Here is a 57671-nt window from a genome sequence, read left to right on the forward strand (position 1 = left end):
CCTCATTTAAGAGCTTATCCCTATATTCGCGCGGCGATACGCCCAAATAACGTTTCACATATTTCCCGAAAAACGACAAACTGGGGAAATCAAGTTCGTTGGCTATTTCCTTTATGCTTTTCCGCGTACGCTTCAACTGGTATTCCACATCTTTCATTACGTAACGGTTTATCCAATCCGAAGCTGTTTTTCCACTAACGTCTTTACATACAGCCGAAAGGTATTTAGCTGTTACGTGCAGGCGGTCGGCATAATAAGCCACCGAACGTTTCTTGGGGTAAGAGGAAGATAGTTGGTCGAGGAACGAACGGAACAGATTGTCGCCCGATGTATAAGAAAGATTAGCCGGTTCGACGAAACGTTCCAATGCGCTTCCGAAATCATACATAAACGCCTGCAACAAAGCCTCCATCAATTCTTTATGGTATTTGCATGGCGTACCCGTAAGCCGCGAACGCAACAACTCAAAATACTGCAAGAATGTTTTGACCTCTTCTTCATTCAACGAAAATACCGGATATTTTTCAAGAAACATTTTCATATTCCAGTTATGCCCGATAAGCATTCCGATATGAGTCATATACTCCGGCGACAGAATAAATCCGCAGCAATCGAAATCCACACTCATCATACCGTGTTCAAGGATTACGTTAGGCAAGCAAATCAATATATCGTTTGCATGGATCGTATACTCCCTGTCGTCTATGTAGAGCGCGCCTCTCCCTTTCAAGCAAAGCGTTACGGCAAATACCTCTACCTTAGCCACCGTGTTTTCCCCGATATTATGTACATTGTCAATAATGGCAAAACGATTATCGTAAAAAGTTGCCACTTTTTCCAACAATTCTGTATTCTCAAGATCTCCAACAATTATACCTTTTTCTTCCATAACCTATATTACATTGCATTGAGACAGCATTTCATCCGCAAAATAACGGAATATCCTTAAATTAGCAATCATACATATTTCGTTGCAACTATCCCATATTTCCTAATTACTCATAAAGTAAAGAAATACAGAACATTTTATTCTTAAAAAGAAGCTGATATTTCCAGAAATCTTAGTTTCTTTGCATTCGGAAAATCATATAGACATACATCAATGAATATCACGTTAGAAATCGGTTTACTCGTAGGTTCGTTTCTTATTTTTTGCAGCATTCTTATCAGTAAAACAGGATACCGGTTCGGTATTCCTACCTTGTTGATGTTCCTCTTGGCGGGAATGCTGTTCGGAAGCGACGGTTTAGGCATCCAGTTCCATAACATTTCCGAGGCGCAAAACATCGGAACGATAGCTTTATGTATCATCTTGTTCAGCGGAGGTATGGAAACCAAATGGAAAGACATCCGCCCCATCTTGATGCCGGGAGTCATGCTGTCTACCGTAGGGGTGTTGCTTACCACGCTTATTACGGGGATATTTATCTATTGGATATCGGGATGGCAACACACCGAAATCGGGTTTAGCCTGTTAGGTTCGCTGCTGCTTGCCGCCACCATGTCGTCTACCGACTCGGCTTCGGTGTTTAACACCCTGCGTACGCAGCGCATTAATTTGAAAAACAACCTTCGCCCCATGCTGGAACTGGAAAGCGGAAGTAACGACCCGATGGCATACATGCTCACCATCATCTTAATCCAGTGTATCCAAACCGGACATTTGTCGGGCATGGAGATAGCCGGCTCACTGTTGCTCCAGTTTGCCGTAGGAGGCATCGGAGGGTATTTCTTCGGCAAGCTGACGGTGTGGGTGGTAAACCGCATCAATCTTAAAAACGGCGAGTTATACTCCATTCTGGTTTTAAGTTTCATATTCATTATTTACTGTATTGCGTATTTGCTGAAAGGGAACGGATATTTAGCGGTTTACATTGCCGGAATGGTAATAGGGAACAGTAATTTATTCAAGAAAAAAGAAATCGGCACCTTCTTAAACGGCATGACGTGGCTGCTTCAGGTCATCATGTTCCTTATTTTAGGATTGCTGGTTAATCCGCACGAAATGTTGGGCGTAACCATAACAGCCATACTCGTAAGCCTGTTCATGAATCTGATAGCACGCCCGGTCAGTGTGTGGCTCAGCCTGCTGCCGTTCGGCAATAAAATCAGCCATAAGTCGAAGGCTTTCATCTCATGGGTCGGATTGCGTGGCGCCGCCCCGATTATCTTTGCCACTTACCCGGCGGTGGAGCAGGTAAACGGTGCCGACCAGATATTCAACATCGTATTCTTCGTTACGCTGCTTTCACTGCTTGTTCAGGGCATGTCGCTTTCATGGGTTGCCAAGAAATTAGGCTTGTCGACGCCCGTACCCGATACGGAGGAAAACTTTGGCATCGAAATCCCTGAAACGGTGGGCAGCCAGCTTCACGAGGTGTACTGCACGCATCAGCTTCTGTCGCACGGAAAGCATATTCGCGACATCCCTTTTCCGAAAGGAGTATTGGTAATGATGATAAAACGTGGAGAAGATTACATCGTTCCGAACGGTAATGTTGAACTGAAAGAGGGCGACATCCTGTTGCTGATTGCAGAGAATGCGGTGGAGACTCCTGCTCCTCCTCCTGCCAACCCGCAGGCGTAAACCGACAAAGAAAGCCGATACAGGTACGGATTACAATAGTTTTTCGTACCTTTGCAACCGCTTACTGCTCAAAAAACTAAAAAGACTTAAAACTTAAAAATCTAAAGACATGTTTGAAAAAGGAAACAGAGCTAACACCTTACATGGCATTCTTTTGATTGCCTTATTTTCATTCGCGGCTTTCTATATCGCCGAGATTCCGTTTGTAAAAAGCCTCTCTTTCAGTCCGCTGATTGTGGGTATCATCTTAGGAATGCTATATGCCAACAGCTTGCGCAACAAGCTGCCCGAAACGTGGGTTCCGGGCATCAAGTTCTGTACCAAACAGATTCTGCGCACGGGTATCGTGCTTTATGGTTTCCGCCTTACGCTGACGCAGGTGGCGGCGGTAGGGCTTCCGGCAGTGGTTATCGACACCATCATTGTGGCAGGTACGATTTTCCTCGGTGTATGGCTGGGCAAGCTGTTGAAAATGGATAAGGATACTTCGCTGATGACGGCAACGGGAAGTTCCATTTGTGGCGCAGCCGCCGTATTAGGAGCCGAGCCGGTGGTAAAATGTGAAGGACATAAAACCGCCATTGCCGTATCTACGGTGGTTATCTTCGGTACGATTTCGATGTTTCTTTACCCGATACTTTACCGCGCCGGACTGCTTGACGCACTTGGCAATACGGGAGTTGCCATCTATACGGGCAGTACGCTTCACGAAGTGGCTCACGTTGCGGGTGCGGGTAATGCGATGGACCCTACCGACTCTTTGGGCATAGCCGGAACTGCCACCATCACAAAGATGATTCGCGTAATGATGCTTGCCCCGGTACTGGTGATTATGAGTTTTGCTCTTGCAGGACGAAAGACCAAGAATGCCGAAGGGAAAACGGAAAAAAGCAAAATCACCATTCCGTGGTTTGCCTTCGGATTTATCGGCATCATTTGCCTCAACTCGCTCTTACAGTATCTGTTAGGAGTAGAGAGTGTTAAGGATATTCCGCTGAACGGGGCTATCGAATACATCGACACATTCATGCTGACGATGGCAATGACAGCGTTGGGAACGGATACGAGCATCGAGAAATTCAAGCAGGCAGGTGCAAAACCGTTTGTGTTGGCATTCTTGCTTTACGTCTGGTTGGTAGTAGGAGGTTACTTGCTTACCAAATATCTTGTACCGGCTTTAGTATAACCGGAAAACATCGGTTTGAACATAAAAGAACATGCCCATGGATTTGCAAATTCACGAGCATGTTCTTTTTATATATCCCAATGGGATGGGGTGATTTACGCTATGGGAAGCGTTATCCTGCGCTATGGGATGCGTTGACTTACGCTATGGGAAGCGTTACCCTGCGCTATGGAATGCGTCTACCCCAGCTCTTCGGAACGGATTCCCAGTGCTTGAAGTATGCCGAATCCTAATAGTTCAAAGCCATAATCGTGCTCATAATCCGGTGGATTCATGCCAAACCTTGTGATGCTTTCTTTTCCCTTTATCTCACTGATGACTTCTTCTAACGCCGGAGCGTAATCTTCTTCATCGGGCACGAAGATGATGCGCTTTACTTCTTTCGACTCGCCTGCCAACTGAAGTGATTCGCTGAACAAATCTTCGCGTTTTGCCATGCCCGACGGCTGGAATGCGTAGAGCGAAAACTCTCCCACCGCACTTTTAAAGCCCACGTTATGAAGTTCTGTCTCTAAACCGGACGGCTTACAAAACTCCATTTTCGTTTTTCCGGCTTGATATATAAAGATGACTTGTATCTCCGATTCGCCCGGCTGTACACCGGCGTCCAGCGCCAGACATTCTAACAACACCGCTAAATCGGCTTTCGGCAACTCTCGGTTGACTATCGGTGCGAAATGCGCCACCATGTCGCGCCCCACCCGGTCAAGGTAAACGGCATCGACCAGCAACACCGTGGGAGCAAATTTGATTTTCTGTTCCATTCGTCCTTATTTTATTTGAGGGATAAAGGTACAGCTTTTCCCCGAAATACACAAATGCTGACATTTTGTTAGGAAATGCGACAATATTTCAGTTTAAGAACATGATTATCTGACATTTATACAGATTCAGAACGTTTTTTGGAGGTTGGCAAAGATTTTGGGGTTTAGTTGGCGTTCCGATTAACCCGGATAGGGAAAAAGGAACAGAAATAACCCTGATAAAAATAGAAAGGAGAACATTATATGAACTTTAACAACTTTACAATCAAATCGCAAGAAGCGGTGCAACAGGCTGTCAACTTGGTACAGACCAACGGACAGCAGGCCATCGAACCGGAACACTTGCTGGCAGGCGTGCTGAAAGTAGGAGAAAACGTTACAAATTTCCTCTTCCAGAAACTGGGCATGAACGGTCAGCAAATCGCTACGGTACTTGACAGGCAAATCGCTTCGCTGCCGAAGGTATCGGGAGGAGAACCTTACCTGAGCCGCGACACCAACGAGGTATTGCAGAAAGCTGTGGAATACTCAAAGGAACTGGGCGACGAATATGTTTCGCTGGAGGCTATCATCCTCGCTTTGCTGAACGTGAAAAGTACCGTGTCTACCATGTTGAAGGATGCGGGCATGACAGATAAGGAACTGCGTGCTGCCATCTCGGAACTGAGACAGGGACAGAAAGTAACGTCGCAGTCGAGCGAAGACACTTACCAGTCGCTGAACAAGTATGCCGTCAACCTCATCGAAGCGGCGCGTAACGGAAAGCTCGACCCGGTTATCGGACGTGACGAGGAAATCCGCCGGGTACTGCAAATCTTGAGCCGCCGAACCAAGAACAACCCGATTCTGATAGGTGAACCGGGTACGGGTAAAACGGCTATCGTAGAGGGGCTTGCGCAACGTATCCTGCGTGGCGACGTGCCTGAAAACCTGAAGAACAAGCAGCTCTACTCACTGGATATGGGTGCGCTTGTTGCGGGTGCAAAATACAAAGGTGAGTTTGAGGAACGACTGAAATCGGTTATCAACGAGGTAACGAAATCGGAAGGAAACATCATCTTGTTCATCGATGAGATTCATACGCTGGTGGGTGCCGGAAAGGGTGAAGGCGCAATGGATGCGGCAAACATCCTGAAACCGGCGTTGGCACGTGGCGAACTGAGAAGCATCGGTGCGACAACCCTCGATGAGTATCAGAAGTATTTTGAAAAAGATAAGGCGCTGGAGCGTCGTTTCCAGACCGTAATGGTAGACGAACCGGATACGGCAAGTTCTATTTCCATCCTGCGTGGACTGAAGGAGCGTTACGAGAACCACCATCAGGTACGTATCAAAGATGAGGCGATTATCGCTGCGGTAGAGTTGAGTAACCGTTACATTACCGACCGTTTCTTGCCGGACAAGGCAATCGACCTGATGGATGAAGCGGCTGCTAAACTGAGAATGGAACGCGACTCGCTTCCGGAGGAACTTGACGAAATAGAGCGTCGGTTAAAACAGCTCGAAATAGAACGCGAAGCTATCAAGCGCGAGAAAGACGAAGCGAAATTGGCTCAGCTGAACAAAGAAATAGCCGAGCTGAAAGAGCAGGAAACGTCGTACAAGGCTAAATGGCAGAGCGAAAAGGAACTGGTGAACAAAATTCAGCAGAACAAGCAACAGATAGAACAACTGAAGTTTGAAGCGGAACGTGCCGAACGGGAAGGCGACTACGGAAAAGTGGCAGAGATCCGGTACGGTAAGTTGCAAGCCTTAGAGAATGAGATAAAAAGCATCCAAGAGGACTTGAAACGCAAGCAGGGCGACAACGCCATGATTAAAGAGGAAGTTACCGCCGAAGACATTGCCGACGTGGTATCACGCTGGACGGGAATACCGGTAAGCAAGATGATGCAGAGTGAACGCGACAAGTTGCTTCACTTGGAGGACGAACTGCATAAGCGTGTAGTGGGTCAGGACGAGGCTATTCAGGCAGTGGCAGACGCCGTCCGCCGCAGCCGTGCCGGACTGCAAGACCCGAAGCGTCCGATTGGTTCGTTTATCTTCCTCGGTACCACGGGTGTCGGTAAAACAGAGTTGGCGAAAGCATTGGCAGAATACCTGTTCGATGACGAGTCGCTGATGACACGTATCGACATGAGCGAGTATCAGGAAAAGCATTCAGTGTCTCGATTGATTGGTGCGCCTCCGGGATATGTAGGTTACGATGAAGGCGGTCAGCTTACCGAGGCAGTGCGCCGCAAACCGTATTCGGTAGTGTTGTTCGATGAAATCGAGAAGGCTCACCCCGACGTGTTCAACATCTTGCTGCAAGTGTTGGACGACGGACGTCTGACGGATAACAAGGGACGGACGGTGAACTTTAAGAATACCATCATCATCATGACTTCGAATCTCGGCAGTGCGTACATCCAGAGTCAGTTTGAGAAGATAACGGATGCTAACCACGACCAGATAGTAGAGGAAACGAAGACGGAAGTGCTGAACATGCTGAAGAAAACCATACGCCCGGAGTTCTTGAACCGTATCGATGAAATCATCATGTTCCAACCGTTGAACAAGCCTCAGATAGAACAAATCGTGCGCTTGCAGATAAATGGCATCCGGAAGATGTTGGAGGAAAACGGCGTAACGTTGCAACTGAGCGACCAAGCCATCAACTTCATCGCTACCGCCGGTTACGACCCCGAATTTGGTGCGCGTCCGGTAAAACGTGCCATCCAGCGTTACCTGCTGAACGACTTGTCGAAGAAACTGCTTTCACAGGAAGTAGACCGCACGAAACCGATTATCGTGGAGCGGAGCAGCGATGGACTGATGTTCCGCAACTGATAAATCCCAAATACTTAACCACAACGGGGATTGGCTCTTTCAGAGGGTCAATCCCCTCTTTTTTTGTCCCGCATCCGGTATCTTTTATCCGAATTTAAGGAACTCAGCCTGCGGGTAGCTACAAGATATCCAAGAGAATATGTTATTTTTGCGGATAGAACGATTTTAAAATCTCATTCGTATGAAAAATAATTATTTGAAGAAAGGTGCAGGGCTGCTACTTGCATCGGCCTTTCTGCTATCGGCTTGTGGCGGAAATGCACAAAAGAAACAAGAGAATGAAACTCAGCCTGCCCCGGTTACTGCTGCTGCATCGGGCGTACAAACCTTACAAGCCGGCAATGTAACAATAACATGGATACAAGACAACGCAGAAGACAAACTCATGCCTCGCAGCTTGTTCTCTGATGCTCCCGACAGCATCGTCAACCAACTTTCATTGCAAGCGGGCATTCCCTCCAGCGTAAGTACGTTCGTTATTAAGACGGACAGCCTGCGTATTTTATTCGATACCGGACTGGGAGCACCAGACAGCAGGCTTGCCGAAGGACTGGAATCAATAGGTATGACTCCCAATGATATTGACTGCCTATACCTCACCCATTTACACGGAGACCATATCGGCGGAATGCTGAAAGGCGACAGCATTGTGTTTCCCAACGCCGAGGTTTATGTTTCAAAAACGGAATATGATGCGTGGATGAACATGCCCGGACAACAGAAAGCACAAGCGATGCAGACGATGGAGAAGTATAAAAACCACCTTCACTTATTCGAGTTCGGAGATACCCTGCCCGGAAACGTAATCGCCATTGATGCAACCGGACACACACCCGGACATACGGCTTTTCAGGTGGGCAAGGTGCTTGTGGCGGGCGACTTAATGCACGGGGCGGCATTACAGAAGCCTCATCCCGAATACTGTGCCAACTATGATATGGATAAGAAAAAAGCCGCAGAAACGCGCGTACGCATCTTAAACTACGTACAGGAAAACAAGCTGGTTATGGCGGGAATGCACCTGCCCGCACCGGCTTTCTTACAACCCGAATAACTAACCTTCCGGACGTTATTCCTCTTATATAGGGATACTACATAGCAAGCTGTAATTCGGGTTATTATTTCGGTAATTTATCTACATGGATATAAGTTTTTCGGCTGTAATTTTGCATCATGAAAATATTGTAATAACACATCAAAATAACATTGCGTATGAAACTGATTAACTGTATGCGTATGGCGGTATGTTCACTGGCGATGCTGGTCGGAACAAGTTGCCTTCAGGCTAAAGACTCCGGAAAAGAAGAGGCTGACAAGGTAGCCAACCTTCCGAAAGTATATATGTATAAAGAGATTTCGGCAGACAATCTGGTGAAAATCTATAAGGCATTGGGCCGCGAGGCGAAAGGCAACGTAGCCGTAAAGCTGTCGACGGGTGAACCGGGCGGACACAATTTCCTTCAGCCCGAACTGATAAAGAATCTGGTACAGGAGGTGAACGGAACCATCGTGGAATGTAACACGGCGTATGCCGGCAAGCGTTCGAGTACGGAAGACCATCTGAAGGCTGCCGAAGACCACGGGTTTACCAAGATAGCCAAAGTAGTAATCATGGATGCCGAAGGAGAAGCATCGCTTCCGGTAACAGGAGGCAAGCACCTGAAGGAAGACTTTGTTGGGAAAGACTATTTGAATTATGATTTTACCATCATCCTGTCGCACTTCAAGGGGCACGCGATGGGTGGTTTCGGAGGAGCCATCAAAAACATGTCTATCGGTATTGCCTCATCCCACGGGAAAGCATGGATTCACTCGGCGGGGAAAACCAAGAATCCGGACGAAATGTGGGGCAACTTGCCGGAACAGGATGATTTCCTCGAATCGATGGCTGAGGCTGCGAAAGCGGTGGCAGACCATTGCGGCAACAATATTTTATATATAAGTGTGGCAAATAATCTGTCGGTCGACTGCGACTGTGATTCTTCGCCCGAAGATCCGAAGATGGGTGACATAGGTATTCTTGCTTCGCTCGACCCCGTTGCGCTCGACAGGGCTTGCACTGATTTGGTCCGCTCATCGAAAGACCACGGGAAAATCCACCTCATCGAACGCATCGACTCGCGCCACGGGATGCACACGCTCGACCATGCCGAGGCGTTGGGAATGGGCAGCCAAAAATATGAACTTATAACACTGGATTAAGACGAAAACCTATCCGATTCAATAACTTAACGTCAGCTTAATGGCGGATGATGTAGAGATTACATTATCCGCCATGTGATTTATAAAAAGGTTAAAAGGATGGGAAGGTTAGAATTTATAGCCCACGCCTATGCGGAACAGCAAGCGGCGGGGTTCTCTGTATTCTTGATTACGGCGAAGGAAGGAATACTTCACGTCTAATCCGTAGAACCAATGCTTATGGTTCAGCGTAACGCCAAGCTGAACACCCCCGTTGAAGCGGTCGCGTCCGCCGATGGAATAAGAATCGCGTTTGCCTTCGGTTACTTTCGATGTACCGGATGTCAGGTCAGACTCCACGTTTACATCTTTCATCACGCCAAACAGCTTGTAGTTGGCAAATACACCTCCCGACACGCGCAAATCGAACGGACAGAGGGGAATATTATAACCTACCTGCAAAGGAAGCTCCAAACTGTAAACGTCGTTAAAGCCTTTCACATCGCTTATGCTGATGCGGTGGCTTGTCCGTGTAAACAACAGTTGAGGCTGGAAATACCACTGTTCGCTCAATTTCACATCATACAGTCCGCCGAGGTAAAATCCGGGTCGTGCCCCGTCAAAGTCCGCCTTATCCGTACAACTGAAAGACCAACCCAATCCTCCTGTCACTCCCCAACGGTTTTGTGCCGCAACAGGAAAAACTGACAATACTGTCAAAACAAGAATCAATACTTTTTTCTTCATAACTACATTATTTTATTTTTAGGAATCTGTTTAAGTTTTCCGGTCTTATTAAAGTCGTAAAAATTCTATTCGAAAGACAGGCCTGTCCTATGGGTAGAACCGACCAACGCATCCGCAAGAAACAGGTTACGCTAACGGTTGCGTTTTCGGGTGCTTCCGAAGGTAAATTTTGCCTGCCATTGGTAAAAGTTTACGGGGACAAAAGTAGGACATTCGCAAGAGAACATAAAAAAAACGCTATAACATCATAAAGACGTATAGCGTTGATTATTAAGGAATAAGAGTTTACAACTATAACGAATAAGAGTTTTTATTGTTTCATCTTCTCTTTCAGACGATATTTCCGTTGGTTTATAGGTTGCGTATTAGAAAATCCCAAACACAAAGCAATAGAGAGAGAGTCAAGGTTAGTATGCGAAAGGCAAAGATAAAGTAAATCTTCATCTGTCAGCCGGGGATATTTCTCTTTCATGGAGCATATATAATCATCATATATTCTCCAAATAACATCGTACAAATGCGAACGTTCCGTCATTGTGAGGACTTTTCGCTCTTTCTCTTTACATTTCTGAGTTGACAATTTCTGTATTTTCGCATAAATGCTACTTTGCTCAAACAGCCAACTGCGCAAATTCAACTGCTCTTTTTCTAACTGACGAATCTTTTCTTCACGACTACCAACCTCTAAGTCTTTATCTCTTATCTGCATTTCCAACAAGGAAATAACAGATTGGTGTTCTTTTATTGCCTTTTGCAGAATACTTAACTTGAAAATTGCTGTTGGCATACCATCCCCCCAGTGAATTATACAGTAACAACCGGCAACGTGTCTCCTGCGGATAATCTTCCAAAACATCCAGTGCTTTCAATGCATTGGCTATGGCTTCCTGACGTTCACCCATTTCGCCTTGCAAACGGCTTTTATAGAGCAAGGCGAATGCCTTTTCAAGGTCGCTGTCGTCGTAATAGCCGATGGCAACGTTCAGCAACGAATCGCAGGGTAGTAAGGATTGTTCGCTTTTGTCGGTGGCTTTAGCCAACAAAATGGCATAGTAAGCGCAATGGGATTCCGGCATTTCGGATAAGTCCATGCGGCGCAATACGGTCAGTGCGCTGTCGGGACGGGTATCGACATAATCGGATACCTGACGGAGCATGAGCGGCAAAGGCTCGCTGTTCCGGCAAGAAAAGAGGGTGCTTACCAGCGTAAGCCACAGGGTGAAAACGGGTAACAAGGATTTCATATATACACAGGTTATCGAGAGTGAACGAAACACAGATTATGCGGAAACCGATTCGGCTCGCCGCATAATCCGTGTATCAATACAGTGAAACGAACAAGCGGAGGTTAATCTTCCATCAGCTTGCGGTAACGTACGCGCTTAGGCTCTACGTTGCCCATACGTTTCAGCTTGTTTGCTTCGTATTCGGTGTACGAACCCTCGAAGTAGAACACTTGGCTGTCTCCCTCGAAAGCAAGGATGTGGGTACAGATACGGTCGAGGAACCAACGGTCGTGACTGATTACCACGGCGCATCCGGCAAAGTCTTCCAAACCTTCTTCCAGTGCGCGCAGCGTGTTGACGTCGATGTCGTTGGTCGGCTCGTCGAGCAGCAATACGTTGCCTTCTTCCTTCAGTGCCATAGCCAAGTGGAGGCGGTTACGCTCACCGCCCGAAAGCATTCCGCACAGCTTTTCTTGGTCGGAACCGGAGAAGTTGAAGCGGCTAAGGTATGCGCGGGCATTCACATCGCGGTTTCCCATGCGCAGGATGTCGTTTCCGCCACTGATTACCTGATATACCGTTTTGTTCGGGTCTATGTCCTTATGTTGCTGGTCTACGTATGCCACCTTCACCGTCTCGCCTACTTCAAACTCGCCCTTGTCGGGAGTTTCGAGTCCCATAATCAGACGGAACAAGGTTGTTTTTCCTGCGCCGTTCGGACCTATCACACCCACAATGCCGTTGGGCGGAAGCATAAAGTTGAGGTCATCGAACAGCAGCTTGTCACCATACGCCTTCGCCACATGTTTCGCCTCGATAACCTTGTTACCCAAGCGCGGTCCGTTCGGAATAAAGATTTCAAGTTTTTCTTCTTTTTCCTTCACATCCTCGTTCAGCAACTTGTCGTAAGAGTTCAAACGTGCCTTACCTTTCGCCTGACGAGCCTTCGGAGCCATGCGTACCCACTCCAACTCGCGTTCCAGCGTTTTGCGTCGTTTGCTTGCCACTTTCTCTTCCATCTCCATGCGTTTGGTCTTCTGCTCCAGCCAGCTTGAGTAATTTCCTTTCCACGGAATACCTTCGCCGCGGTCAAGTTCCAGAATCCAGCCAGCCACATGGTCGAGGAAATAGCGGTCGTGAGTAACAGCGATTACCGTTCCTTCGTACTGCTGCAAGTGCTGCTCCAGCCAGTCGATGCTTTCGGCATCCAAATGGTTGGTCGGCTCATCGAGCAGCAACACGTCAGGCTTCTGAAGCAGCAAGCGGCACAAAGCCACACGGCGGCGTTCTCCACCCGACAGGTGTTTCACCAACTGGTCTTCGGGCGGACAGCGCAAAGCATCCATCGCACGCTCCAACTTGCTGTCGAGGTTCCACGCATCGGTAGCGTCGATAATGTCTTGCAGTTCGGCTTGGCGGGCAAAGAGCGCATCCATCTTCTCCGGGTCTTCATAATACTCCGGAAGTCCGAATTTGTTATTGATTTCCTCGTACTCGGCAAGCGTGTCCACTACTTGCTGTACGCCCTCCATCACAACTTCTTTTACCGTTTTCGTATCGTCAAGCTGCGGTTCCTGTGCCAGATAACCAACCGAATATCCCGGTGAGAATACCACCTCGCCCTGATAGCTGGTGTCTAACCCTGCAATAATTTTCATCAAGGTAGACTTACCCGAACCGTTCAGACCGATGATACCGATTTTCGCACCATAGAAGAAAGAAAGGTAGATGTCTTTCAATACTTGCTTGTTGTTCTGGAATGATTTGCTCACTCCAACCATTGAAAAGATAATTTTTTTGTCGTCTGCCATATTCTTATAATCATTTTTGAGGTTTCTATTCAGGTGACAAGGCGAGCCGGAAATTAATATTGTTCCGCCTCGTTCGGGAAGTCGCACGACTTGACATCTGCCACGTATTGTCCGATGGCATCGGTCATTACCGTGTGCAGGTCGGCATAACGGCGCAGGAATTTAGGACTGAAACCTTTCGTCATTCCCAGCATGTCGGCCACTACCAGCACTTGTCCGTCTACCGCTCCCCCGGCTCCGATACCGATTACCGGAATACTCAGTTCGCTTGTTACACGTTCCGCCAGTTTTGCGGGAATCTTTTCAAGTACCAGACCGAAACATCCTGCCTCTTCCAGCAAGTGAGCATCACGAATCAGCTTCTCCGCCTCGGCATCCTCTTTGGCACGCACGGTATAAGTTCCGTATTTATTGATAGACTGAGGCATCAGTCCCAAATGTCCCATTACCGGAATGCCCGCACCGATGATGCGACGGATGGCATCGATTACTTCTTCGCCCCCTTCCAGCTTGAGCGCATCGGCATGGGTTTCTTTCATCATGCGGATGGCGTTGCTTACCCCCTCATAGGGGTCTGCCTGATACGAACCGAAAGGCATGTCAATCACCACCAGCGCACGTTTGACACCGCGCATAACCGACTTGCCGTGATAAATCATCTGGTCTACCGTAATAGGAAGCGTAGTTACGTTTCCCGCCATTACGTTAGAAGCTGAGTCGCCTACCAGAATCACGTCCACTCCTGCCCCGTCTACTATCTGAGCCGTGGTATAGTCGTAAGAAGTAAGCATCGAAATCTTTTCTCCCCGCTGCTTCATCTCAAACAGACGGTGAGTTGTTACTTTACGGGTATCACCCGACAAATATCCTGCCATATCTTTGTTATTTATAGGTTAAAATACTGATTTATAGAATATAATCTTGTAAAACGATAATCATTAAAAGTGAGCCGATTTTACGCTAAAAACACATGCGGAAGAACGGACCATCCCATGCGGTAGCGTTAAGGAAAACAAGCCCAAGAACCTGATAGTTCATCCCGAAAGGTTTTTCAGCCTAAAAAAGTCCGGTTATCCGAGCAGCGCCATCATGTCGGCATACGTAAATGAAGTGAAATCGGGGATAACCAGCTGGCACTTGTCTTGGATGGCAGACTTCGGATTCGTGGTACTCAGTCCTACCACCGCCATGCCAGCCGCGTTTCCAGCCTCAAGCCCGTGAAAAGAATCCTCGAAAACCACACAGTTTCCGGGCACAGACCCAAACACCTCCGCCCCCAGCAAGAAGCAGTCGGGGGCAGGTTTCGAGCGGGTAAACATTTCTGCCGTCAGAATACGGTCTACCAACTCCTTCAGCTCCGGATGCTTGGCATACACATTCGCCATTTTCTTTTCATTCGAACTGGTAACAATCGCTATCTTTACCCCGTTAGCCCGCAGCTGGCGCATAAAGTCGACCACCCCCGGAACGTACTCATAGTTCATTTCGCTCTCATAGCGGTTCAAGTCCTCGGTAATCCGGGCTTGCTCTGTTTCCATTCCCTGAAAATATTTTCCGTAAATCTGAGCAAGTGTCTGCCCCTTTATCATTGCTCCGAAAGTTTTACATTCCGGATGGAATTTCTTTCCTACCTCATTCCAAAAAACCGTATACTGTGATTCAGTATCCATCACCACCCCGTCGAAATCGAAGAGGGCAACTATACATTTCGTGATGTCCATTCTTAAAATTTATTTTTAGTTTGATTTAACGGCACAAAGTTCCGAAATATCGCTGTATCTTCCTAACTTTGCACCTCAAAATTAATGAAAACTAATTTTATGAAAGAAAACAATCCCCATATTTTGGGCGAAGCCCCTATCGGCAAGCTACTGTTACAATATTCTATTCCCGCCATTATCGGCATGACACTGACCTCGCTTTATAACATTATCGACAGTATTTTTATCGGACACGGCGTAGGCGCACTCGCCATTTCAGGATTGGCCATCACCTTTCCGCTGATGAACCTGCTGATTGCTTTCTGTACGCTTGTGGGCGTAGGGGGAGCTACACTTTCGTCTATCCGTTTAGGACAGAAAGACACGCAGGGAGCAGAACATATTTTGGGGAATGTAACCATTCTCTGCATCATAAACGCGGTGTTTTATGGCGGAATAGCGTTTATTTTCTTGGATGACATTCTTTACTTTTTCGGCGCAAGCGATGCCACGCTGCCCTACGCACGCGACTTCATGCAGGTTATTTTGCTCGGAAGCCCTATTTCGTACGTGATGATCGGGCTGAACAACATCATGCGTGCTACCGGATATCCGAAAAAAGCGATGCTGTCTTCGATGCTTACCGTAGGGTGTAACATCATTCTTGCTCCGCTTTTCATCTTTGTTTTTGAATGGGGAATCCGGGGAGCTGCCCTCGCCACCATCGTATCGCAGTTTGTTGGCATGATATGGGTGCTTCATCATTTTTACAGTCCGCAAAGCTACATCCGCTTCAAACGTGCCAAAATGCGACTGAGAAAAACCATCATACTCAATATCTTCAGCATCGGGATGTCGCCTTTCGTAATGAATGTGTGTGCCTGCTGCATCGTTATCTTTATCAATAACCGCCTGTTAAACTATGGCGGCGACCTCGCTATCGGGGCTTTCGGTATCTTGAACCGTATCCAGATGCTATTCGTAATGATTGTAATGGGTATTACGATGGGTATGCAGCCCATTACAGGATACAACTACGGTGCACGCCATTATGACCGCGTACGCCACACACTGAAATTAGGCATTACCGCCGGAACGATTATCACCACCGCCGGATTTCTGGCAGGCGAACTGGTTCCGGGCGTATTCGTAGGCATGTTTACCGACAATCATGAACTGACCGACCAAGCCACGCTTGCGCTGCGCATCGGTGTTGCTGTCTTTCCCGTTATCGGTGCGCAAATCGTTATCACGCAGTTCTTCCAGTCTATCGGCAAGGCGGTAATATCCATTTTCCTGTCACTTTCGCGCCAGCTTTTATATCTGCTGCCGGGACTGGCTTTCCTGCCTTCGGTTTATGGCGTGAAAGGTGTGTGGCTCAGTATGCCGATATCCGACGCACTGGCGTTTATTACTGCCGTACTGATGCTGATTTATCACTTCAAGAAAATCCAAAAACAACCGTCCGTCAGCTGAACAGCAACATGATGTTCAGCACGGATACAATGGTAGCAATGGCGTAAAGTACGAATGAACTCCAGCGCGAGTTGGCGTATTGTCCCATCACGCGGCGCGAGGAAGTAAGCCCCACTTGCAGAAACACAGTAAACGGAAGCTGGATGCTTAACATCATCTGCGAGATAATCAGGCCCTGAAAGGGGTTTTCGATGAAAAGGATAAGCACCAGCGCCACACCCAATGACAGCAAGACACCTACCCGTGAGTGGATATCTTTGATGTGGTATGACTCGCTGAACATGCCGGCAAAGATGGAGCCTGCCGCCATGCCACTGGTTACGGTGGACGATATACCTGCCATCAGCAATGCCAGTGCGAAGATAACTCCCGCCTGACTGCCCAACAAGGGGTCGAGCAATGACTTTGCCTGCTGAAGTTCTTCTACCGGAGTGCGGTGAACGAAGAACGTGGCAGCAGCGAGCAATATCATCGCACTGTTGATTGCCCACCCTACTCCCATAGAAAACAACGTATCGTAAAACTCATACCTGAGCAGTTTCCGGATAGAAGCATCGTCTTGTTTGTTATATTCGCGGCTCTGTACCACTTCGGAATGAAGGAACAGATTATGGGGCATTACCACAGCTCCCAGTACGCTCATAATAATCAGCATACTGCCTTGTGGTATATCGGGCACTACCCATGAGCGTGCCGCCAATGACCAATCAATATCCACCAAGAAAAGTTCGTAGAGAAAAGACAGCCCGATAACCGAAACGAAGGCGATGATTCCACGCTCGATGCGCTTATAAGAGTTGGTAAAAAGCATGATTACTACCAGTATGGTGGTAAGTACGGCACCCCACGCAATCGGTATGTCAAGCAGCATCTCTAAGGCTATTGCCCCGCCCAATATCTCTGCCAACGAGGTAGAGATGGAGGCAAGTACCGCACTGCCCAATATAGGACGCGACACCCATCGGGGTGCATACCGGGTAGCGGCTTCGCTCAAACAGAGTCCGGTTACAATGCCCAAATGAGCCACGTTATGCTGTAATACGATAAGCATGACGGTAGATAGCGTTACCACCCACAGCAGGGTATAACCAAATTCCGAACCGGCTGCGAAGTTCGATGCCCAGTTTCCGGGATCGATGAACCCTACCGTAACCAACAATCCGGGACCTATGTATTTAAAAAAATCAAGACCACCCAAATAACGCTGGTGGTCTTTCCTTTTCAGTTCTTTAATGAAATTCCACATAACTACTGTTTTTTGTTTTTATACATAACATCATACGTCCACGCAAGGTTTACCCACAAAAATAAAAAAGCAGTTATATGATAAAGAAGTCTTCAAGCAAATTAATTCAGCAGCCCGTCCCAACCCACTGCCTGATACCACGATATGGAAGTGCGGTAATAATCTTCCCAACTACTTCTAACTCCGGTATATTCGGGGAAGAACATGCCTATGCCGCAGAAACGGTCGGCATCCACTTCGGGTAAATAGCTATACTTACCCGGAATGCAACTCTTCGCTATAACGGCTTGGTCTAATGCGGTTTGGATGGAAGCGGGAATCGTTCCGCCATTCAACTGTCTGAAGAAATCGCCTATATCGAAAGAGAAATATCGGTAGTCAGTTCTATCATTTACTCTTCCACCATATTGTTGTATGTTCTGATAATCAAGCGTAGAAATATCTGCGGCATGATTCTGAAGTTCGCCTGCCACAGCATCCGCCAAGTTATCCAAACGGCTGCAATCGATTGCCGTACATGTTCCCCAACCGTCTTGTTTATAAACACTTTGAAAATATTCTTTACAGTAGTCGGTAAACGCCGTACAAATACGCTGGTAATCCACGTCTGTATCCGACAAGTAATGGAACATCCGTTGGTAAGGGAATCCCCATGCAGGAGTTTCCATAACCGAAGCAATGCAATAGTCTACCACGTTACGCAGCTCGTAGGCGACTTCTACCGAACCCATCATACAGGCATCCAGCAAAATAAAGTCAAGGTTTCCTGAAGCGAAAGAATTGGTCAAGACGTCGCGCAGTTCGGGAATGTTGATGGAATATCCGTCATCATCGCCAAATGCACGTGACACGGTAGCAGATGCGGGCATCCATCCCGAAGCATGGGAACCGAATATCAAACCGTAGCTCTGGCTCGGAGCCGCCGTCTGCATATCCCTGAACACTTGCATCATCACTTCGGGGTCGGTAGCGTTATATCCCTCTGTTTCTATGTAGGTTTTCAGTACCGTAGCTTCGCCGAACACATCGCTGAACTCCTCCGTACTCAATGCCGTACGTCCGTTGATATGCCCTTTCCCGTCTGATATAAATTCCAAGATAGAAGGTTCGGTAAGCAACCCATCGTTTTGATTGGGACGATAATATACCAGCAACTTGCATGAATCAGAGTCTATCGCCATATTCTGATACATCCACAGAATATTTGTTTTCAAGTATCTGTCCAAATTGGTAGCCGAATTGTTCGCCACCAAGTAAGCCAGAATCGTACGCCCGCTGAAAGTAGCTTCCTCCTGTTCGGGGATTTCATTCGAACAAGAAGCAAGCATGGCTATCGCTACACATAAATATAACAACCGTTTCATAGGATATTAATATTCCGGTTTTTCAAAATGAAAGGCAGAATCCACATCACGGATAACCAACGTTCCGCCTTTCTGATATTTTTCTTTCAACTTCTTCATCTCTTTCTCTAACTTCGCTTTCTTGCGGTTGAAGAACATAAAGCAGGTACGGTTTTGCTCGCCTTGCTTTTGCTCTAAATAATCTTTCAACTGGTAGCTGTAAGAGGCGCGGCCTACCAGCATGTCTTTCTCATCGACCGCAGCGCTGTCGACAAACTGGATGTCGGTAAAAAACACCAGCGAATCGGCAAACGAAGCTGATACGCCCGCAAGGTAAACACCGTATTTATTTTTATCTTTCGGCTGTTTGCTGAACGCAGACACGGCAAAAGCCGCAGCAAACAAAAAACAAATAATCTTAGTATATCGCATAACTTTCAAATTTATAGGCTACAAAGATACGAACTTACGGATAAAAATCAAATTTGAGGCGGCTATTTTACTCTATTTTAATAAGAAACCAAAGGAGTTAGAAGGACTGAAAAACGCTACCCGAAGCGTAAGCAAGTTCTATGGGTAGAACCGGTCAACGCTACCGCATAAGATGAGTAACGCTACCCGAAGCGTTTTCGAGGTGTTTGCCACACCTCTTTTTCTCTTCATTTTCCGCGAAACAAAACAGCCTCAACTACCTGTCATACAGGCTGTCGGAGCCGGAACGTTCACTTTTTATATCTTCACTGCTTGCACAATCAAGATTTTCTTGATAACTTGCGTTTATTTTGAACGAACCCTCACAAAAACATAGTTTAGAAGCATGTCTGAAAGTAATTACATCTCGATTAAAGGAGCAAGGGTCAATAACCTGAAAAATATAAATGTAGATATTCCGCGAAACAAGTTGGTGGTTATCACCGGACTGTCCGGTTCGGGAAAATCATCGCTGGCGTTTGATACGCTTTACGCCGAAGGGCAACGCCGCTACGTGGAGAGCCTTTCGTCGTACGCACGCCAGTTCCTCGGACGAATGAGCAAGCCTGAATGTGATTTCATAAAAGGGATTCCGCCTGCCATCGCCATCGAACAAAAGGTTATCAGCCGGAACCCGCGCTCTACCGTGGGTACTTCGACGGAGATTTACGAGTATTTAAGATTACTTTTTGCCCGCGTAGGCAAGACGTTTTCGCCCATCAGCGGACAGTTGGTAAAGAAAGACAGCCCGGAGGACATCGTAAACTGTATGCTTTCGTACCCGAAGGGAACGCGATATACCGTACTGACGCCCATCGTTCCACGCGACGGACGCACGCCTGCCGAACAGATAGAAATGGACTTGAAGCAGGGATTTACCCGGCTGGAAGTAGACGGCGAGATAGTACGCATTGAAGATTATACGTATGACGAAGCGGACAAGGTGTATCTGCTGATTGACCGCATGAGCTGTGACGACAGCAAGGATGCGTTGAGCCGACTGACGGACTCTGCCGAGACTGCCATGTTCGAGGGCGACGGCATGTGTCTGCTGCGCTTCTACCAACCCGACGGCGAAAGCAGGCTACACGCCTTCAGCACGAAGTTTGAGGCAGACGGCATCAAGTTTGAAGAACCTACCGACCAGATGTTTTCTTTTAACTCGCCCGTAGGCGCCTGCCCCACGTGTGAGGGGTTCGGCAAGATTATCGGCATCGACGAGCATTTGGTTATCCCTAATCGCGCACTGAGCGTGTACGATGGGGCGGTACTCTGCTGGCGGGGTGAGAAAATGAGCGAATGGCTGAACGAGTTTCTGCGCGAGGCTCCGGCGCACGACTTCCCTATCTTTGCCCCTTACTATGAACTGACGCAGGCGCAGAAAGATTACCTGTGGCACGGACCGCGCGATAAAGTCTGCATCGACTCTTTCTTTAAGATGCTGGAAGAAAATCAGTATAAAATCCAATACCGTGTCATGCTGGCACGGTATCGGGGAAAAACTGTCTGCCCCGAATGTCACGGAAGTCGGTTGAAAAAAGAAGCGAACTACGTAAAAGTGGGTGGAAAAAACATTTCCGACTTGGTGGAAATGCCCGTTTATCAGCTGAAAGAGTTTTTCCGCACATTGAAATTAGACGCGCACGATACCGCCATCGCCCAACGCCTGCTGAACGAAATCAACAACCGTCTGGCGTTTTTGTCGGATGTGGGTTTGGGGTATCTTACACTGAACCGGCTGAGCAACACGCTTTCGGGCGGTGAAAGCCAGCGTATCAACCTCGCCACATCGTTGGGGAGCAGCCTCGTAGGTTCGCTTTACATCTTGGATGAACCCAGCATCGGACTACACAGCCGAGACACCGACCGACTTATAAAGGTATTACGCCAGTTGCAGCAGTTGGGAAATACGGTGGTGGTAGTGGAACACGACGAGGAGATTATCCGTGCGGCAGACTACATCATCGACATCGGACCGAAAGCCGGCAGGTTAGGAGGCGAAATCGTTTATCAAGGCGACATGAAAGACCTGAAGAAAGGCAGCAACAGTTATACGGTGAAATACCTGCTGGGAGAGGAAACCATCGACTGTCCGCCCAACCATCGTTCGTGGAACAATTACATCGAAATAAAAGGTGCAAGAGAAAATAACCTGAAAGGCATCGACGTGCGTTTCCCACTCAACGTCATGACCGTGGTAACGGGAGTGAGCGGTTCGGGAAAAAGTACGCTGGTGCGCGACATCTTCTATAAAGCCCTGAAACGCGAGTACAGCGAAGCAAGCGAACGTCCCGGAGAGTTTATTTCACTCGAAGGAGACATAAAGCAGGTGAGCGACATCGAGTTTGTAGACCAGAACCCGATCGGAAAATCGTCGCGAAGCAACCCCGTGACTTATGTCAAGGCATACGACGAAATACGCAAACTGTTTGCCGAACAGCCGCTTGCGAAACAGATGGGTTACTCTGCCGGCTACTTTTCGTTCAACACCGAAGGCGGACGCTGTGAGGAGTGTAAAGGCGAAGGAACGGTAACGGTAGAGATGCAGTTTATGGCAGACTTGGTATTGGAGTGTGAATCGTGTCACGGAAAACGCTTCAAGAGCGACACGCTTGAAATAAAGTTCGAAGGGAAAAGCATTTACGATATTCTGGAAATGACAGTCAACCAAGCCATCGAGTTTTTCACCGAACATAACCAGAGAAAGATAGTAAAAAAACTGCTCCCCTTGCAAAGCGTGGGATTAGGCTACATCAAGTTAGGGCAATCATCGTCTACACTTTCGGGCGGCGAAAACCAGCGTGTGAAATTGGCTTACTTCCTCAGCATAGAAAAAGCACAGCCCACCATCTTTGTTTTCGACGAGCCGACTACCGGACTTCACTTTCACGACATCAAGAAACTGTTGGAAGTATTCGACTCGCTGATAACCCGCGGACATACGATTATCATCATTGAGCATAACATGGACGTAATCAAATGTGCCGACTACGTTATTGACCTCGGTCCGGAAGGAGGAGACAAGGGTGGAAACTTGGTAGTTGCCGGAACACCGGAAGAAGTAGCACAGTGTGCCGCTTCTTATACCGGGCAATATCTGGCAGAAAAGCTCCATACACAGTCTCAAAACGCATAAACGGCATAAAAATAAATTCATGGACAAATCTTTAATAAAGACAAGTCCATGAATTTATCAAGAACCTGTTCCCGCCGAAACATACGGATGAAATCGTTTATCAGATGATTCCACGCTTCAATTCATCTGCCACTACCGCCATCATCCCTTCTACCTGACCTAACGCCAACATACGCCCGTGGAAGGAATAGCCGGCATTATAACCTTTGGTCTCATCGCCCAGCATCATCCTGCCGTGGTCTACACGCATTGGCAATCCCGGATTCTCTTTCTCGAAGATACGAATCAAATCTATCAGATGACCGCGCCCGCCGAGGTGGGTACTTTCAATAAAGTTGCCACCGGGCATGGCCTCTGTGCTGCGCAAATGAACGAAATGGGTACGTTTGGCAAATTTCCGTGCCAGCTCGCGCGTGTCGTTATGCTCGCCTGCACTCAGCGAACCTGCACAGAAGGTTAACCCGTTATGCGGATTATCTACCGCATTCAAGAACCATGCTATATCTTCTTCATCGGTTACTATGCGCGGCAATCCGAGTATCTGGAAAGGCGGATCGTCGGGATGGACGCATACATTTACCCCGTATTCTTCGCAAACCGGCATGATGGCAGCAAGGAAATAGCGCATGTTCTCGCGCAAGGTATCGCGGTCGATACCCTCATACAGTGCCAGCAACCGTTTAAAAATTGCCACCGGATTCTTATCTCCTTCCCGAATATTTCCGTTGACGAAGCCTTGCGTCTTTACGATTATCGAATCAATAAGTTCATCCTTTTCGGCTTCGGTAATCACTTTATCGAGTTCTGCCACTTTGCGGAGTTCTTCATCGGTATAGTCCTGTTCGGCATTCTTACGCTCCAGAATCTTCACATCGAAGTAAGCAAAGCGCACACGGTCGTAATACAACGAACTGGTTCCGTCTGCCCACGGATGTTGCAAATCGGTACGTACCCAGTCGATTACGGGCATAAAGTTATAACAGATCGTTTTTACCCCACACTTACCTAAGTTAGCCAAACTGATTTTATAGTTTTCTATCAACTGCTCCCGCTCTGCTCCGGCGTATTTGATTGCCTCACATACCGGAAGACTCTCTACCACTGACCAACGCAGACCGTATGACTCGATGTAGGTTTTCAGGTCGTTAATGGCTTCTTCTGTCCAGATATCCCCGTTAGGCACTTCGTGAAGAGCCGTTACAATACCCTCCACTCCGATCTGGCGCAGCATGGAAAGCGTTATTTTATCTTTCTTTCCAAACCATCTCCATGTTTTTTCCATCATTGCTGTTTCCTCCTTACATTATCTTCTTTTCATCATACCCCGCTGAATGCACTGAATCCACCGTCGATAGGCAACATCGCACCCGTTACAAAGCTGGCGGCATCGCTGCATAAGAACTGTACCGCGCCATTTAATTCGTTAATGTCTCCGAAACGCCCGAACGGTGTTTTTGCCAATACTTTCTTGCTGCGCTCAGTCAACGTTCCGTCGGGATTAATCAGCACACGACGGTTCTGGTCGCCAATAAAAAAGCCCGGCGCAATGGCATTAACCCGAACACCGTCGCCATATTTCAATGCCATTTCCGTAGCCAGCCACTTGGTAAAGTTTGCCACAGCAGTTTTAGCAGCCGAATATCCCGGCACACGGGTCAAGGCACTGTAAGCAGCCATTGATGAAACATTGACGATACAACCGCTTTTCTGCTGTGCCATAACCTTACCGAATACCATCGACGGATAAACCGTACCGTTCATATTCAGATTTGTTACTTTTTCCCAGCAAGCTATGTCCATATCGTAGAAATTTTGGTCGGGGTCGAGTGTAGCTCCCGGCATGTTTCCGCCCGCAATGTTCAGTAATATGTCGATTTTCCCCCATTTGGCAACCACTTCATCCGCCACCTTCTGAAGACTCGCAATGTCCAATACGTTTCCTACAATACCGATCACCTCATCGCCATATTGTTTCAACTCCGTCACACGCTTATCCAACTGCTCCTGACGGATATCGAGAGCAACTATTTTCGCTCCTTGCTGTATAAAGTGCTGGGCAATATTGCCCCCTAACACACCACCGGCTCCCGTAATTACGGCTACCTTACCGGCAATACTAAATAATTCATTCATAAGTTTTATCTTTAAACTATCATATTCTCTTTTCAGACAAAAATACACGTATTTTACAAACGGTAGTACGCTGATTTTTGCAAAAGATTTGCGTATTTTTGCAACATGAAGAAAATATTAAACGAACAAATAGCCGTCACCGATGCCAACCCGATACGCGCCCGCTTCTATTGCTACCCGCGTTTCACTTATCCGTGGCACTTCCACAGCGAATATGAACTGATGTATGTGGAATGCGGACACGGACAATGCTTGGTGGGAGACAACATCATTGACTTTCAAGAAGGCGACGTTATCTTGTTCGGTTCGGAACTCCCCCACTGTATGCAGAGCGCTCCGGAATATGGCACGGATGAACAACTCTACGTGAAAGGCGTAAACATCCAGTTCGAAAAAGACTTCATGCAATACTCTTTTTCCCACTACATCCAATTCACTTCCATACGCAACCTGCTGGAAGACGCTCATCGGGGAATCTCTTTTTCGTTACGCCAAGCCCCTCACACGGTAGAAATGCTCAACCTAATACCTCAGACACAGGGCGTAGACCAGATTGTTTTAATTCTGTCTCTCTTACAGGCATTGGCTTCATTTCCACAGAAACAATATGCAGCTTCACCTAATTATCTGCTCACGCCTTCTTTGTTTTCAAATAAAAAGATGGAGCGTGTCATTTCGTACCTCAACAAGCGGTACACACAGCCTGTCAGTTTAAACGAGATAGCCTCGTTCACTGCCATGAATCCGGCTGCTTTCTGTCGCTATTTCAAGGAACATACAGGGAAAACCTTCAAACAATACATCCTTGAAATGCGAATCGGATATGCCTGCAAGCTCTTGGCTGCCGACCGGCTGAATATCTCGCAAATCAGTTTAGAATGTGGATTTGAATCAATCACACCTTTTAATCGCAGTTTTAAGAAAATAACAGGGCTTACCCCTACTCAATATAAAGAAAAAGTAAATACCTTATAAATATATGGAATCTTTAGGAACACTTTACCAAAACTATACCGGATATGCCCCCGATGCGATAACACCGTTATCCGGAGCCGGTTCGAACCGAAAATATTTCAGGCTCACAGGCAAACGGACGCTCATCGGGGTATGTGGAACTTCAAAAGAAGAAAATCATGCTTTTATCTGCATGGCTAAACATTTCCGACAAAAAGGTATCCCCGTACCGGAAGTGTGTGCTGTATCTGCCGACGGGATGAATTACCTGCAAGAAGATTTAGGCGACACCCAGCTCTTCCAACTCATCAAAAGCAACGGACTGTGTGACTACACAAAACTGTTATTAAGACAAACCATCCGTCTGTTACCCCGTATTCAGTTCGAAGGTGCCGAAGGAATGGATTTCAGTGTATGTTATCCGCAAGCTGCATTCGACCGCCGCTGTGTTTTTTGGGATTTGAATTACTTTAAATATTGTTTTCTGAAGCCGTCGGGGGTAGAGTTTCAGGAAAGTCTGCTGGAAGATGACTTTGAACGTATGGCAAACATCTTGCTTACCGCTCCGGCAAATACATTTATGTATCGCGACTTTCAGAGTAGGAATGTAATGATAAAAGATGGGAAACCTTACTTTATCGACTTTCAAGGAGGACGCAAAGGGAGTTTTTATTACGACGTTGCTTCTTTTCTTTGGCAAGCAAAAGCAAATTTTCCGGACAGCCTGCGTCAAGAGTTAATCGGAGAATACCGAGAGGCACTTCAAGCATTTTACAGAGTGGATGAGGCTGACTTTTCAAATACGTTGCGCCATTTTGTCTTATTCCGTACCTTGCAAGTACTCGGTGCTTACGGATTTCGGGGAAATTTTGAGAAAAAGGCGCATTTTATAGAAAGTATTCCGTATGCTCTCGCTAATCTGAACGTGCTGCTGGATGAGGGATTCGGCGAATATCCTTATCTCTGCAAGGTATTGCGGAAACTTTGTGAAGTTGGAAACGTGGAAGCGAAATCCCAACCTTCCGCTGATGTTTCGCAACCTAAATCGCTTACGGTCACAGTCATGAGCTTTTCATATAGGAAAGGAATCCCGGCAGACGAGAGTGGAAACGGTGGAGGATATGTATTCGACTGCCGGGCGATACATAATCCCGGACGATATGATGCGTACAAACAACTAACCGGACGTGATGCCGCTGTTATCGGTTTCTTGGAAAACGATGGGGAAATTCTCCGATTTCTGGAACATGCAGACGCACTGGTGGATATGCATGTGGCGCGTTATCTGGAGCGCGGCTTTACTCACCTGTCTGTATACTTCGGATGCACAGGCGGACAACACCGTTCCGTGTATGCGGCTCAGCATGTAGCCGAACATCTTAACCGTAAATTCGGGGTGAGAATACATTTGATTCACCGGGAACAAAACATCGAACAAACATTTGAAGCCCTATGAAAGCCATGATATTTGCCGCCGGATTAGGAACGCGGCTGAAACCTTTGACTGATCATACGCCCAAAGCATTGGTTCCGGTCAACGGACGCCCCATGTTGGAACACGTTATCTTGAAACTCAAAGCGGCAGGATGTACCGAGGCGGTGGTGAACGTTCATCACTTCGGACAACAAATTATTGATTTCTTACATGCTAACCAGAACTTCGGTATCACAATTCATATCAGCGACGAACGCAATGAGTTGCTCGATACGGGCGGAGGAATCAAAAAAGCATCTTCTTTCTTTTCGGGAACAGCTCCTTTTTTGGTTCATAATGTAGACATACTTTCGGATGTCGATTTAAAAGCTTTGTATGATTTTCACCTGCAAAGCGGAAACGATGCCACCTTGTTGGTGAGTCCGCGCGAAACCTCCCGCTATTTATTGTTCGATACAAACATTCGTCTGTGCGGATGGCTGAACAAGCTGACCGGACAAACCAAACCTGCCGGCTTCATATACCGCCATGATATATATAATGAATATGCTTTCAGCGGCATACACGTGGTTTCGCCTTCGCTTTTCCGCTATATGGATAACCAGTGGGAAGGTAAGTTTCCCATCATGGATTTCTATCTGCAAACTTGCAAAGAAGCCCGGATTGGCGGATACCTTGCCACCGGCCTGCAACTGATTGACATCGGCAAGCCCGACACTTTGGCGCAAGCGGCGGCTTTCCTGAAACGGATGTCGTGAATGACAGAATGTCGGCTGGTTAAGGCTCTCTATTTTTAAATACTGCAAAAAGGGTTAACTTTCGAAAACGTAACACAGGCGTGGACTTATTTTTGTAAGCCGTTTAGCGAGCCCTGAAAAAAGTGGGGCTAATTACTAACTAAACTAAACTGATTATGAAAGAAGGCTACATTGGTATTTTAACATCCGGAGGAGATGCTTCGGGGATGAATGCTACAATTCGTGCCATTACCCGCAGCGCCATTTGCAACGGTTACAAGGTGAAAGGTATCTACCGGGGATATGAGGGACTGATTAACGATGAAATACGCGAACTTACCACTGAGGATGTAAGCAATATCATTCAGCGTGGAGGTACTATCCTGAAAACAGCGCGCTCTAAAGATTTTGAAACGGCTGAAGGACGGGAAAAAGCGTACGAAGTAATGCAAAAAGAAAAAATACATACCTTATTCATCATCGGAGGAGACGGTTCACTGACGGGGGCAAGAATCTTTGCACAAGAATACGATGTTCCGTGCATCGGACTGCCGGGAACCATCGACAACGATTTGTGGGGTACAGACTTGACCATCGGCTACGATACGGCGCTTAACACAATCGTGGAATGTGTGGATAAGATTCGTGACACGGCTACCTCGCACGAACGGATTTTCTTCGTGGAAGTTATGGGACGGGATGCCGGATTTCTGGCTCAAAACAGTGCCATCGCTTCAGGGGCGGAAGCTGCAATCATACCGGAAGACCAGACGGATACCGACCAACTGGAAGAGTTCATCAAACGTGGATTCCGAAAGACCAAGAACAGCAGTATTGTCATCGTAACAGAAAGCCCCACGGGAAAGGGAGCAAACTATTACGCTGAACGTGTCAAGAAAGAATATCCGCAATACGATGTTAGGGTTACAATATTAGGACATCTGCAACGGGGTGGATCGCCCAGCGCAGGCGACCGCATCTTGGCAAGCAGATTGGGATGTGCCGCTATTCAGGCGATGATGGAAGGGCAACGGAACGTCATGATAGGCATACGAAACGACAAAGTGGTTTATGTTCCTTTTGCCGAAGCCATAAAAAAGAATAAACCCATCGACAAAAGTCTGATTACGGTTCTGAACGAGTTGTCTATCTGATTTCTTATCGCTTACAGATAACAAACAACACGGATTGTGTGGAACAAGTTACGGAGAGTAAACCTGTCCGTCAACGGCAAAACGACACACAGTCCGTGTTGTTTATGGTCTGACCATTCAACTGATTTTCAAAAGTTTCTTTACGTCTTTCTGTATTTTTTTATACAGCGGAGAGTTTTTATAATTCGTATTCTTACGAATCACCACATCTACCCCCAAGAGGCTGCGCTGGTAACTGGTCAGTTCGTTTTGAAGCTGCATTTCGTGAAGCGCCAAGCGCTGGATTTGCTCCTCGCGCTCCCGACGCAAAATCGTACAGACGGGCAGCAGCAGGCGCATCACCACATTATCCATAATATGATGTCCCTGAATAAACATATAAGTGTTTTCAGGATAAACGCCAAGCTCTTTCAGTTCTTCTTTCAGACTTTCTATTTCGCCAAGTGCATGGGCATGGCGGTGCTCAAGTTCTTTCAACTTGCGCCTTACACGCTTTTCCATAATCTGAAGGCTGGTTTCGGGATGACGTGTGCTTACTTGCTCCAGTCTTACAAAAGCACAAAAGTCGAGCAGCGAGAACTCTGAAAGATGCTTGTTTCGATAGAACCATACCGACCAGACGAACAAGGGATAGGCTATTTCGGAATACAGTTTCATAAACGCCGGAAAATCAATTATCTGACGGTCGTTAAGAGTAGCCATTACGCACACTTCGTGTAATCCCTCGGCGTAACAATGATAATTTTCGATGGCGTAAGCATAGGTCTGGAGTACGAAAGGACATTCAAGCATGTAGCGTGAAGTCTGCGTCCGTCCCTGCAACAGATAATCGTAATCACTGTCTACACAAGCTATCATATTTTCGCCCAACTGCTTTCCCAAATGGTTCATCAGCACGGTTTTCTTCCCCTTCGCCAGTGTATCCCTCGAGGGCAGCATCACTTCAAAATAACGGGTATCGTCTTCAAATTCAGCCAACAGGGAACGCCAGAAAGAAACATCATCGTAACTTTCCACGTAGGCTACGATTTTCTTCCTTGTACGTTTAGGCTTCAGGCTGTTGGCAGCTCCGATATACAGGGAAGACAGGTTGTCAGTCAATCTTTTTCCCATAGCTGTTGTTTAATGGGTTGTAATGTCGCTCACTTCGGTTACGGCATCAATCCATCCGTTCATGATTACCGCCGGCGAATGAGTGGTCAGAATAATTTGCACGTTGGGGTTAAGGCTGCGTATCAACGAAATCAGCCGTTGCTGCCATTCTACGTGGAGAGAAATTTCAGGCTCATCCATAAATAAGGCAAAAGGCTGGTTATCTTGCACCAACACGGTAAGCAAGATTACGAGCATCTGTTTCTCGCCCGAAGAAAGCTGGTAAGGAGTCAACACGTCGCCGTCTTGCTCAAACTGTATTTCGTTGCTCTTACGGATGATTTTCTTCCCCGTTTCGCTGAACAAATCGTCTATCATATCCTGAAATTCGGTTTTCGGACGAGACACCTGTGCGGCGCGGGCTTGGTCTTCGATCACCCCGCTGGTAAGCAACTCGATGATGCGGTTGCCGATATTCACCTGATAATCCAGATAACGGCGCTGCAACTGGTAAAGCTGCCAGTCGAGTTCGGTTTTTACATTCTGGTTTCCTATCTTTTCCAGCAAACCGGAACTGATAAGCGGGCGGTCGAAACTCCGTATCACGTCGAAATGGATATAAGTAGCGTCTTCGGGCGAGAAAATAAACGACACACCCGGCTGGACGCCATTGGTTAATGCGCCCCCTTCAAGGGCGTTAAGGCTTAAAACCGACTTGTTGAGGATTGTACTTTTGCCGATGCCATTCACTCCGCTCAGGATATTAACATCGGCACGTAAATTCCACGAAATATTTTTTCGTCCCCACAAACCTTTTATCTCAATGCGTTTAATGTAATCAGCCTGTTTCTTCATGACTTTGTATTTTTATTCTGAAAACCAAATATACTGATTTTAACGGATAATCTGCCTTGAGGGGATTTAAATTTTATCAAAAACAAGAAGAAAAATTCTATTCGGACAACCCACCGACGCATCCGCATGTGTTCACTTACATTAGCCGAAAAGTCACCGTGTTCTACCGCAAGCGTTTTTGCCGCTAAAAGCTGTCTCATAAACCGCTGGTAATCAAGGCTGGCTTCATTACAAGAAAAAACCGCCGCCATACGAAAAAAGGGACAAAAATCCGAGAAGCATCGGATAGGTACTTCTCGGATTTTTGTCCCTTTCGGATAAGAGGACGATTAAGAACGAGTATCAGAACGGCAGGTCGTCTTTATCGTCCGTAGCAGAAAAATCGACCGGTGCCGACGGAGCTGCATTAACCGGCGGGAAAGGAGGCGTAACGGGAGGCATTTGTGCCGCATCTGCCGATACACGTTCCACTTTCCATGCACGAATACTGTTAAACCAGCGTCCTTGCCATTCGCGTGCGTCGATGTCGAACGAAACATTCAGTTCCTCTCCTACTTGGATATTGAATTGCTGTATTTTATCTGCGCCAAACACATCGAAACACATACGGCGGGGATATTGGTCGTGGGTTTCGATTACGTATTCCTGCACCTTCCATTCGTTTCCGTTTTTAGAAATTCCGCCTCTCGGTTCGAGAACGGCTATCACTCTTCCTTGTAATTCCATTACTTGTCTTTATTTATATCTGTTAAATATTGATGTTTTGTCTCGGTTGTAAAAAAATCGGTTACGAAATTACACTTTTCCGAAAAAGCAAACTAATTTTTCGGTGTTTTTTTGTGCTGCTTCTGCAATCTTTTCGTAACTTTGGCAGTTAATTGAAAGAAATATTATAATAAACATATCAAAACAAACCTATGAAGTTTATTGTTTCAAGTACCGCTTTATTCAGCCACTTACAGGCTATCAGCCGCGTTATCAACTCAAAAAACTCATTGCCTATACTGGATTGTTTCTTAATGGAAATGCAAGACGGAACATTAACGATGACAGCTTCGGATAATGAAACCACCTTATGTACTTCCATCGAGGCAAACGAATTTTCGGGCGACGGACGCTTTGCCGTTTCATCCAAAACCCTGCTGGAAGCATTGAAAGAAATCCCCGAACAGCCCTTGAGCTTCGATATAAATCCGAGCAGTCTGGAAATTACCATCCAATATCAGAACGGGCAATATAACTTAATGGGACAAAACGCCGATGAATACCCTCAAGCTCAAAACTTGGGAGGAAACACCGTTGAAGTCACCATTGGAGCTGATGTGTTGAACGTGGGTGTAAACCGCACGTTTTTTGCGACAGCCGATGATGAGTTGCGCCCGGTAATGAACGGTATTTATTTCGATATAACTACCGAAGATATCACGATAGTGGCATCAGACGGACACAAGTTGGTGCGCTACAAGACTTATGCGGCACACGGCGATGAAAAGGCTGCCTTCATTCTTCCTAAAAAGCCTGCCAACCTGCTGAAAAACTTATTGCCGAAAGAGCAAGGCGATGTGAAAATCAGCTTCGATGACCGCAATGCTACGTTCGTACTCGAAAATTACTGCATGACATGCCGCCTGATAGAAGGACGTTACCCGAATTACAATTCCGTAATTCCGCAGAACAATCCGCACAAAGCTACTATCGACCGCACCATGTTTATCAGTGCGTTACGGCGTGTATCGGTATTTTCTTCTCAGGCAAGCAGCCTCATCAAGTTAAGTCTCTCAGACAACTTGATGAAAATTTCTGCACAAGATATTGATTTCTCTACTTCGGCAGAAGAAACGACAATCTGCCAATATGACGGGAATCCGATGAGCATCGGCTTCAAATCGTCGTTCCTGATAGACATACTGAACAGCATGTCTTCTACCAATGTAATAATCGAACTGGCAGACCCGTCGCGTGCAGGAGTCATCGTACCCGAAGAGCAGGAAGAGAATGAAGATTTGCTGATGTTGCTCATGCCCATGATGTTAAACGACTAAAATAAGAAATGAAACTGAACTTAAAAAATCCGTTGGTATTCTTCGATTTGGAAACAACGGGAACCAATATAAATACCGACCGCATCGTGGAAATCTGTTACCTGAAGGTTTACCCCAACGCTAACGAAGAGTCTAAGACGATGCGCATCAATCCGGAAATGCACATACCGGAAGCCTCGTCTGCCGTTCACGGAATTTACGATGCGGATGTGGCAGACTGTCCTACCTTCAAGGAAGTGGCAAAGAGCATTGCCAACGACATCGAGGGTGCAGACATCGCCGGATTTAACTCCAACCGTTTCGATGTCCCCGTACTGGTAGAGGAGTTCCTGCGTGCGGGAATCGACATCGACCTGACCAAACGGAAGTTTATCGACGTGCAGGTAATTTATCACAAGCTGGAGCAGCGTACGCTTTCGGCTGCCTATAAGTTTTACTGCGGAAAGAATCTGGAAGACGCGCATACAGCCGAAGCCGACACACGGGCTACTTACGAAGTGTTGAAGGCTCAGCTCGACCGTTATCCCGAGGTTCTGGAAAACGACATTAATTTCCTCTCAGAGTATTCAACATACAGCAAGAACGTAGACTTTGCCGGACGCATCGTGTACGATGATAACGGCGTGGAGGTTTTCAATTTCGGCAAATACAAGGGAATCCCTGTATCCGAAGTATTAAAACGCGACATGGGTTATTACGGATGGATAATGAATGGCGATTTCACCCTGAACACCAAAAACGTACTGACTAAAATCCGTTTACGCGAAAGCAATCTGATGAAATGATGAAAGGAAAGAAAATCGTATTGGGAATAACGGGTAGCATTGCTGCGTACAAGGCTGCCGTACTGACACGAGGCCTGATAAAAAAAGGTGCGGAAGTGCAAATCGTCATAACTCCGGCGGGAAAGGAATTTATTACTCCCATCACGCTTTCGGCACTGACCAGCAAGCCGGTCATCAGCGAGTTTTTTGCGCAGCGCGACGGAACGTGGCACAGCCATGTCGACCTCGGATTGTGGGCCGACGCAATGGTCATTGCCCCGGCTACGGCGTCTACCATCGGCAAGATGGCGCACGGCATAGCCGACAACATGCTGGTAACTACCTACCTCTCGATGAAAGCTCCCGTGTTCATTGCTCCGGCGATGGACTTGGATATGTTTGCCCATCCGTCGACCCAGCATAACTTAGATATTCTCCGTTCGTACGGAAATCATATCATCGAACCGGCTTCGGGCGAACTTGCAAGTCACCTTGTAGGTAAAGGCCGCATGGAAGAACCGGAAAAAATAATAGAGGTGCTGGAAGCGTTTTTTTCGCGCCGGCAAGACCTGCAAGGGAAAAAAGTCATGATTACTGCCGGACCTACATACGAAAAGATAGACCCGGTACGTTTCATCGGCAACTATTCGTCGGGTAAAATGGGATATGCTCTCGCCGAAGCCTGCGCGGAACGCGGAGCGGAAGTAACGCTGGTAAGCGGTCCGGTAAACCGAGAGGTGATTCATCCCAACATCAAACGCATCAACGTGGAAAGTGCTGCCGAGATGTACCAAGCTGCGGTAGAGAATTACGAAGATGCCGATGCCGGTATCTTATGTGCAGCCGTGGCAGACTTTACTCCGGAGGTGACAGCCGAGCAAAAGATTAAACGTGAAAAAGACGACCTGATACTCCGGTTGAAGCCTACGCAAGACATAGCTGCGGCACTGGGTAAACAGAAACGCCCGGAACAACGATTGGTAGGATTCGCATTGGAAACCAACGATGAAGTAAGCCATGCGCAAGACAAACTGAAACGCAAGAACTTTGATTTCATTGTACTGAATTCACTGAACGATAAAGGGGCGGGATTCCGCTGCGATACGAATAAAATAGCCATCATCGACCGTGACGGCATAACAGCTTATCCGTTGAAACCGAAAACGGAAGTGGCTACCGATATAATCGACAAACTGGTAACTTTATTTTAACGCTACGCTATGTTACAGTCTATCTACATACAGAACTATGCGCTTATCGACAAGCTGAATATCGACTTTACGCCCGGCTTTTCCGTTATTACCGGAGAAACAGGGGCGGGAAAGTCTATCATTCTCGGTGCCATCGGCTTGCTGTTAGGGCAACGTGCAGATGTGAAAGCCATAAAAAACGGGGCAACCAAATGTATCGTAGAAGCACGTTTCGTAATTGCATCCTACGGCATGGAGCATTTCTTCATGGAAAACGACATTGAGTTTGACCCGGAAGAATGTATCCTGCGCCGTGAAGTATCAGCCAATGGCAAGAGCCGTGCGTTTATCAACGATACACCGGCATCATTGGCTCAAATGAAAATTTTAGGCGAGAAGCTGATAGACGTACACAGCCAGCATCAGAATCTTCTGTTGAACAAAGAAGGATTCCAACTGAATATATTGGACATTTTGGCGCAAGATGATAACGACTTGTCTGCTTATCAGAAAGTGTATCATGACTACAAACAGATTTGCCGGGGCTTAGAGGAGTTTATCGCTCAGGCAGAGAAGAGCAAGCAAGACGAAGATTATATCCGTTTCCAACTGGAGCAGTTGGAAGAAGCCGGACTGAAGGAAAACGAACAGGCGGAACTGGAAAAGGAATCGGAGACGTTGAGTCATGCCGAAGATATCAAAGCCGGACTGTACAAGGCTGAACAGCTTATCAATGGCGATGAAGGCGGTACGCTGGCGCTGGCTAAGGAATGTGAACAGACACTGCAATCCATCTCCCGCGTGTATGCTCCGGCACAGGAATGGATAGAACGCCTGAACAGTTGTTACATTGAGCTGAAGGATTTGGCACACGAAATTGCCGGAGCGCAGGAGGAAATAGAATTCAACCCGTCGCGCTTGGATTACGTGAACGAACGGCTGAATTTAATTTATTCCCTGCAACAGAAACACCATGTCAAGACTGTAGAAGAGCTTATTGCTTTAGCGGATAAGTATCGGGAACAATTAAACACCATCACTTCGTTCGATGACCGTATTGCCGAGCTGAATAAGGAAAAGGATAAGCTGTATGCGCAGGTAACACAACAAGCGAAACGCTTAACCGAACTCCGTACAGGCTCTGCACGCTACATCGAAACGCAGATGAAATCGCTGCTTGTTCCGCTGGGGATGCCCAATGTACGTTTTGCGGTAGAAATGACGCTGCGCAAAGAGCCTGATGCCAAAGGTATGGACAGTGTTACTTTTCTCTTTTCCGCCAACAAGAACGGCACGCTGCAAAACGTTGCGTCTATTGCTTCGGGTGGAGAAATTGCCCGCGTGATGCTTTCACTGAAAGCGATGATAGCCGGAGCGGTCAAGTTGCCAACCATTATTTTCGACGAAATAGATACGGGGGTTTCCGGCTCGATAGCCGAGAAGATGGCACTTATCATGCAAGACATGGGGAAACAGAACCGGCAGGTTATCAGCATTACCCACTTGCCTCAGATAGCTGCACGCGGAAGTGCACACTACAAAGTATATAAAGAAGATACCGAAACGGGAACAAACAGCTACATCCGCCGACTGAGTGATGACGAACGGGTCTGCGAGATTGCCAACATGCTGAGCGGAACGACCATGACTGAGGCTGCAATGAATAACGCACGCGCTTTGTTGGGATTCCCGAACAACTAATTACAAGCATATTTTAAAGTTATGATAGAAAAGAACGAAATGATATTTGGCGTAAGAGCCGTAATCGAAGCCATACAAGCGGGCAAGGAAATAGACAAAGTTTTGGTGAAGAAAGATATTCAAAGCGACTTGTCGAAGGAGCTTTTCGCCGCACTGAAAGATACGTTTATCCCGGTACAGCGAGTGCCGGTAGAACGCATCAACCGCATTACGAAAAAGAATCATCAGGGGGTGGTGGCTTTTATCTCACCCATCGCTTACCAGCGCACGGAGGATATCGTGCCTTTCCTTTTCGAGCAGGGTAAGAATCCGTTGCTGCTGATGCTCGACGGACTGACGGATGTACGTAACTTCGGAGCCATTGCCCGCACGTGTGAATGTGCCGGAGTAGATGCCATCATTATCCCTTCGAAAAACAGCGTAAGTGTTAATGCCGATGCCATCAAGACTTCAGCAGGGGCTCTGCATACGCTTCCGGTGTGCCGCGAAAGTAATCTGAAGAATACCATCAACTTCTTAAAAGAAAGCGGATTTAAGATTGTTGCCGCTACCGAAAAAGGTGATTACGATTATACGAAGGGCGATTATACCTCGCCTACCTGCATCATCATGGGGGCGGAAGATACGGGAGTGCCTTACGAACACCTCGCCCTGTGCGACGAATGGATTAAGATTCCGCTGTTCGGCAACATCGAATCGCTTAACGTATCCGTGGCAGCAGGCATCCTGATTTACGAAGCCGTGAAGCAGCGCGGATTTGGAAACGAATAACATAAAATCTTAACATAACATGAAAAAGACAATACTTCTATTAGCCTGCGGGATGTTCTTCCAATGTGGTTGGGCGCAGGAACTTCCCAAGTGGGTAAACAAAGCGCGAAAAGCGGTATTCTCGGTAATTACATATAATAAGGAAAACAAAATCCTGAATACGGGAAACGGATTTTACATTGATGAGAACGGTACTGCTGTGTCTGATTATTCACTGTTTAAGGGTGCCGAACGGGCGGTGGTGGTGACTGCCGACGGCAAGGAATTGCCTGTTACGTTCATCTTAGGAGCTAACGACATGTATGATGTGGTAAAGTTCCGCACGGCTACCGACAAGAAGCCTACGGCGCTTCAGCCTGCCGCGCAAGCTGCTGCCGAAAACGCCACGGTTTACCTGCTGCCTTACTCTACCCAGAAGTCTGCCGACGTTCAAAACGGAACGATAGCAAAGATTGACAGCATCAGCAACAATTCTTTCTATTATACGCTGAACATGCACACCACCGACAAAACCGTGAGTTGCCCGATAATGAACATCAACGGTGAGGTAATCGGATTGTTGCAGAAAAATACGGAAAAAGACAGCAAAGAAAGCTATGCCATCGGGATCGGTTATGCCATGTCGCTTTCTATTTCTGCACTGTCGGGCAGCGATTTTACGCTCAACTCCATCGGCATCAAAAAGGCTTTGCCGGACGATGAATCGCAGGCGCTGGTTTATTTGTATATGCAGTCGTCGCAACTTTCACAGAGTGATTATCTTGAATTGTTGAACGACTTCATTGCTCAGTATCCCAACAACATCGAAGGGTATCAGCGCCGGGCTACTTGTTACATGAATTTCGGCGATGACGAACACAATGCTTTGGCGGAAAAAGAGTTGGAAAAAATGCTTGACATTGCCGAAAACAAGGCGGAAGCTCACTACAACATCGCCAAACTGCTTTATAGCTACAACCTTTCCCTGAACGGCAAACAGCCGTACAGCGACTGGACGCTGGAGCGTGCGCTGAACGAAATCAATGAGTCGCTTGCCGCTTCGCCAGAGGGACTTTACTATCAGGTGCAGGGGGATATTTATTTTGCCATGCAGAAGTATGCCGAGGCATCTGCTTCATACGAGGCGGTAAACCGTACGCCACTGGCTTCTGCCGCTTCTTTTTATTCGGCAGCCAAAGCCAAAGAGCTGACGCCGGGGGTAGAAATGAAAGAGGTTATCGCACTGATGGACAGCGCCGTGGTTCGTTTCAACAAACCTTACGGGCAGGATGCCGCACCTTACTTGTACGAACGCGCACGGATGAAAAGTGCAGCAGGCGAATACCGCGATGCCGTGCTTGATTATAACGACTTTTACGACGCCATGTTAGGACAGGTTACTGCCGAGTTTTACATGGTACGCCAACAGACGGAAATGCAATGCCGCATGTATCAGCAGGCACTCGACGACATCACGAAAGCCGTAGAAATGGAACCCAACAACTCGGAATATTGGTTGGAAAAGGGTAGCGTACACTTGCGGACCAACCAAGTGGCAGAAGCCATCAAGTCGTTGCAACAGGCCATTGCGCTCGATGCGAACAATGCTGCCGCCTACCGTATGTTGGGATACAGCCAGATACAGCAAAAGCAAAAGAAAGAGGGGCTTGCCAATTTAAAGAAGGCGCAGGAGTTGGGAGACACTGTTGCCGGAAACCTGATTGAGCGGTACAACAAATAAAACGACACTCTCTTACCCATAGAAAAAGGGGACATTCCTGATGTGATTCTACCACAGGAATGTCCCCTTTTTCTATGGGAAGAAACCTGTAACGCTACCCGAAAAGTTACCTGTTTCTATGGGAAGAACTGACTGACACTTCGAATAGAAATTCATCCTCCTTTTCCTTCCTTCCAATCATACATTCTCCACGAAAAAAACATTAGCAGTAATTTATTTTGCCTATTTTTATTTTGCCTATTTTTGCAATATACAAACACCAAATTTAATCGTTATGAAGAAGACATTGTATTTATTCATGTTGTTGGCTGCCTGCTCAAGTGCAGTGAAAGCACAGTTTTGCAACACCCAAAAAGGCACATTGCTATATTACGAAACGCGGGATACGGAAAAAGAAACCGTACAAACAGACACATCTTGCATTGTTGACGTTTATAAAAGCGGCGATACATTAATTGTAAAACAAGAAAACTGGGGAAAGCGGGCGGAGTTTGGAGACGCTGCCGAACAAATAACATTCCGATGCGACAACGACAAAACGACCCGCATGACGCTGATGAGTGCTGATTATCTGAAAGAAATGATGTACCGCTATTACCTTGACGGGTATCACCAAGCCAATCCTGAAGAAACCGACGAGGAGAAAATGAAAAAAGGATTTGACGAGTTTATGGAACAGTTGCACTGCGATGGAGAAGTCTATATTCCGCTGAAAACCGATGCCAAAGCCGGTGACAAATTGCCTGAATCTAAATTCCTTTACAAACTGAAACCGATAAAAATGACTGCTTCCGTCAGCAACGGTACGGTTATCGGATTTGAAACCCTGACTACCGAAGCAGGTACGTTCAACTGTCTGAAGGTGTCCTATCAAGCCAAATACAAGATCATGTTTATCTCTGAAACCACTTATATGACCGAATGGTATGCCGAAAATGTCGGTTTGGTAAAGAGTGAAGAGAGAACCAAACGCGGTAAAGTTATGGCAACAAGTACGCTTGTACGCATTGAGAAACCGTCTATCTGACACTGACAAACACATTAAAATATCCTGACATTTACCGCCCAAATGTCAGGATAAAAAAACAACCGATAAAACTTTTTATCTGTTCTTTCTTCGTTATCCCAATCTTTTCTTCTATCTTTGTCGCAATCAAAGTAAAACAAAGGGGTGCCCGACAAAACAGGCTGAGATTATACCCTGCGAACCTGATGCGGTTAGTACCGACGAAGGGATTGTTGCTTGCTGATATTTTTTCTGCTTATTCCCATCCGGGTTCCTCTTTGTATTACTTACCTTTTTAAATACGTTATTATATGAAAATACTGGTAAATAACAAAGAGACAGAGCTTACGGGTGGAAACACCATAGCCCATTTAGCCCGCCAATTAGAACTTCCCGCTCAGGGAGTTGCCATTGCCCTGCATAACCGCATGGTACCACGTACGGAATGGGAAAACACTCCGCTGAAAGAAAACGACAGTCTGGTAATCATCAAAGCTGCCTGCGGAGGGTAAATCAGAGCTATGGAACTTCAGTTCATCACTCATTTCACGGAGAAATATTCGTATTACGACTCGGCGCGCATGGCAATCGAAGGGGGATGCCGATGGATTCAGTTGCGCATGAAAGATGCTTCACCCGAAGAGGTAGAGCAGGAGGCGTTGCGCGTTCAGGCATTATGCCGGACGTATCATGCCACATTCATCATCGACGACCACGTAGAACTTGTAAAAAAATTACACGCCGACGGGGTGCATTTGGGCAAGCATGACATGCCTGTCGCCGAAGCACGCCGGCTGTTGGGCAACGGTTTCATCATCGGAGGAACGGCAAACACGTTCGACGACGTGAAGATGCACTACGAGGCGGGAGCCGACTACATCGGGTGCGGACCGTTCCGATTCACCACCACCAAAAAGAACCTCAGTCCGATTCTCGGTCTAGAGGGGTATCGCCGTATCGTATCGCAAATGAAAGAAGCCGGAATTAATCTGCCGATAGTAGCCATCGGAGGAATCACCCGCGAAGACATCCCTGCCATCCTGCAAACCGGAGTAACAGGTGTTGCACTGAGCGGAACCATCCTGCGGGCAGACAATCCTACGGAAGAAACACGGCGAATTTTAGCTATCAAATAATAAAAAAATTGTAACAAGATAACAATGGAAAAATTAATCATTGCCGGAAAAGAGTTTAACTCACGCCTGTTTTTGGGCACCGGAAAATTCAATTCAAACCAACTGATGGAAGAGGCGATTCTTGCCTCAGGCACGGAAATGGTAACCGTAGCCATGAAACGTATCGAACTGAACGATAAAGAAGACGACATGCTGAAACACATCGTTCACCCGCATATCCAATTACTGCCCAACACGTCGGGCGTACGCACGGCAGAAGAAGCCGTATTCGCAGCACAAATGGCTCGCGAGGCTTTTGGCACGAACTGGCTGAAACTGGAAATCCATCCCGACCCGCGTTACCTCCTGCCCGATTCAGTTGAAACGCTAAAAGCCACGGAAGAACTGGTTAAATTAGGATTCGTGGTACTTCCCTACTGTCAGGCAGACCCCACGCTCTGCAAACGTCTGGAAGAAGCCGGAGCAGCCACGGTTATGCCGCTCGCTGCCCCCATCGGTACAAACAAGGGATTACAGACGCGCGACTTCCTGCGTATCATTATCGAGCAGAGTAACGTGCCGGTAGTAGTGGATGCGGGAATTGGTGCACCGAGCCACGCAGCCGAAGCGATGGAAATGGGCGCGGCGGCATGTCTGGTAAACACTGCCATCGCCGTTGCCGGAAATCCGGTGGAAATGGCTACCGCATTTAAAGAAGCCGTTATCGCCGGACGACGTGCCTACGAAGCCGGACTGGGTACGCAGGCTACCAACTTGGTGGCTTCCGCTTCCTCTCCCCTTACAGCATTTCTTAATTAAAAAACAAACCGATTATGGAAAAAGACAATAAAGCATACGCACATGCCGAAAAAGCCTATATGCAAGGCACACTGTTCCCGTTCGTTAAGGTGGGAATGCAGAAAGTAAACCTTACGCCCAGCGTCAGCATCGTAGACGGTAAAAAGGTAATGACCCCGAACGAGCCTGTTTACGTTTACGACACCAGCGGTCCGTTCAGCGACCCGAACATTGAAATCGACTTGAAAAAGGGGCTTCCCCGTATGCGTGAATCGTGGATAACCTCACGCGGCGACGTAGAGCAGCTTCCGTCTATCACTTCGGAATACGGCAAGATGCGCCGCGATGATGCCTCGCTCGATCATTTGCGTTTCGAACATATCGCCCTGCCCTATCGTGCCAAAGCCGGAAAATGCTGTACGCAGATGTATTATGCCAAGCAGGGCATCATTACGCCCGAAATGGAATATGTAGCCATCCGCGAGAACATGAACTGCAAGGAATTGGGCATTGATACCTATATCACTCCGGAATTCGTGCGCGAAGAAATCGCTGCCGGACGTGCCGTACTGCCTGCCAATATCAACCACCCGGAAAGTGAACCGATGATTATCGGACGCAAGTTCCTCGTAAAAATCAATACCAATATCGGTAACTCTGCCACCACATCGAGCATCGATGAGGAAGTAGACAAGGCTGTATGGAGCTGCAAGTGGGGAGGCGATACGCTGATGGACCTCTCAACGGGCGACAACATTCACGAAACGCGCGAATGGATTGTACGCAACTGCCCCGTGCCGGTAGGAACTGTACCTATTTACCAAGCACTTGAAAAAGTGAACGGCAAAGTGGAGGACCTGACGTGGGAAATCTATAAAGATACGCTGATTGAACAGTGCGAACAGGGTGTGGATTACTTTACCATCCATGCCGGAATCCGTCGCCACAACGTTCATCTCGCCGACAAACGCCTGTGTGGTATCGTAAGCCGCGGAGGTAGTATCATGAGCAAGTGGTGTCTTGTCCACGACCGCGAATCTTTCCTCTACGAACATTTCGATGACATCTGCGACATCCTTGCCCAATACGACGTGGCAATCTCTTTGGGAGACGGATTGCGCCCCGGCTGTATTGCCGATGCCAACGACGAAGCCCAATTCGCCGAACTCGACACAATGGGCGAACTCGTAGTACGTGCATGGGAAAAGAATGTGCAAGCCTTCATCGAAGGTCCGGGACACGTGCCCTTGCACAAGATACAAGAAAACATGCAGCGCCAGATAGAACACTGTCATAACGCACCGTTCTATACGCTCGGCCCGCTGGTGACAGACATAGCTCCGGGTTACGACCACATTACTTCTGCCATCGGTGCAGCCCAAATAGGATGGTTGGGAACAGCCATGCTCTGTTACGTTACTCCCAAAGAGCATTTGGGACTGCCGAACCGCGAAGACGTGCGTACGGGAGTCATCACCTATAAGATTGCTGCCCATGCTGCCGACCTCGCAAAAGGTCATCCGGGAGCGCAGATACGAGACAATGCCCTGAGCAAAGCACGCTATGAATTTCGCTGGCGCGACCAGTTCCACTTGAGCCTCGACCCCGACCGTGCATTGGAATACTTCAACGAAGGTCGACATACCGACGGAGAATACTGCACGATGTGCGGACCTAACTTCTGTGCAATGAAACTAAGTAGAGATCTCTCTAAAATTAATAATTAAACAATGAAGAATTAATAACGGAAAGATGCTAACCCAATCTACCGCTGTTAATTGTTACCTTCTAATTATTCATTAAATAAAATGTTCAGCGAAGAATTAGAAAAAATAAATTGGGAAGCCACCACCGAAGCCATCTACTCGAAAACAGAATCGGATGTGCTTCGAGCTTTGGGAAAAGAACATTGCGACGTAGACGACTTCATGGCACTGGTTTCACCGGCTGCCGAGAAATATCTGGAGCCTATGGCGCAACTCAGTCGCAAATACACCGAAGAACGGTTCGGCAAAACCATCTCGATGTTTATCCCTCTGTACATCACCAATTCATGTACGAACTCGTGTGTGTACTGCGGATTCCATATCAGCAACCCGATGGCACGCACCATCCTTACGCCGGAGGAAATAGAAAACGAATACCGCGCCATCAAAAAGCTCGGACCGTTCGAGAACCTGCTCATCGTTACCGGTGAGAATCCTGCCAAAGCGGGAGTTCCGTATCTCGCCAAAGCGCTCGACTTGGCTAAGTCGTATTTCTCGAATCTGAAAATCGAGGTCATGCCGCTCAAAACCGAAGAGTATGCCGAACTGATAAAACACGGCATGAATGGAGTTATCTGTTTCCAAGAAACCTATAACAAGGCGCGGTATAACGTATATCATCCGCGCGGCATGAAATCGAAATTCGAATGGCGCGTCAACGGATTCGACCGCATGGGACAGGCGGGTGTTCACTCCATCGGCATGGGTGTGCTGATAGGATTGGAAGACTGGCGGACAGATGTTACCATGATGGCTTATCACCTGCGTTACCTGCAAAAGCATTACTGGAAAACGAAGTACAGCGTAAACTTTCCGCGTATGCGTCCTGCCGAAAACGAAGGATTCCAACCCAATGTCATTATGAGCGACAAAGAGTTGGCACAGGTAACATTCGCCATGCGTATCTTTGACCATGATGTAGACATTTCGTACTCTACGCGCGAACCGGCTTACATACGCGACCACATGGCTTCGCTCGGCGTAACCACCATGAGCGCGGAGAGTAAGACCGAACCGGGAGGGTATTATACCTACCCGCAGGCACTCGAACAGTTCCACGTAAGCGACGAACGTACTGCCGTAGAGGTGGAACATGCCTTGAAATCGCTCGGACGCGAACCGGTATGGAAAGACTGGGATGCTTCGTTCGATTTCGTAAAGTAATATTTTAAAACATTCGTGATTCATGGAAAGATACAATCGCCAGCTTATCCTGCCCGAAATCGGTGAGGAAGGACAGGCGCAACTGAAACAGGCACGTGTTCTCATTGTAGGCGTGGGGGGCTTAGGCTCTCCCATTGCCCTTTATCTGACAGGGGCGGGAGTTGGAAACATCGGACTGGTAGACGACGATGTAGTAAGTGAAACCAATCTTCAGCGGCAAGTGATTTACAGAGAAGACGAAGTGGGACTCTCAAAAGCATTACAGGCGCAAAAGCACTTGCAGGCCTTAAACAGCGAAGTCAACATTGAGGCTTATCCCGTACGCCTTACTTATGAGAATGCCGAGTCCATCATCGCGCAATACGACATTGTGGTAGACGGATGTGACAACTTTGCCACCCGTTATCTGATAAACGACACGTGCGTCCGTTTAAACAAAGTGTACGTGTACGGTGCCATCCGTGCCTTCGACGGGCAAGTCTCGGTATTCAACTATCGGGGCGGAAAGACGTATCGTGACCTCTTCCCCGACGAAGCGGAAATGCTCTCCATGCCTCATCCGCCCAAAGGGGTCATGGGCTTTACTCCGGGACTGATAGGGTCTGCCGAAGCCAACGAAGTAGTAAAGATTATCTGCGGCTACGGTGAAGTGTTGAGTGGAAAACTGTGGCACATCGACCTGAAGACACTGGAAACATATACCTTTTCACTGTAAGCCAATCGCTCTCCGTTTTTACCTCCATCCACATAAACGATAGGGTAAAAACGGAGAGTTTTTTTACCTCATTTTATCCCCCGAAAACGCTACCCGAAAGACCGGCAAGTCTTACCCATAGAACCGGGTAACTCATCCGCATGAAACAAGCAACACTACCCATAGCGTTTTTACGGGTAATTACCGTTACATTTTTACCTCCCAACCGAGTCGGAATAAAACAGACTCTTAACGTAACCTATATAAAAACACGCTATTTATTTTGCAGTTTTAAAGGGAGGTTCGTAACTTTGCCGCTATTATTTATTTATAGAAATGAAGTTAATATTAATTACAACTCCCCAATATTTTGTGGAGGAAGACCAAATAATAACTAACCTCTTCGATGAAGGACTTGATGTGCTCCATCTGCGAAAACCCGATACGGCATCTGCTTACGCCGAACGACTGCTGACGCTCATCCCCGAAAAATATCGTAAACGCATTGTGGTTCACGACCATTTTTACTTGAAAAACGAATACAAACTGAAAGGAATCCACCTGAGCCACCGCAACCCGATAATCCCCGACAACTATACGGGACACATCAGTGCGTCATGCCACACGCTGGAAGAAGTGGAAGCCGACAAAAAAAATTGCGATTACGTATTTCTAAGTCCGATATTCGACAGCATCTCCAAACAAGGATATCACTCCGCCTTTACAGCCGAAACCATCCGCGAGGCCGCCCGAAAAGGGATTATAGACAAAAAGGTGATAGCGCTGGGCGGAGTAGACGAAGACAACATCCTGCGTGTAAAAGATTTTGGATTCGGAGGTGCTGCCATCATGGGAGCAATATGGAATAAATTCGACCCTGCCACCGACACCAATTATCAGGGACTTATCGACACTTTCCGACGAATCAGGAATCTTGCTGACTAATGTAAGAAAGGCTTTCCTGTAACTATTTATTAAATACTTATTAAAACAATGACATGTGAAATAGATAGGCATATTTCACATGTCATTGTTTATTTTATTCTTCACCGCACCAGAGCAAACATCATCCACCCCACCGCCAACAGAAGAATTGATAACCTTTTATATCCTAACATACTGTTCTTGCTATTTTATAAGACACATGTACCACTTAATTCTGTCAGACTCTCGAACGCTTGAATGCCTTGATGGTTGATGTCAAGCATTTTCACTTCGTCCAGCAGAGTGAGTGATTTATCTACGTTACCTAATCCGTAGTATCCCAATGACATCATGTATTTACAGTGGATGATATTGCGCACTTTCAAATCGTCTTCCCAAATCAGAAGGTCGGGCAACGAAACGGCAAAATAATCTAACTTCACTTTATCGAACAAATGTTTTTCTCCGTATGTAGTCAGCTTGTAGAAACGTCCGTTTGCCTCGTCTTTTCTTCCTAACTTCAGTAACGCCAGTCCCTGATAGAAAATTTTATCCGGTTTGGCATCGTTATAATACAGGGCGGCGGCGGGTTCGGTTGGTCCTAATACTGCTTTTTCCCAACACGTTCTGGCTTGAGCATTATCTCCCATTGCGGCATAGGCGCATCCCAAGAAATAATAAAAATCATTTTCCTGTGCCCCGTAGAGTTTGCCTTCACCCAAATGGTGCGGATAGACCAAACATTCTTCCAACAGCTTAACGGCTTCGGCGTTCTTGCCCTCCTTCAGGCATTTCTTAGCCAACTCCACACGGGCAAACTGGTATTGCGCCGGGACTTTTCCTTCGCCGCCTTCCCACGGATGGAATAGATGGGCATCCAGCATACTCTTGGCTGCTTCATATTGTCCGGTTTGATTCAGCAGGGTAATTTCTTCCAACACCAAATCATCGCGCTGTGCCACTTGTTCGGGATAATGCTGCAAGAACTTCAAACGCTCGGCGTGAGAGCGATGTACACGTTTGTACAACTGGTCCAGCTCCATCAGCACACGGGCATCTGTTTCATCCAGACGGAACGCCCGCTCCATACATTCAATCGCCTTCTCGGTACGGTTCTGCTTATTGAAATAAGCCAACGCAAGATTCCGCCAAACGGTAGGAAATGTATCATCCAACGCAGCAGAAGTTTCCCATGCCTCGGTAGCCAAATCATACTGACGTTTATCGTAATACAAGTTACCCAAATAGTAAGGAGCCTTCGCGTCTTTCGGATTCTTTTCCATCGCACACTGTAAGGCAAGAATCGCCTCCAGCCGGTTGGGGAAACAGTAATCGGGACACTCAGCAGCAGCTTTCGCAAAGGTTTCATCCGCTCCGTCCAACCGTCCTTGCACCAAACACCAGCCTAAATAATAATACGTCATCGGCGTTACGGCATTTTCAGAAATCGCCACTCTCCATAAGGATGCTGCTTCCGTCCAACAGCCTGCCCCGCAATAATCCAATGCAATCTCGTCGTAATTATGTGCCGAGCCTCTCATCAGTTCTTTCAGTGCCGACAAATCATCGCTTGAGCCCGTCAGCAGATACTTTTCGTACAAGCATCCGAAATTAAAGCGGTCGATATCCAACGACTCGTCTATCAGTTTTAAAGCCTCATCGGTTCTTCCCATACGGCGAAGGATGGTTGTTTTCAGCGCCCTTGCTTTATGGTGATGCCAGTTGCGAATCAGTGAACGGTCGATTTCATCCAATGCGTCTTCCAAGCGGTCTTGCATGACCGATATCTGTGCGCAGGCAAAATAACCGGCATCCTGCCATGCGGCATTCCAACAGGCTTTATAGAAACGTGCGTATGCCTCGTCCATTCTTCCCTGATATTTCAAAGCCAATCCCAGATTATAGATAGGTTCGCCATCGTAAGGATTGGGGTTGCGTTTCTGAAGCGTTCTTACAGCCGTGGTCAGATATTGCTCAGCACGACGGAAACGCCCCTTACGGATATACCACAACCCCAGTGCGTTGTTATTACGCACGTCGATCGGGTCTCGGCGCAAGGCTTCTTCGTAATAATCTACCGGATTATAGGTGGCGTGGCGATATTGTTCCAAATGTAAGCCCGTCAGATAAAGCTGTTCGGTAGTTTTTATTTCTTCAGGCAACAGGGCTGCTTCGGCTGCATCCGGAATGGGTTTAACTTCATCGGGTTCGGCGTGCCAATACAGCAGTTCTTTCCCTTTCGAGGTAATGTCTAAACGCAGGTCGCCAAACCGTTCGTCACCTGTCTCTACCGTTTCATCCAGTAATGCTTCGGGAGTAATGACGACATCTTTCTGATAATAAACCTGCCCCTCTTTACCGCTCAGCGTTACGCATACAGCCTGTTTGGAAGTGGCGAAAATCTTGAAACGAACCTTCCCCTCTCCCTCCGGGTCGATGTTCATCAGCAAATCTTTAGTGGCATTCTTCACTATGCCCAATTCACGGTAAGGCAAGAAATACTGTACGAAACTCTTTTCTTCGTAAGGCTGTAACCAAGTAAAGTCGGGTTGGTTTTCGGTATATACCCCTGCCATCAGTTCAATGTACGGACCGTCTTCATCGGTCAGGTTACGATCCCATGCGCGGCCGAAGTCTCCGTTTCCCCATGTCCACTGTTTCTTTCCCGGAGATATGTGATGATTTGCCACATGCAACATACCTGCATGAGTATCATTTTCGTATCCTCCTTCAAAATCAAATCGGGAGTTTACCGCCATATACGAGGTAGGCACTTTGATGTTTTTATAGTTGGATATGTCTACTCCGGCAGAGTAATCCATTTTGTAATAAGTACCCGTAGCTATGGGGAAACTGGAAACGGCACGTTTTCCGTGGTCGAATACGGCATTTATATCGGGCGGAAATACGCTCTGGTAATAATCGTTTACCGCCACTGCCGGATTAGCCCACCAAAGGAAAGTCTGCGGCACTTCGGTACGGTTATAAAGAACCCCCTTTATCTCCAGAAAGGCACATCCCGGACGGAGTGTAAAACCTGCCGCCCCTTTCTGGTGAAACATCCGTTCTATTTCGTTCACCCATACGGTAACACTTCCATCGGCATTTTCTTCTATTTTCGAATCTACCGGCATATAAGTGCTCGGACGATGGTGTTGCGGCCAGTTAAATTCGATTCCACCCGAAATCCACGGTCCGACAAGTCCTACCAAAGCGGGCTTGATTACGTGATTGTAATAAATGAAATGACGCTGCTTTATCTTATCATACGCCATCTGCACGCGCCCGCCCAGTTCCGGAAGAATCATTACTTTTATATATTCATTTTCTATAAAGATCGCATTGTAGGCTTTATCCGTTTTCTCGTTCGATATTGATTCAATAACCGGATAAGGATATACCACGCCGCTGCTTCCCTGATATACACGTTTTTCTAAGAATATCGGATTTTTTTCGGGCTTGCCCACTTCGTACGTGGGAATGACAACCCTTTCTTTCCATGCTTTTACCATAATTTATCTGAAGTTTTAAAGTTATTCTGCTATTTGTTTCGTTTTAATTCTTTTGGTTTCCAACCAATATTTCCTCCAAGTTCTCTAAAGACTTTCCTTTGGTTTCGGGCAACGTGCGGAGGAAATACACGAAACCTGCCACACAGATGGCGGAGTAAATCCAGAACGTTCCGTAACTGCCCAGCGCGTGGTTCAGCAGAGGGAAAGTATAGGTAAGCGTAAAACTGCCCAGCCACAGGGCGAACGTAGCGGTGGCCATCGCCACGGCACGCACGCGGTTAGGGAAGATTTCGGTAAGCAGCACCCACGTAATCGGACCTAACGACATGGCGTAACAGGCTATGGCAAGCACGACCAGCACCACCATGAAGAAACCGCTCACCTGAAAGAAATAACATGTACCGAGAATCAGGTAGATGCCGCCCAAACCACCAGCTCCCAAGAGCATCAATGAGCGGCGTCCCAAGCGGTCGACTGTATATATTGCCACAACCGTAAAGACAACGTTGGCTATTCCCGTCACTACGATGTTAAACAAGACGTCTCCCAACGAATAGCCCGCCGACTGGAATATCTCTTGTGCATAATTGAATATCACATTCGTTCCGCACCACTGCTGGAATACTGCCACGATCACGCCCAATGTCAATACGCGGCGGAAGGGACGGCTGAACAACAGTTTTAATCCTCCTTTCTCTTGCTTGTCGCCCGCTGTCTGCGTCATCCGCGAGAGTTCTTCGTCGGCATACGTCCCGCCACCGATATGGTTCAACACTTCGCGGGCGATATTCACCTTCCCGTTCATTGCCAGCCAGCGCGGACTTTCGGGGATAAAACAAGCCAATATCAAGAAGGCAGCAGCGGGAAAAGCAGCTCCCCAAAACATCCATCGCCAACCCATCTGCCCGTTCCACGACATGCAGATATCCGCCGGAGTAAACGTATCGGGGATGGGGTCGGCTATCTGCCAGTTGGCTATCTGCGCTCCCAAGATTCCCAAAACAATGGTCAACTGATTAAGCGACACCAAACGCCCGCGCACGGATGCCGGCGCTACTTCGGCAATATACATCGGCGACAAGCCCGAAGCAATGCCGATGCCGATACCGCCCAAGAAGCGTGCCACCAAAAACCAGTTAAATTCCGAAAAAGCTCCGGTAGCGTATGCCGAAGACAAGAAGATAAACGCCGAAACCAGCAAAAGCGGTTTCCGTCCGTAGCGGTCTGCCATCATGCCGGCAACCATTGCCCCTATCAGGCATCCCAGCAAGGCAACACTCATGGCAAGCCCCTGCATTACGGGCTTATCGGCTATCCCGAAATAGAGTTCGTAAAAGGGTTTGGCACCTCCGATAACCACCCAGTCGTATCCGAACAGGAGTCCGCCCATAGCAGACACCAGACAGATAAAATAAACAAATCGTTTGTTGTACATTCCCATGATATCAGATTATTAATTATTGTTTTTCAGGTAGGGCAAAGGTACGCAGCAAAGGGCTGGCAAAAAATGGAATCTTTCATCGAGAACATGGACAATCTTATTATTTATCGCTATATTTGCCGGCAGAACCTTACCCTTCCCATTACATCTTATATATTATGGTACGACTGAAAAACGGTTTCAACGGAGAGCGGGCAATCGTTTTGCCCCAACTCATTATCCGGATGATGGAAAAAGATCCGCTGGTTTCCATGCTCCACATTACGGACATCGGCTATTATCCCAAAGCCCTTCACCACTTTCGGGAAAGGAAACAGCCCATCGATCAGTATGTTTTCATTTACTGCATCAACGGGGCGGGATGGTTCCGCATCAACGAACGCGAGTACGCCGTCTCCTCCAACCAGTATTTCATACTCCCCGCCGGAGTTCCGCACGCCTACGGAGCAAGCCCCGATACGCCGTGGACGATTTACTGGATTCATTTTAAGGGAACGCTTGCCCCCTATTACGCACAGAAGGCGGTACATCCGGTAGACATACGTCCGGAGATTCATTCGCGCATCAGTAACCGCATCAACCTGTTCGAGGAGATATTCAACACGCTGGCGTCGGGCTACAGCAACGAGAACCTGCACTATGTGTCTTCTTTGTTTCATTACTATTTAGGCTCGTTGAAATACGTTCAGCAGTACCGTAACGCGGGCGAACACCAGACTGACGATGAGAACCTTTCGGAAATAGCCATCCACTACATGAAAGAGAATCTGGAGAAACACCTCACGCTCGAAGAGCTTGCAGAGCATATCGGCTATTCGCCCTCACACTTCTCAATGCTTTTCAAGAAAAAAACAGGACACAGCCCGCTGTCGTATTTCAACCTGCTGAAGATACAGGAAGCATGTTTCATGCTCGACACTACCGGCATGAAGATAAACCAAATCTGTTACAAAGTAGGCATCGAAGACATGTATTATTTTTCAAGATTATTTCATAAAATAATGGGAATCTCACCGCGAGAATACCGGAAACTAAAAAAAGGATAGCGCATATAATCACCTGAAAATCAATAGCCATTTATATCGAAAAACGCTATGGGTAGCGTTACTCATCTTATGCAGTAGCGTTGACCGGTTCTACCCATAGAACCAAGACACCTTCCGAATAGAATTTTCAAAGCCTTCGTGTCATGCCGGGCAACGTTTGAGCTTGTTCAAATTTTTCAATAAGGCATTTTTTTTATTTTTTATGAAAATCTTTTGTCCGACTTAAAGAAATGGCGTAAATTTGCATTTCATAATAAATATTTAGGCAATATATCTATTTAAAAACAATGAGCGGAACAACACCTTTTAAGGTATTCTCGGGTACAAATTCGAGATACCTCGCAGAAAAAATCTGCAACAGCTTGGGCTGTGAACTTGGTAATATGAACATTACCCACTTCGCCGACGGCGAATTTTCTGTTTCTTACGAAGAGTCTATTCGTGGACAGTACGTGTTCTTGGTTCAATCTACTTTCCCTAACTCTGATAACTTGATGGAACTGCTCCTGATGATTGATGCCGCTAAACGTGCATCCGCCAAGAGTATTATTGCCGTTATCCCTTATTTCGGATGGGCGCGTCAAGACCGCAAAGACAAGCCCCGTGTTTCCATCGGAGCAAAATTGGTGGCAGACTTACTGAGAGTGGCAGGCATCGACCGACTAATTACTATGGACCTTCACGCTGACCAGATTCAGGGTTTCTTCGACATCCCGGTAGACCATCTGTATGCTTCTACCATCTTCCTTCCTTACATTCAGTCGCTTAAATTGCCCGACTTGGCGATTGCTACTCCCGACGTGGGAGGCTCGAAACGTGCGAGCAGCTATGCCAAGTTCTTGGATGTACCTTTGGTATTGTGTCATAAAACACGCGAAAAAGCCAACGTGGTAGCTTCCATGCAAATCATCGGTGACGTGAAAGACAAAAACGTTATCCTGATTGACGACATGGTAGATACTGCCGGAACCATTACCAAAGCTGCCGATATTATGAAGGAAGCCGGTGCACGCTCGGTACGTGCCATCGCTTCTCACTGTGTGATGTCGGGCCCGGCTTCGGAGCGCGTACAAAACTCACAGCTGGAAGAACTGGTGTTTACAGACAGTATTCCTTATTCTAAACGTTGCGCCAAAGTCAGACAACTGTCTATCGCCGACATGTTTGCCGAAACGATACGCCGCGTGATGACTAACGAGTCTATCAGTTCGCAATACTTGATTTAAGTTATATTTTCCGGGCACGGGATTCATGGAACGCCGGACGATGAGCATTCTCATCGCCGAAACGACTGACATGAAGCCCGTGCCCGATTTTTATCCATCCCCCTCTCATGAAAATCCTTTGGCTCGACTTAAACAGTTCTTACGCCCATTCTTCACTGGCTCTCCCCGCCCTTCACGCACAGGTAATGAACGATACGTCATGGGAGTGGACCGTGGTTTCTGCTACCATCAATGAAAATCCCGGCATGATAGCCGGAGACATCTGCCGACACCGCCCCGACATCGTTGCTGCTACCTGCTGGCTTTTCAGTCATGAGGCGCTCATCCACATCCTTGCAAGGGTGCACGCCATGCTGCCCGACTGTGTCATCGCGTTGGGTGGTCCTGAATTTTTAGGAGACAATGAAGATTTCCTGCGCCGGAATCCCTTTATATCGTGCGTGTTTCGCGGTGAAGGAGAAGAGGCTTTTCCGCAATGGCTTTCGGCATGGAACCGCCCGAAGAGATGGAGCGATATTACCGGACTGTGTTACATGGACGCACAAGGGGCGTATAACGACAACGGGCTGGCGCGCGTGCTTGCCTTCGACCGCCTGACGGCTCCCGAAGAAAGTCCGCTGTTTAATTGGGGCAAACCTTTCGTGCAGTTAGAAACTACACGCGGATGTTTCAACACGTGTGCTTTCTGTGTAAGCGGAGGCGAGAAACCGGTGCGTACCCTTCCGCTGGATGTTATCCGCCAACGCATCGAAACCATCCGCCGGCACGGGATACGGGATATCCGCGTACTCGACCGCACGTTTAATTACAACTCCCGCCGTGCCTCGTCGCTGCTCCGGCTCTTCCGCGAGTTTCCCGAACTGCGTTTCCATTTGGAAATTCATCCTGCCTTACTTTCCGATGAGATAAAAGTGGAACTCGCCCAAATGCCTCACGGGTTACTGCACTTGGAGGCAGGAATCCAAAGCCTGCGGAAAGAGGTCTTGGAAACCAGTATGCGGCGTGGCGAGCTGTCTGCCGCCCTCGAAGGGCTACGCTACCTCTGCTCGCTCGCGAACATGGAAACCCATGCCGACCTGATAGCCGGACTGCCGCTCTATCGGTTAGAAGAAATATTCGAAGATGCACGTACCCTTGCCGGATACGGTGCGGGAGAAATACAGCTCGAATCATTGAAGTTGCTGCCCGGCACGGAAATGCGTCGGCGTGCCGCAGAGTTGGGCATACGCTTCTCTCCTCTCCCTCCCTACGAAGTTTTACAGACAAGAGAGATAAGTCCCGACGAACTTCAAACCGCGCGGCTGCTTTCACGGCTGCTCGACGGATTCTACAACGCCAAAGCATGGCAGGGCATTACGCGCCGACTGATGATTCGGTACGCAGATTTTCTGCACCGCTTCCTCGACTACCTGACAGAGCAACGTGTTGCCGACCAGCCGCTGAGCCTCGAACGCCGGGGAATCTTACTCTACGACTTTTGTAAGATGTACTATCCCGACCATCTCACAGCCGTCTCCCTCGCATGGATAGAGGCAGGCATGTCGCTGAAGAAACAACCTGCCGAGCGCGTACGTACCAAGCATGTTGTCCCTCCTGCCCGCTGGGACATTCTTTATGGTACGTATCACGCACAACTCCGGCTCTGCAAACTGACAGACGAGCGTGATAATCTGTGTTACTGGTATGGTTTTGAAACCGAAAGCCAATCGCCACGACCTGTATTCAAGGCACAATCTGCATCGGAACAATCGGAAGTGTAATTTCAAATCCCCACAGAGAAAGCCAATGCCGTCCGTTTCCCAAGTCGAAACGGACGGCATTGGCTTTCTCTGTTCAGACGGTTAAACGCCTGCTTAATATACCAAATTCACATTATCAATCCAAATCTTATTGCCCGGAGAACCTACAAAAGCACCGCCGAGGCTTGAGGTAAACTGAAGTATCAGATGGGTAGGCTGTTCATCGGCATCGGCCCATCCGGTTTCCTGTATCAACACACTCTCACCCTTCTTGTTGCGTGCATAATAATGTCCTACGCCCAACTTCATCAAATCAGGAACGTAACGGCTGTCGTGAGTAATGTCGCCGTACATGATTTCGTAAGTTGACCCGTTCTGCCAACCTTGCGTCTTGTTATATTTCACGGCAATCGTTCCCACACGTTTGGCTATGATGTTTCCGTCGGCATCCTCTGTGCGCTTCTGAAGCAGGCAAGTCATGATAGCACAATCCTGTCCGGGAACTGTTTCTTTCCGGCTGAACCCCGTCTGGCGAATACGGTCGGGCTGTCCGGACATTTCCACCTTATAATCGTAACGCACAGCTTTCGGACGTCCGGTAAAGGGTACTCCCATATTCAGAGCCTTTTCGCCGTCTTTTGTTCCGGTGATAGGTTCTTTCATGTCGCCCAAATACAGCGAGCCCGAAGCAAGTACGGTAATGTTTACTAATCCCAAAACCTTTACTTTCTCGATATGAGTTTCCAAACGGGCACAATAACCGTCGCCACGCTTTTCGGGGTAGACACTGGTATTCGTCTTAACAATCCCCATTACCTTCGCCATCACATTAGAATTTGCCCACGGAGAACCTCCCAAATTAACGTATGCTACATTTCCATCTATTTCCTGTGTAGGCCCTACTTCGTAAAGCAATTTAGTATTTCCACCAATGATACCCGACTCATGGATACGGCGTGTTATCCACTGATCCATGTCGCCGTATTTAAGAGGAACGACTTTCTCCTGTGCTGTCAGCGAAGCGAAAGAAAGTAATGCCAAAGATAAGCTAATCAAATATTTCATGTTTATAAGTTTGTTCTTATGTTTCGGCTGCAAAGGTATAAAAAAAAGCGATAGTTTTCACACCATCGCTTTTAATCCGAAATATAGAATAATAATTCTTACTTTCTTTCCAGCTTACAATCTTAATATACACGTGAAAGTAACCATGCTTCTTGGAAGTCATCACGGTTCGGATATTTTGCCTTGAAAGCATCACGTGCGCGAACGGCTTCAGAGCGGGTATCGAATGATTCCACAGCTACACGATACATGTTCCGTTCGGCATTGTAAACCACCTTAGCATTGTATCCTTCGTTGTCCAACCAAGTTTTCAGCCCATCCGCATTCGCTTTTACACCAAAGCTACCGCAGATAACACTGTAAGCTTTCAGTCCATCACCCGATACCAATTCTACTTTTTCCTCTCGCACAGGAGCTGTAGTTTCTACCGGAGTAGTTACAGGAGCAGGCTCTACTACGGGTGCGGGTTCTGCCGGAGCTGTCGTTTCGGCTGCGTTGGCTGCTTCCGCCAATTCTTGTTGTTTAGCCTTTTCATAAGCTCTTTTGTAGGCGCTTTCGTTTGATTTGCAGGAAGAGAATGCCAACGCCACGCATAATCCCATTCCTAATACAACAACCTTCTTCATTGTTCTTTTTGTTATTTTGGTTATATACAGTCGTTAAATGATGCTACAAAAGTAGCAATATAAACCGTGCCTGCCTATTAAAATCTGTTAATAATATGTTTTATCAAACGTCTGGATGCATTTTCTTTAAAAAAAAGAACAATGTATCAGGATATTTATTAGATTTGTAAGGTAATAACTAAAAACACATACGTATGAAAGCATTAAGTATTGTAGCTGCATTCTTAGGCGGTGTTACCTTAGGAGCAGCAGCCGGTATCTTGTTCGCCCCCGAAAAAGGTGCGGATACTCGCAG

At 47.4% G+C, this 57671-nt stretch carries 49 protein-coding genes and 1 riboswitch (2 of these 50 only partly in view); of the genes, 29 read left to right on the forward strand and 20 right to left on the reverse strand.

Translation table 11 applies throughout. From position 1 onward, the window contains the following. Window positions 1–889 carry the 5' portion of an AraC family transcriptional regulator gene (locus H9626_RS04245; protein WP_178256676.1) on the reverse strand. 8 nt of this gene lie to the left of the window's left edge, so 889 of the gene's 897 nt are visible here — the first part of the coding sequence; its start codon is at window positions 887–889; its stop codon lies off the left edge, out of view. A gap of 213 nt (window positions 890–1102) precedes the next feature. On the opposite strand from H9626_RS04245, the gene H9626_RS04250 reads away from it, so the two are divergent. Then, window positions 1103–2587: a potassium/proton antiporter gene (locus H9626_RS04250; RefSeq protein ID WP_178257373.1), complete on the forward strand. Its 1485-nt coding sequence runs from the start codon at window positions 1103–1105 to the stop codon at window positions 2585–2587. A gap of 109 nt (window positions 2588–2696) precedes the next feature. Then, window positions 2697–3773: a YeiH family protein gene (locus H9626_RS04255; protein ID WP_191709666.1), complete on the forward strand. Its 1077-nt coding sequence runs from the start codon at window positions 2697–2699 to the stop codon at window positions 3771–3773. 179 nt (window positions 3774–3952) lie between these two features. Here the strand turns inward: H9626_RS04255 and H9626_RS04260 are convergent, their stop codons facing one another. Next, entirely contained in the window at window positions 3953–4537 is a 585-nt protein-coding gene (locus tag H9626_RS04260) for a DUF6621 family protein (RefSeq protein WP_191709667.1), read from the reverse strand. A 243-nt stretch (window positions 4538–4780) separates the two neighbouring features. Between H9626_RS04260 and clpB the strand changes: the two genes are divergently transcribed. The 3 genes from clpB to H9626_RS04275 all read left to right on the forward strand — a co-directional run bounded on the left by clpB (window position 4781) and on the right by H9626_RS04275 (window position 9571). Further along, a complete protein-coding gene (gene clpB / locus H9626_RS04265) occupies window positions 4781–7369 on the forward strand; it encodes an ATP-dependent chaperone ClpB (protein WP_178257376.1) in 2589 nt (862 codons plus the stop codon). A gap of 181 nt (window positions 7370–7550) precedes the next feature. After that, on the forward strand, window positions 7551–8423 hold the full coding sequence (locus H9626_RS04270; protein ID WP_191709668.1) for an MBL fold metallo-hydrolase: 873 nt from the start codon (window positions 7551–7553) through the stop codon (window positions 8421–8423). Window positions 8424–8581: 158 nt separating this feature from the next. Then, the gene (locus tag H9626_RS04275) at window positions 8582–9571 is read left to right on the forward strand and encodes a DUF362 domain-containing protein (protein ID WP_191709669.1); all 990 of its coding nucleotides are present in this window, start codon (window positions 8582–8584) and stop codon (window positions 9569–9571) included. A 108-nt stretch (window positions 9572–9679) separates the two neighbouring features. Here H9626_RS04275 and H9626_RS04280 read toward each other — a convergent pair whose 3' ends face one another. The 6 genes from H9626_RS04280 to H9626_RS04305 all read right to left on the reverse strand — a co-directional run bounded on the left by H9626_RS04280 (window position 9680) and on the right by H9626_RS04305 (window position 15055). Next, entirely contained in the window at window positions 9680–10297 is a 618-nt protein-coding gene (locus H9626_RS04280; RefSeq protein WP_191709670.1) for an outer membrane beta-barrel protein, read from the reverse strand. Window positions 10298–10607: 310 nt separating this feature from the next. Beyond that, a complete protein-coding gene (locus H9626_RS04285) occupies window positions 10608–11006 on the reverse strand; it encodes a hypothetical protein (RefSeq protein WP_178257380.1) in 399 nt (132 codons plus the stop codon). Continuing rightward, a complete protein-coding gene (locus H9626_RS04290) occupies window positions 10990–11541 on the reverse strand; it encodes a hypothetical protein (protein WP_178257381.1) in 552 nt (183 codons plus the stop codon). The genes H9626_RS04285 and H9626_RS04290 overlap by 17 nt, the downstream gene beginning before the upstream one ends. Window positions 11542–11645: 104 nt before the next feature. Continuing rightward, entirely contained in the window at window positions 11646–13334 is a 1689-nt protein-coding gene (gene ettA, locus H9626_RS04295; RefSeq protein WP_178257382.1) for an energy-dependent translational throttle protein EttA, read from the reverse strand. 53 nt (window positions 13335–13387) lie between these two features. Then, window positions 13388–14209 carry a 3-methyl-2-oxobutanoate hydroxymethyltransferase gene (panB, locus tag H9626_RS04300; RefSeq protein ID WP_178257383.1) on the reverse strand — a complete coding sequence of 274 codons (822 nt, stop codon included), beginning with the start codon at window positions 14207–14209 and terminating at the stop codon, window positions 13388–13390. Between the two features lie 195 nt (window positions 14210–14404). Then, window positions 14405–15055, reverse strand: a complete 651-nt coding sequence (locus H9626_RS04305) for an HAD family hydrolase (protein WP_191709671.1) — start codon at window positions 15053–15055, stop codon at window positions 14405–14407. 99 nt (window positions 15056–15154) lie between these two features. On the opposite strand from H9626_RS04305, the gene H9626_RS04310 reads away from it, so the two are divergent. Continuing rightward, window positions 15155–16510: an MATE family efflux transporter gene (locus H9626_RS04310; RefSeq protein ID WP_191709865.1), complete on the forward strand. Its 1356-nt coding sequence runs from the start codon at window positions 15155–15157 to the stop codon at window positions 16508–16510. Here the strand turns inward: H9626_RS04310 and H9626_RS04315 are convergent. From H9626_RS04315 to H9626_RS04325, 3 genes are all read right to left on the reverse strand, one after another. Next, the gene (locus H9626_RS04315) at window positions 16503–17756 is read right to left on the reverse strand and encodes an Nramp family divalent metal transporter (RefSeq protein ID WP_191709672.1); all 1254 of its coding nucleotides are present in this window, start codon (window positions 17754–17756) and stop codon (window positions 16503–16505) included. The genes H9626_RS04310 and H9626_RS04315 overlap by 8 nt on opposite strands. Before the next feature lie 101 nt (window positions 17757–17857). Beyond that, window positions 17858–19120, reverse strand: a complete 1263-nt coding sequence (locus H9626_RS04320) for a clostripain-related cysteine peptidase (protein WP_191709673.1) — start codon at window positions 19118–19120, stop codon at window positions 17858–17860. Window positions 19121–19126: 6 nt separating this feature from the next. Further along, a complete protein-coding gene (locus tag H9626_RS04325) occupies window positions 19127–19531 on the reverse strand; it encodes a hypothetical protein (protein WP_178257163.1) in 405 nt (134 codons plus the stop codon). A 385-nt stretch (window positions 19532–19916) separates the two neighbouring features. Here H9626_RS04325 and uvrA point away from each other — a divergent pair, with 385 nt between their 5' ends. Then, window positions 19917–22706 (forward strand): excinuclease ABC subunit UvrA, encoded by a 2790-nt coding sequence (gene uvrA, locus H9626_RS04330; protein ID WP_191709674.1) that lies wholly within the window; start codon window positions 19917–19919, stop codon window positions 22704–22706. Between the two features lie 100 nt (window positions 22707–22806). On the opposite strand, the gene uxuA is transcribed toward uvrA, so the two are convergent. Both uxuA and H9626_RS04340 read right to left on the reverse strand, forming a co-directional pair. Continuing rightward, window positions 22807–23991, reverse strand: coding sequence for a mannonate dehydratase (gene uxuA / locus H9626_RS04335; protein ID WP_191709675.1), 1185 nt, complete (start codon window positions 23989–23991; stop codon window positions 22807–22809). Window positions 23992–24023: 32 nt separating this feature from the next. Then, window positions 24024–24839: an SDR family oxidoreductase gene (locus tag H9626_RS04340; protein WP_178257160.1), complete on the reverse strand. Its 816-nt coding sequence runs from the start codon at window positions 24837–24839 to the stop codon at window positions 24024–24026. Window positions 24840–24944: 105 nt separating this feature from the next. Here H9626_RS04340 and H9626_RS04345 point away from each other — a divergent pair, with 105 nt between their 5' ends. From H9626_RS04345 to pfkA, 4 genes are all read left to right on the forward strand, one after another. Continuing rightward, window positions 24945–25814, forward strand: coding sequence for an AraC family transcriptional regulator (locus tag H9626_RS04345; RefSeq protein WP_191709676.1), 870 nt, complete (start codon window positions 24945–24947; stop codon window positions 25812–25814). A 4-nt stretch (window positions 25815–25818) separates the two neighbouring features. After that, the gene (locus H9626_RS04350; protein ID WP_191709677.1) at window positions 25819–27249 is read left to right on the forward strand and encodes a RapZ C-terminal domain-containing protein; all 1431 of its coding nucleotides are present in this window, start codon (window positions 25819–25821) and stop codon (window positions 27247–27249) included. Next, complete coding sequence (locus tag H9626_RS04355; RefSeq protein WP_191709678.1) at window positions 27246–27986, forward strand: nucleotidyltransferase family protein; 741 nt, start codon at window positions 27246–27248, stop codon at window positions 27984–27986. The genes H9626_RS04350 and H9626_RS04355 overlap by 4 nt, the downstream gene beginning before the upstream one ends. A 155-nt stretch (window positions 27987–28141) precedes the next feature. Then, a complete protein-coding gene (pfkA, locus tag H9626_RS04360) occupies window positions 28142–29119 on the forward strand; it encodes a 6-phosphofructokinase (RefSeq protein ID WP_191709679.1) in 978 nt (325 codons plus the stop codon). Between the two features lie 117 nt (window positions 29120–29236). Here the strand turns inward: pfkA and H9626_RS04365 are convergent, their stop codons facing one another. The 3 genes from H9626_RS04365 to H9626_RS04375 form a co-directional block, all read right to left on the reverse strand. After that, window positions 29237–30232, reverse strand: coding sequence for a DUF4435 domain-containing protein (locus H9626_RS04365; RefSeq protein ID WP_178257155.1), 996 nt, complete (start codon window positions 30230–30232; stop codon window positions 29237–29239). A gap of 9 nt (window positions 30233–30241) precedes the next feature. Beyond that, on the reverse strand, window positions 30242–31066 hold the full coding sequence (locus H9626_RS04370) for an AAA family ATPase (protein WP_178257154.1): 825 nt from the start codon (window positions 31064–31066) through the stop codon (window positions 30242–30244). A 342-nt stretch (window positions 31067–31408) separates the two neighbouring features. Continuing rightward, window positions 31409–31792: a DUF3127 domain-containing protein gene (locus H9626_RS04375; RefSeq protein ID WP_178257153.1), complete on the reverse strand. Its 384-nt coding sequence runs from the start codon at window positions 31790–31792 to the stop codon at window positions 31409–31411. 191 nt (window positions 31793–31983) lie between these two features. Here H9626_RS04375 and dnaN point away from each other — a divergent pair, with 191 nt between their 5' ends. From dnaN to H9626_RS04445, 14 genes are all read left to right on the forward strand, one after another. Continuing rightward, entirely contained in the window at window positions 31984–33108 is a 1125-nt protein-coding gene (dnaN, locus tag H9626_RS04380) for a DNA polymerase III subunit beta (RefSeq protein WP_178257152.1), read from the forward strand. A gap of 8 nt (window positions 33109–33116) precedes the next feature. Further along, entirely contained in the window at window positions 33117–33893 is a 777-nt protein-coding gene (locus tag H9626_RS04385; RefSeq protein WP_191709680.1) for an exonuclease domain-containing protein, read from the forward strand. Next, a complete protein-coding gene (gene coaBC, locus H9626_RS04390; RefSeq protein WP_191709866.1) occupies window positions 33893–35083 on the forward strand; it encodes a bifunctional phosphopantothenoylcysteine decarboxylase/phosphopantothenate--cysteine ligase CoaBC in 1191 nt (396 codons plus the stop codon). Before H9626_RS04385 ends, coaBC begins: the two co-directional genes overlap by 1 nt. 9 nt (window positions 35084–35092) lie before the next feature. Then, window positions 35093–36763, forward strand: a complete 1671-nt coding sequence (recN, locus tag H9626_RS04395; RefSeq protein ID WP_178257150.1) for a DNA repair protein RecN — start codon at window positions 35093–35095, stop codon at window positions 36761–36763. 21 nt (window positions 36764–36784) lie between these two features. Further along, complete coding sequence (gene rlmB, locus H9626_RS04400) at window positions 36785–37534, forward strand: 23S rRNA (guanosine(2251)-2'-O)-methyltransferase RlmB (protein WP_178257149.1); 750 nt, start codon at window positions 36785–36787, stop codon at window positions 37532–37534. 19 nt (window positions 37535–37553) lie between these two features. Continuing rightward, window positions 37554–39254, forward strand: a complete 1701-nt coding sequence (locus tag H9626_RS04405; protein ID WP_191709681.1) for a tetratricopeptide repeat protein — start codon at window positions 37554–37556, stop codon at window positions 39252–39254. Window positions 39255–39528: 274 nt separating this feature from the next. Next, on the forward strand, window positions 39529–40281 hold the full coding sequence (locus H9626_RS04410) for a TapB family protein (RefSeq protein ID WP_191709682.1): 753 nt from the start codon (window positions 39529–39531) through the stop codon (window positions 40279–40281). 130 nt (window positions 40282–40411) lie between these two features. Next, a riboswitch (TPP riboswitch) is annotated at window positions 40412–40507 on the forward strand. Window positions 40508–40571: 64 nt separating this feature from the next. Next, window positions 40572–40772, forward strand: a complete 201-nt coding sequence (gene thiS / locus H9626_RS04415) for a sulfur carrier protein ThiS (protein WP_178257146.1) — start codon at window positions 40572–40574, stop codon at window positions 40770–40772. A 9-nt stretch (window positions 40773–40781) separates the two neighbouring features. Further along, entirely contained in the window at window positions 40782–41396 is a 615-nt protein-coding gene (locus H9626_RS04420) for a thiamine phosphate synthase (RefSeq protein WP_191709683.1), read from the forward strand. A 24-nt stretch (window positions 41397–41420) separates the two neighbouring features. Beyond that, window positions 41421–42194, forward strand: a complete 774-nt coding sequence (locus H9626_RS04425) for a thiazole synthase (protein ID WP_191709684.1) — start codon at window positions 41421–41423, stop codon at window positions 42192–42194. A 14-nt stretch (window positions 42195–42208) separates the two neighbouring features. Beyond that, entirely contained in the window at window positions 42209–43900 is a 1692-nt protein-coding gene (gene thiC, locus H9626_RS04430) for a phosphomethylpyrimidine synthase ThiC (RefSeq protein WP_191709685.1), read from the forward strand. 81 nt (window positions 43901–43981) lie between these two features. Next, window positions 43982–45103, forward strand: a complete 1122-nt coding sequence (gene thiH / locus H9626_RS04435; protein ID WP_191709686.1) for a 2-iminoacetate synthase ThiH — start codon at window positions 43982–43984, stop codon at window positions 45101–45103. Between the two features lie 22 nt (window positions 45104–45125). After that, window positions 45126–45818, forward strand: coding sequence for a HesA/MoeB/ThiF family protein (locus H9626_RS04440; protein ID WP_191709687.1), 693 nt, complete (start codon window positions 45126–45128; stop codon window positions 45816–45818). 315 nt (window positions 45819–46133) lie between these two features. After that, window positions 46134–46742 (forward strand): thiamine phosphate synthase, encoded by a 609-nt coding sequence (locus H9626_RS04445; protein ID WP_178257140.1) that lies wholly within the window; start codon window positions 46134–46136, stop codon window positions 46740–46742. A 188-nt stretch (window positions 46743–46930) separates the two neighbouring features. Here the strand turns inward: H9626_RS04445 and H9626_RS04450 are convergent, their stop codons facing one another. Continuing rightward, a complete protein-coding gene (locus H9626_RS04450) occupies window positions 46931–50233 on the reverse strand; it encodes a DUF5107 domain-containing protein (RefSeq protein WP_191709688.1) in 3303 nt (1100 codons plus the stop codon). A 43-nt stretch (window positions 50234–50276) separates the two neighbouring features. Beyond that, the gene (locus H9626_RS04455) at window positions 50277–51674 is read right to left on the reverse strand and encodes a sugar porter family MFS transporter (protein ID WP_191709689.1); all 1398 of its coding nucleotides are present in this window, start codon (window positions 51672–51674) and stop codon (window positions 50277–50279) included. Window positions 51675–51832: 158 nt separating this feature from the next. On the opposite strand from H9626_RS04455, the gene H9626_RS04460 reads away from it, so the two are divergent. The 3 genes from H9626_RS04460 (at window position 51833) to H9626_RS04470 (ending at window position 55706) form a co-directional block, all read left to right on the forward strand. Next, entirely contained in the window at window positions 51833–52720 is an 888-nt protein-coding gene (locus H9626_RS04460; RefSeq protein WP_191709690.1) for an AraC family transcriptional regulator, read from the forward strand. Between the two features lie 287 nt (window positions 52721–53007). Next, window positions 53008–53946 carry a ribose-phosphate pyrophosphokinase gene (locus tag H9626_RS04465; RefSeq protein WP_178257136.1) on the forward strand — a complete coding sequence of 313 codons (939 nt, stop codon included), beginning with the start codon at window positions 53008–53010 and terminating at the stop codon, window positions 53944–53946. 107 nt (window positions 53947–54053) lie between these two features. Then, window positions 54054–55706: a B12-binding domain-containing radical SAM protein gene (locus H9626_RS04470; RefSeq protein WP_191709691.1), complete on the forward strand. Its 1653-nt coding sequence runs from the start codon at window positions 54054–54056 to the stop codon at window positions 55704–55706. A 93-nt stretch (window positions 55707–55799) separates the two neighbouring features. On the opposite strand, the gene H9626_RS04475 is transcribed toward H9626_RS04470, so the two are convergent. Together H9626_RS04475 and H9626_RS04480 are read right to left on the reverse strand one after the other, a co-directional pair. Beyond that, window positions 55800–56750 (reverse strand): PCMD domain-containing protein, encoded by a 951-nt coding sequence (locus H9626_RS04475; RefSeq protein WP_191709692.1) that lies wholly within the window; start codon window positions 56748–56750, stop codon window positions 55800–55802. Window positions 56751–56872: 122 nt separating this feature from the next. Next, window positions 56873–57376: an SPOR domain-containing protein gene (locus H9626_RS04480; RefSeq protein WP_178257133.1), complete on the reverse strand. Its 504-nt coding sequence runs from the start codon at window positions 57374–57376 to the stop codon at window positions 56873–56875. Between the two features lie 194 nt (window positions 57377–57570). On the opposite strand from H9626_RS04480, the gene H9626_RS04485 reads away from it, so the two are divergent. Then, window positions 57571–57671, forward strand: partial view of a YtxH domain-containing protein gene (locus H9626_RS04485; RefSeq protein WP_178257132.1) — the beginning only. The gene runs 103 nt beyond the window's last position; 101 of the gene's 204 nt are visible here — the first part of the coding sequence; its start codon is at window positions 57571–57573; its stop codon lies beyond the right edge, outside the window.

The sequence above is a fragment of the Phocaeicola faecium genome, assembly GCF_014837055.1.
Taxonomy (GTDB): domain Bacteria; phylum Bacteroidota; class Bacteroidia; order Bacteroidales; family Bacteroidaceae; genus Phocaeicola; species Phocaeicola gallinarum.

Bases quoted from the DNA above. Each gene is read 5' to 3' on its own strand.
- H9626_RS04250 (WP_178257373.1), top strand. From the start codon at position 1,103: ATGAATATCACGTTAGAAATCGGTTTACTCGTAGGTTCGTTTCTTATT.
- H9626_RS04255 (WP_191709666.1), top strand. From the start codon at position 2,697: ATGTTTGAAAAAGGAAACAGAGCTAACACCTTACATGGCATTCTTTTG.
- H9626_RS04260 (WP_191709667.1), bottom strand. From the start codon at position 4,537: ATGGAACAGAAAATCAAATTTGCTCCCACGGTGTTGCTGGTCGATGCC.
- clpB (WP_178257376.1), top strand. From the start codon at position 4,781: ATGAACTTTAACAACTTTACAATCAAATCGCAAGAAGCGGTGCAACAG.
- H9626_RS04270 (WP_191709668.1), top strand. From the start codon at position 7,551: ATGAAAAATAATTATTTGAAGAAAGGTGCAGGGCTGCTACTTGCATCG.
- H9626_RS04275 (WP_191709669.1), top strand. From the start codon at position 8,582: ATGAAACTGATTAACTGTATGCGTATGGCGGTATGTTCACTGGCGATG.
- H9626_RS04280 (WP_191709670.1), bottom strand. From the start codon at position 10,297: ATGAAGAAAAAAGTATTGATTCTTGTTTTGACAGTATTGTCAGTTTTT.
- H9626_RS04285 (WP_178257380.1), bottom strand. From the start codon at position 11,006: ATGCAGATAAGAGATAAAGACTTAGAGGTTGGTAGTCGTGAAGAAAAG.
- H9626_RS04290 (WP_178257381.1), bottom strand. From the start codon at position 11,541: ATGAAATCCTTGTTACCCGTTTTCACCCTGTGGCTTACGCTGGTAAGC.
- ettA (WP_178257382.1), bottom strand. From the start codon at position 13,334: ATGGCAGACGACAAAAAAATTATCTTTTCAATGGTTGGAGTGAGCAAA.
- panB (WP_178257383.1), bottom strand. From the start codon at position 14,209: ATGGCAGGATATTTGTCGGGTGATACCCGTAAAGTAACAACTCACCGT.
- H9626_RS04305 (WP_191709671.1), bottom strand. From the start codon at position 15,055: ATGGACATCACGAAATGTATAGTTGCCCTCTTCGATTTCGACGGGGTG.
- H9626_RS04310 (WP_191709865.1), top strand. From the start codon at position 15,155: ATGAAAGAAAACAATCCCCATATTTTGGGCGAAGCCCCTATCGGCAAG.
- H9626_RS04315 (WP_191709672.1), bottom strand. From the start codon at position 17,756: ATGTGGAATTTCATTAAAGAACTGAAAAGGAAAGACCACCAGCGTTAT.
- H9626_RS04320 (WP_191709673.1), bottom strand. From the start codon at position 19,120: ATGAAACGGTTGTTATATTTATGTGTAGCGATAGCCATGCTTGCTTCT.
- H9626_RS04325 (WP_178257163.1), bottom strand. From the start codon at position 19,531: ATGCGATATACTAAGATTATTTGTTTTTTGTTTGCTGCGGCTTTTGCC.
- uvrA (WP_191709674.1), top strand. From the start codon at position 19,917: ATGTCTGAAAGTAATTACATCTCGATTAAAGGAGCAAGGGTCAATAAC.
- uxuA (WP_191709675.1), bottom strand. From the start codon at position 23,991: ATGATGGAAAAAACATGGAGATGGTTTGGAAAGAAAGATAAAATAACG.
- H9626_RS04340 (WP_178257160.1), bottom strand. From the start codon at position 24,839: ATGAATGAATTATTTAGTATTGCCGGTAAGGTAGCCGTAATTACGGGA.
- H9626_RS04345 (WP_191709676.1), top strand. From the start codon at position 24,945: ATGAAGAAAATATTAAACGAACAAATAGCCGTCACCGATGCCAACCCG.
- H9626_RS04350 (WP_191709677.1), top strand. From the start codon at position 25,819: ATGGAATCTTTAGGAACACTTTACCAAAACTATACCGGATATGCCCCC.
- H9626_RS04355 (WP_191709678.1), top strand. From the start codon at position 27,246: ATGAAAGCCATGATATTTGCCGCCGGATTAGGAACGCGGCTGAAACCT.
- pfkA (WP_191709679.1), top strand. From the start codon at position 28,142: ATGAAAGAAGGCTACATTGGTATTTTAACATCCGGAGGAGATGCTTCG.
- H9626_RS04365 (WP_178257155.1), bottom strand. From the start codon at position 30,232: ATGGGAAAAAGATTGACTGACAACCTGTCTTCCCTGTATATCGGAGCT.
- H9626_RS04370 (WP_178257154.1), bottom strand. From the start codon at position 31,066: ATGAAGAAACAGGCTGATTACATTAAACGCATTGAGATAAAAGGTTTG.
- H9626_RS04375 (WP_178257153.1), bottom strand. From the start codon at position 31,792: ATGGAATTACAAGGAAGAGTGATAGCCGTTCTCGAACCGAGAGGCGGA.
- dnaN (WP_178257152.1), top strand. From the start codon at position 31,984: ATGAAGTTTATTGTTTCAAGTACCGCTTTATTCAGCCACTTACAGGCT.
- H9626_RS04385 (WP_191709680.1), top strand. From the start codon at position 33,117: ATGAAACTGAACTTAAAAAATCCGTTGGTATTCTTCGATTTGGAAACA.
- coaBC (WP_191709866.1), top strand. From the start codon at position 33,893: ATGAAAGGAAAGAAAATCGTATTGGGAATAACGGGTAGCATTGCTGCG.
- recN (WP_178257150.1), top strand. From the start codon at position 35,093: ATGTTACAGTCTATCTACATACAGAACTATGCGCTTATCGACAAGCTG.
- rlmB (WP_178257149.1), top strand. From the start codon at position 36,785: ATGATAGAAAAGAACGAAATGATATTTGGCGTAAGAGCCGTAATCGAA.
- H9626_RS04405 (WP_191709681.1), top strand. From the start codon at position 37,554: ATGAAAAAGACAATACTTCTATTAGCCTGCGGGATGTTCTTCCAATGT.
- H9626_RS04410 (WP_191709682.1), top strand. From the start codon at position 39,529: ATGAAGAAGACATTGTATTTATTCATGTTGTTGGCTGCCTGCTCAAGT.
- thiS (WP_178257146.1), top strand. From the start codon at position 40,572: ATGAAAATACTGGTAAATAACAAAGAGACAGAGCTTACGGGTGGAAAC.
- H9626_RS04420 (WP_191709683.1), top strand. From the start codon at position 40,782: ATGGAACTTCAGTTCATCACTCATTTCACGGAGAAATATTCGTATTAC.
- H9626_RS04425 (WP_191709684.1), top strand. From the start codon at position 41,421: ATGGAAAAATTAATCATTGCCGGAAAAGAGTTTAACTCACGCCTGTTT.
- thiC (WP_191709685.1), top strand. From the start codon at position 42,209: ATGGAAAAAGACAATAAAGCATACGCACATGCCGAAAAAGCCTATATG.
- thiH (WP_191709686.1), top strand. From the start codon at position 43,982: ATGTTCAGCGAAGAATTAGAAAAAATAAATTGGGAAGCCACCACCGAA.
- H9626_RS04440 (WP_191709687.1), top strand. From the start codon at position 45,126: ATGGAAAGATACAATCGCCAGCTTATCCTGCCCGAAATCGGTGAGGAA.
- H9626_RS04445 (WP_178257140.1), top strand. From the start codon at position 46,134: ATGAAGTTAATATTAATTACAACTCCCCAATATTTTGTGGAGGAAGAC.
- H9626_RS04450 (WP_191709688.1), bottom strand. From the start codon at position 50,233: ATGGTAAAAGCATGGAAAGAAAGGGTTGTCATTCCCACGTACGAAGTG.
- H9626_RS04455 (WP_191709689.1), bottom strand. From the start codon at position 51,674: ATGGGAATGTACAACAAACGATTTGTTTATTTTATCTGTCTGGTGTCT.
- H9626_RS04460 (WP_191709690.1), top strand. From the start codon at position 51,833: ATGGTACGACTGAAAAACGGTTTCAACGGAGAGCGGGCAATCGTTTTG.
- H9626_RS04465 (WP_178257136.1), top strand. From the start codon at position 53,008: ATGAGCGGAACAACACCTTTTAAGGTATTCTCGGGTACAAATTCGAGA.
- H9626_RS04470 (WP_191709691.1), top strand. From the start codon at position 54,054: ATGAAAATCCTTTGGCTCGACTTAAACAGTTCTTACGCCCATTCTTCA.
- H9626_RS04475 (WP_191709692.1), bottom strand. From the start codon at position 56,750: ATGAAATATTTGATTAGCTTATCTTTGGCATTACTTTCTTTCGCTTCG.
- H9626_RS04480 (WP_178257133.1), bottom strand. From the start codon at position 57,376: ATGAAGAAGGTTGTTGTATTAGGAATGGGATTATGCGTGGCGTTGGCA.